The following is a 54,462-nucleotide window of genomic DNA, read 5'->3' on the forward strand; positions in this document are numbered from 1 at the left end:
CTGATGATCTCGCAGAACCCAACGTTGTTCTGGGGCATCGTCGCCAGCATGTATATCGGCAATCTGATGCTGTTGGTGCTCAACCTGCCGATGATCGGGATGTGGGTGCAGCTGCTGCGGCTGCCCTACAATGTGCTGTTCCCGCTGATCATCCTGTTCACGATCATCGGCGTCTACTGCTCCAGCAACAACGTGTTCGACGTCCATGTCATGATCGCGTTCGGCGTGATCGGCTATTTCATGCGCAAGCTCGGCTACGAGCCGGCGCCGCTGGTGCTGGCCTTCGTGCTCGGGCCGATGCTGGAGAACAATCTGCGCAAGTCGCTGATCCTCTCGCAGGGCGATCTCATGACCTTCGTGGAACGGCCGATCTCGGCGATCTGCCTCGCCTTCGCGCTGCTGCTGCTGGTCGGCCCGCTGCTGCCGTCGCTGCGCAGGAAGCGCGAGCTGGTGGCGCTGGACGAGGGGGCTTAGCGCCCGACGAGAGGGAGTTGAGCGCATCAAGCCGGCAGTGCGCCCCCTCTCCCGCTTGCGGGGGAGGGTTGGGGTGGGGGTATCACCGCGAGTCATCTAGTGGAGAAAGCCCCCACCCGGATTGCATCTTCGATGCAATCCGACCTCCCCCGCAAGCGGGAGAGGTGAAGCCAGTCCGCGGAAAGACCTACTGCCCGCTTCAACCCGCCTTCGCCGGACGCCCGTTCTTCGGCGCCTGGGCCATCGCGCGGGCCAGCACCTGGGCTTCCTTCTTCAACATGTCGGCGAGCTCGCTTTCGCGGCGGCGGATGCGGTCGGTGGCAGCGCCGATCGACAGCGCGGCGACCACCTCGCCGGCATCGTCGCGGACGGGAACGCCGACGCCGCCCATGCCGGGGAATGCGGCGTCGAGCAGCACGGTGTGGCCGGCCTTGCGCGCCACGGCGATCCGCTCGCGCAGGAATTTTGGCGTGATGCGCGGCGATTTCGCCAGCCGAGGCACGATCACCTCGATCACGGCCTCGATCTCGGCATCCGGCAGCCAGACCAAGAGCGCCAGCGCGCCTGCGCCGACGCCGAGCGGACGGCGGCTGCCGATCTGCAGATAATTCGGCTGCAGCGGGTGGCTGCCGACCGAGCGCGCCAGATACAGCGCCTCGACGCCGGAGCGCACCGACAACAGCGCCGTATCCGCGGAGCGCTCCGACAGCCGGAGCAGGCTCGGCTGCGCCAGCTCGGCGATGTCGACCGAGCGGCGCGCGCCGACCGCCATCACCCGCGCCTCCTGGCCGAGCTCATAGGTCTTGGCGCCGGCGAGCCGACTGACGAAACCTTCCTCGATCAGCGAGTTGAGGATGCGCAGCGCGGTCGCCTTGTTCAGCGAGGTGGTGTCGGCGATGTCGGTCAGCCGCAGCGGCGAGCGCTGCGCCAGCACGCGCAAGATCGCGCAGACCTTCTGGATCGCGTTGAACTTGTCGGGTTGGCCAGGCTCCGGCGGTGGCCTCTTGCGGCTGGTCCGTGCGGTCGCAGTCGTGGAGGCGTTCATGCCTTGGTCTTCCTTGCCTTCAATTCCAAATCCTGAACCGGCACGACAAAGGGATGTGCCGGCGGACATCATCCTAAAACGGATGACGCGCGCCGGACATCGTATACTTTCGTGAGATGAAACTTTGATTGCGACTATCTACGCTGCCTTGCAGCAACGGGATGTTCGAATTTCGCTTCACGAAATCAAGCCAGCCGCAGCCGGCGGATGGTGAACAGCGCCCACAGGCTGAGCAAGCAGACGCCGGTGAGGTAGTAGCCCGGTGCGAGCTCACCGATCGGCGCGAAGCCGCCCATCCAGGTCATGATCGCCGGGCCCATGCCGCCGAACAATGTGACGCCGATATTGTAGCTGAGGCCGAGCCCGGTGGCACGCGTCGCCGCCGGAAACAGCTCCGACATCAGCGCGGCGAGCGGCCCGTAATATAGCGACTTGAGGACGCCGAGCCACAGCACGCCGATCAGGATGATGGTCGGCGTCGGCCTGCCCGTGAGCAGCAGGAAGGCCGGGAAGATCGAGACCAGCAGCAGCAGCGCAAACAGGATCATGTGCGTGGTGCGCCCGATCCTGTCGGAGACGAGGCCTGCGATCGGCGCCAGCAGCGCGACCGCCGTCTGCGCGGCGAATGCAGCGATGAATCCGACCGACGGCGCGAGGTTGAGCGTCTTCACCACATAGGTCGGCATGTAGACGATCAAATAGTTCACCGCGGTCGACACCGCGAGCGCACCGATCGCCAGCATCGTGGCGAGCTTCTGCCGCGCGAACACTTCCCTGACCGGCGAATCCTGCTTGCCCGCCGCCGGCGGCGGCGTCGCATCGTCGACATGGTTGCGGATGTAGATGCCGACCGGGCCGATCAGCACGCCGAACAGGAACGGCAGCCGCCAGCCCCAGGATTGCAAATCCTCGGGACTCATCAGCGACGTCAACAGCGCACCGAAGCCTGCACCGAGCAGGCCGCTGACGCCCTGGCTCGCGAACTGCCAGCTCGCCACGAAGCCGCGCCGCTCCGGCATGTGTTCGACCAGGAACGCGGTCGAGGAGCCGAACTCGCCGCCGGCGGAAAAGCCCTGCACCAGCCGCGCCAGCATCACCGCGATCGGCGCCAGGATGCCAATGGTCTGATAGGTCGGCATCAAGGCCAGCACCAGCGTGCCCAACGTCATCAGCACGATGGACAGCATCAGCGAGGCCTTGCGGCCGTGACGGTCGGCATAGGCGCCGAGCACGATGCCGCCGATCGGGCGGATCAGGAACGACAGGCCGAAGCTGCCGAAGGTCAGCAGCAGCGAGGTGGTCGGATCATTGGCCGGAAAGAACGCCTTGGAGAGATAGACCGCGAAATAGGCGTAGACCGAGATGTCGTACCATTCGAGCGCATTGCCGACCGAGGTCGCGACGATCAGGCGGGTGATGTTTTTCTTTGTGGTGGCGTCGACTTCGGAGGTAAGCGGCGTCGATAGGGTCATCTAGATTCCTTGGCCGTGTCAGGCACTATTCTCTGAACTCGTCATAGCCGACGGCTTCCCCGTCATCCTGAGGTGCGAGCTCTTGCGAGCCTCGAAGGATGCACGGCCCCGCTGGTGGCCGATTCATCCTTCGAGGCTCGCTCCGCTCGCACCTCAGGATGACGGAGAAATAGCGAGCCCTTCCTTCACCCCTTGCGCGGCGTCTCGCCGAGATCCCAGAACAGGCCGGCCATGATGGTCAGCGCCTCCTCGGTCACCGGCAGCAGGATGTGCTCGTCGGGCGCGTGCTGCGAGCAGCCCGGATAGGAATGCGGCACCCAGATCGTCGGCAGGCCCAGCCCTTCCGAAAACACGTCGTTCGGCAGCGAGCCGCCGAAGTTCGGCAGCACCGCTGGCGCCTTGCCGGTGGTGGTGCGGATCGAATTCGCCGCCCACTCGATCCACGGGCTGTCCATGTCGGTGCGCGAGGCGCCAAAGCGCTGCGCGCCCGAGACCTCGACCATCGGAAAGCCGTTCTTGTGCAGATAGTCGCGCACCCCATCGATCACTTCGAGATATCTGGTGCCGACCACGAAGCGGAGCTGCAGCACCGCATTCGCCTTGCCCGGAATTGCATTGGCGGGCTTGTCGATATTGCCCGACGACATCGCCAGCACTTCCAGCGTGTTCCAGGCATAGAGCCGCTCGGCCGCGGTCAGGCCCTCCTCGCCCCAATCCTCCGCCAGCGCCGGCTCGTCCGCCGTCGGCTTGATCTCGACGTCGGCGAGCGCGGCACGGACGCGGTTCGAGATCGGCGGCGGCTTCAGGATCTCGAGCTTCATGCGGCCCTTGCCGTCGACCAGGCTCGCGATCGCGTTGACCAGAATCGTCGCCGGATTGGCCAGCACGCCGCCCCAATTGCCGGAATGGTTGCCGCCCTCGCGCAGGTTGACGTCGAGATGGATGCGGTTGCCGCCGCGGCAGCCGAGGAAGATCGTCGGCCGGTCCGCCGACAGCCGCGGCCCGTCCGAGGCAATGAACAGATCCGCCTTCAGCTCCTCGCGATGCGCCTCGCAGACCTCGCGCAGATCGGGCGAGCCGATCTCCTCGCCGGTCTCGATGATGAACTTGGCGTTGAAGCCGAGCTTGCCGCCGCGCGCCTGCTTCACCGCGCGCAGCGCGGCCATGTTGATCGAATGCTGGCCCTTGTTGTCGGCGGTGCCGCGGCCATAGACGCGGTCGCCCTTGACCGTGGTCTGCCAGGGATTGAGCCCATCGCGCCATTCGCCGACCATGCCGTCGACGACGTCGCCGTGGCCGTAGGTCAGCACGGTCGGCCGCGCGGCATCCTCCTGGTAGTCGGCGATCAGGTAGGGCCCGCGGCCGGTCGGCGACTCGATCAGCCGGGTCTTGAAATCGAGCTCGGCGAAGGCCGGCTGCAGATTCTCGACCAGATAGGCGCGCAGCGCATCGGCCTTGTCGGCATTCAGGCTCTCGGTCTGGTAGCCGACCCTGCGGTCCAGCTCCTGCAGGAACTGTCCCGATTTAAAATGCTCTCGCACGTTTGCGATTGCGTCGGCCCGTGTCGCCATGATTGTTCCTTCGTCCGGTCGCGTCTTGAGATGATTTCTTGGCATGATCCCACCGGAACGCGACGCTTTGCGCCCGGATTATGCTTCTGGAGGCCGGCAACCTATCGGGATCGGCGCGCCACCGGAAGGGTGTGAATCGCGAAGGGGGCCTTGCCAAAACGTGGGAAGTCGCAACAAGTTGCTGCGGGACGCCCGGCATCCGACCGGGCAGCATTCGAAGCGGCGCTCAAGGTTTCGACCAAGGTTTCGACAATGACAAAACAAATCCGGCTCAACGCCTTTGCCATGAACTGCGTGGCGCATCAGTCGCCGGGGCTGTGGACCCATCCGCGCGACCGCACCAAGGACTACAACAAATTGTCCTACTGGACCGATCTGGCGAAGACGCTGGAGCGTGGCCGGTTCGATGGTCTATTCCTGGCCGACGTGCTCGGCGTCTATGACGTCTATGCGGGCAATCCGGATGCGGCACTGCGCAATGCGGCGCAGACCCCGGCCAACGAGCCGTTGATGCTGATCCCGGCGATGGCCGCGGTAACCGAGAATCTCGGCTTCGGCGTCACCAGCAATCTCTCGTTCGAGCCGCCCTACCCGTTCGCGCGGCGAATGTCGACGCTCGATCACCTCACCGGCGGCCGGGTCGGCTGGAACGTGGTGACCGGCTATCTCGATTCCGCGGCGCGCGGTGCCGGCAAGGACAAGCAGACCGCGCATGACGACCGCTACGAACTCGCCGACGAATATATGGAGCTGGTCTACAAGCTCTGGGAAGGCAGCTGGGAGGACGACGCCGCGGTCCGCGACGTCGCGCGCGGCATCTTCACGGATCCCGCGAAGGTGCATCGCGTGCAACACGAAGGCAGCAACTACCGGCTCAACGCGATCCATCTCTCGGAGCCGTCGCCGCAACGCACGCCGGTGCTCTACCAGGCCGGCACCTCACCGCGCGGCCGGCAATTCGCCGCCGAGCACGCCGAATGCGTGTTCATGTCAGGGCCCTCAGCCAAAGTGATCGGCCCGCGCGTGTCGGCGATCCGCGAGCTCGCCGCCGCAAAGGGCCGCAACGCCGCCGAGATCCTGATGTTCTCGATGATGTGCATCGTGGTCGCGCCGACCGAGGCCGAAGCCAAGGCGAAATATGCCGAGTATCGCAGCCATATCAGCCATGAGGGCGCGCTGGCGCTGATGTCGGGCTGGACCGGCGTCGACTTCTCGACCTATTCGCTCGATCAGGAGGTGCGGCACGTGCAGAACGATGCCGGCCGCTCGGCGATGGATAATGTCACCCGCGCCGACCCCGATCGGATCTGGACCGTGCGCGAGGTCGCCGAGCATGTCGGCATCGGCGGCGCCGGCCCCGTGGTGGTCGGCACGCCCGAGCAGGTCGCCGACAAGATCGAGCAATGGTTCGAGGACACCGACGTCGACGGCCTCAACGTCGCGTTTGCGATCTCGCCCGGCGATTTCGAGGACATCGCCGACATGCTGGTGCCGGAGCTCGTCAAGCGCGACCGCTTCAAGAAAGAGTATGCCAAGGGCACGCTGCGCGAGAAGCTGTTCGGCGCGGGGCGCGCCAGGCTCGATGCGACGCATCCGGCGGGGCGATATCGGGTGAAGAGCGCGGCGGCGGAGTGATCGTCTCCGTCATTGCGAGCGAAGCGAAGCAATCCATCGCACCGGGCGAACGGAAGTATGGATTTGCTTCGTCGCTTCGCTCATCGCAATGACGCGGATAGTTCCGTCATCCTGAGGTGCGCGCTCTTGCGCGCGTCTCGAAGGATCGACGGCCACCGGCCGGGCCGTGCATCCTTCGAGGCTCGCTCCGCTCGCACCTCAGGATGACGGGACGGAGCGCGCGCCGCGCTCAATTCACCGAATTGCTGACCATCACCTCGATCAGCTTCGCGCCGGGACGGCTGAACGCCGACTTCATCACGCCCTTCAGCTCCTGCGGGTCGGTCACCTTGATCGCTTCGAGCCCGAGCGAGCGCGCGACGCCGGTGAAATCGACCGGCGGGTCGATGAAATCCATCCCGACATAATTGTCGTCACCATGGAAGGCGAGCAGGCGCTGCTTGATGATGCGATAGCCGCCATTGTTGACGATGACGAAGTTGAGCGGCAGCTTGTGATTGGCGGCGGTCCACAGCGACTGGATCGAATACATCGACGAGCCGTCGCCGGAATAGCACACCACCGGGCGCTGCGGATTGGCGAGGCTGACGCCGACCGCGGCCGGCAGGCCCCAGCCGATGCCGCCGGAGGCGAGCGCGTGATAGCCGTAGCGGTCGCGATGCGGGCGCAGCGCGAGGATCTGCCGCGACGAGGTCAGACCTTCGTCGACCAGGATCGCGTTGTCCGGCATCGCCTCCACGACTTGCAGGGCGAGCCAGTCCGGATCGATCGGCGATTTCAGGGCCGCCTTCGAGATCTGCTCGACCAGCGCCTCGCGCTTCGCCGCCCAGTTCTTCGTCGACAGCGCCGCGAGCCCCTGCCTGGCGCGCGTCTCCAGTGCGCCGCCGCCGAGCTCCTTCAATGCCGGGACCAGCGCGCGCAGCGTCTCCTTGACGTCGGCCTTGACCGCGATCTCGGCGCCGTAGTTCCTGGCGAGATCGCTGTCGACCAGCCCGACCTGCACGATCGAGAGCCCGTCCGGCAGCGGATCGACCTCGCTATAGACCGACATCCGCAGCGGATCGCCGCCGAGCGCGATCAACAGATCATACGGCGCCAGCACATCGCGGGCGACCTTCTGCAGCCGCGCGATCGCGCCCATGAAGCTCGGGCTTTCGGAAAGAAAATGCGAACCATAGGGCGTCGGCGATTGCCAGGCCGGGCAGCCCAGCGTCTCGGCCAGATCGGCCGCCTCGCGCAGCGCGTCGCTTTTGACGATCTCGTCGCCGACGACGATCACCGGACGCTCGGCTTTCAGGATCCGCGCGGCCAGCGCCTTCAACGAATCTTCCGACGGCCGGACCCTTGTGTCGACCCGGGTGGAGCGGCCGAGCTCGATGCCGGCCTCGGCGTTGAGAATGTCACCGGGCAGCGAGATGAACACCGGTCCCGTGGGCGGCGTGGTCGCGATCTTGGCGGCGCGGCGCACGATGCGCGGCAGGTCTTCGAGCCGCGTCACCTCGACCGCCCATTTCACCAAGGGCGTGGCCATCTGCACCAGCGGGCCATAGAGCACCGGTTCGGTCAGGCCGTGGCCCTGCTCCTGCTGGCCGGCGGTGAGGATCAGCGGCGTGCCGGTGAAGCTCGCATTGTAGAGCGAGCCCATCGCATTGCCGAGACCGGGCGCGACATGGACGTTGCAGGCGACGAGCTTGCCGGAGGCTCGGCTGAAACCATCGGCCATCGCGACGACCAGGCTCTCCTGCATCGCCATCACATAGGTGAGGTCGGGATGGTCCTTCAGCGCATGCATGATCGGCAGTTCGGTGGTGCCGGGATTGCCGAACAGATGCGTGACGCCCTCGTCCTTCAGCAGCGCCAGGAATGCCGAGCGGCCGGTTATGCGATTCTTCATGTTTCCTCCAGGCCTGCCGGCGAGTCGGCCGACGGCGGGAGGAGATGACCAAACTTGCGCTTGGGGAGCAATCGAGCCGCCGGTCATGGCCGCATTCCGCTGGCGCGCGCCTGGCTCTCTAGGGCACGCGCTCGTCATTTCACTCCGCCGGCCAGTCCCTCGAAAGCCGGCGCGGGGCAGACGTGAACCTCGACGGGAGCCATCGAATTGCGCGGCCGACTTTAACGCTACTTTAGCGAGAGTGTCCTAAAGCGACGATGGTTTGTCTTCATCAAGCACACAGAAAAGCATGCAGGGCCCGCAGGCGGCTCGATTCGATCGCGGGGGTTCAGTCATGGACGCGCTGGCGGCCTGGAACGGAACCAGGCTCGATAGAGGACCGGGAACGATCGGGCGCGAGAAGCTCGGACTCTATGTCTTCCTGATCGCAGTCACGTCTCTGTACTACCTGTCGAACGGGCCGCTCCTGCTCGGCCACCTTGATCTCGGATGGCACCTCGCCGCCGGAGACCTGATCAGGGAGCGCGGCAACGTCCCCTTTCAGGATCCATGGTCGTTCACCCTCGGCGACAGGCAATGGTACAATCTGTCCTGGCTCTGGGACGTGGTCGCCAGCGTGGTGTTTCAATACACGGGATATACCGGCCTCACATTGGCGGTCATTGCATGTGGCGCCGTCATCGCCGGATATCTTGCATCGATCTGCCTGCGCAGCGGCGCCTCGACACTCGCGGTTGGCATTTCCGTTCTCGCCGCGTGCCTGCTTTACCCGGCGTTCGTGACCGCGCCGAATTCCTATCTCGCCGCTTCGCCGAACACCCCCACCATGTTGTTCTGCGTCGTCTTCTACGCAGAGTGCCTGAAGCGAACCAGATGGTTCCTGCTGCCGGTGATGATGGTGCTTTGGGCCAATCTGCATGGCGGCTTCGTGCTCGGGCTTTTCATCATCGGCATTTTCGGCGCCGCGTCCGTGCTCAGGCGGGACTGGGCAGGTCTTAAGATCTACGGTTTCGCAGCTGCCGGCTGCCTTGTCGCGATCCTGATCAATCCGCTTGGCTGGCATATCTACGACGGCGTCACGACCACGCTCGGCCACTTTGCGCAGGCGAACATCACCGAGTGGTGGTCTTATTCCGCGAACTTCACCGTGCCCGGGAGCATTCCCGGCATCGTCTATATCGCGATATTTGCGGCGTTCGAGCTCCGCCACCCGGCTGCTTCGCCGGCTCCTCTGGAGTCGCGGCTGCTGTCCTGGCTGTTCCTGCTGCTGGGGTTCTATCAATACCGGTACATGTCGTTCTTCTTCATGTTCGCAACGGTGCCGCTGGCGCTTCACATCGACCGGGTGCTGCCCAAGCAGCTCAACGATCTCAAGGTCCAGAGCTCGCTCTTGGTTGCCGGCATCATCGGAATGTGCGCGCTGCCGCTGACGCTGATGGTCGTCAAACCGGCGCTCGCGCTTCCGCAGCTGCTCTCGGAACAGGATGCGCGCGATCTTCAAAGCCATTTTCCGCATGCGCGGCTGCTGAACCACTGGAACGTCGGCGGACTCCTGATCTTCTACACGCGCGGTGCGGTGCCGGTGTTCGTCGATGGCCGATCGGCTACCGCCTATCCCGATGAGCTGCTGCGCGACTATTTCAGTCTGATCAAATGGGAGGTCGATGAGACCGCCTGGGACACCGTGCTTGCCAAGTACAAGATCGACACGGTGCTCTGGGTGAAGGCGCACGAACCGCTGAAGAGGTTCCTCGTCGACAAGAGAGGGTGGACCGAGGAATACGCAGGAACGGATGAGGTCATCTACGTGAAGCACTGACGCAAGGTTGCGTGCGACCGCCTCCCCCGAATGCCGGCACGCGAGCTGGCGTCCTAGAACATCCCCTCGCGCTCGCTGCGCTTCTTCTTTTTCGAACGCTGCCAGACCACGCCGGGATAGCCCTTCAGCGGCACCAGCGGCTCGCCGGTGTAGGCCCATTCCTGCAATTCCTCGATCGCGATGTGATAGAGCGGCTGCCGGCCGGTGCGCCCCGAAAACAGCGCACGCGGGATATTGACCATGTGCGGCGACCGCGCGCGCTCGTAGATGACGGGCGTGCCGCAATTGGCGCAGAAGCTGCGCGCGGTCTTGCTTTTCGTGTCCTCATAGCGCGAGAGCTCGCTTTCGCCCTGCGTGATGCGGAAGCGTTTCTTCCAGCTGCCGACATAAGTCGCATAGACAGCGCCATGGGCGCGGCGGCTCGCAGCGGTGTGATCGTGCCAGGCCCAGCGCGCCGGCACGTCGATCTCGAACCGCACCTTGCCGCACAGACATTGGCCGGCCGCAGGCTTTGCCAGCGCCACCGGCTTGGGCTTCTTCGTCGGCTCGAACTCGTCGTCCGGAAACATCGGGGTCTCCCGGTCTACACGTCATTGCGAGGAGCGAAGCGACGAAGCAATCCATCTCTCCGCAAGCTGGGAGATATGGATTGCTTCGCTTCGCTCGCAATGACGAAGATGGAACCATCGTAGCCCGGATGCAGCGAAGCGAAATCCGGGGACGGTTGATCCGCCGACAAAAGGCCCCGGATTGCGCTGCGCTTCATCCGGGCTACGAAGTCAGGCCTGCGCCATCTCATCGTGCACGGGATAGTCCGTGTAGCCCTTCTCCTCGCCGGCATAGAAGGTCGCGCGGTTGTACTTGGTCAGCGGATAGCCGCGCTGCAGGCGGCGCGGCAAATCCGGGTTGGAGATGAAATAGCGGCCGAACGCGATCGCATCGGCATGACCTTCCGCGACCGCACTCTGCGCGCTGTCGCCGACGAAATTGCCGGCGGTGATCAGGACACCGCTCCACATCGGGCGATACAGCACCATCGCGGACGGCACGTTCTGCCAGTCGACCTCGGCGCGACCGGTGCCCGAGGCGCGCGGCTCGATGAAATGCAGATAGGCGAGCCCGAACTTGTCCAGCGCCTTGATGGCGTGGCTGTAGAGCGGCATCGGGTCGGCCTCGCCGCTGCCATTGGCGATGCCGTAGGGCGAGAGCCGCACACCGACGCGGTCGGCGCCCCAGACCTCGGTCACCGCCTGCGTCACTTCCAGCAGGAAGCGGACGCGGTTCTCGATCGATCCGCCATACTGGTCGGTGCGCAGATTGCTGCGCGATTGCAGGAACTGCTCGATCAGATAGCCATTGGCGCCGTGTATCTCGACGCCGTCGAAGCCGGCGGCGAGCGCGTTCTTCGCCCCCTGCCGGTAGGCCTCGACCATCAGGGCGACTTCACCGGTCTCGAGCGCACGCGGCGTCTCGTAGTCGACCACCTTGCCGTCCGCCGTCATGCACTTGAACTCGGAGGGGATCGCGACCGCCGACGGCGCCACCGGCAGCGCGCCATCCGGCTGGAACGAGGAATGCGAGACGCGGCCGACGTGCCAGAGCTGCAGGAAGATCAGTCCGCCCTTGGCGTGCACCGCATCCACCACCTCGCGCCAGCCCGCGATCTGGGTATCGCTATAGATGCCGGGGACGCCGGGATTGCCGAAGCCGGTGGCGACCACCGGCGAGGCTTCCGCGATCAAGAGGCCGCCGGGCGTGGCGCGCTGTGCGTAATATTCCGCGTTCATCGGCCGCGGCGCGAGGCTCGGCCGCGCCGCCCGCATCCGCGTCAGCGGCGCCATCACGACGCGATGCTTCAGCTCATAGGGACCGACCTTGAGCGGCGAAAACAGCGATGGAGAACTCATGCCTACCCCAAATATTCTTATGTGGTTTCCGTTATAGAGTGGGCATGATCCGCCCCGGAAAGCCGGTTACCACTTTTCCGGACCATGCCCGTTATGTCACGGGTTCATCTTGTTCGCAAAAGCAGGTAGTGGCAATCTAGTGAACAGACAAGCAGGCTTGCCATGTCGAAAACGAGCGCCACATCGCTCCCCTCGTTGAGCGTCCGCATCGATCTCGATGCCGAAGACCGCATCGGACCGGGCAAGATCCTGCTGCTCGAGCGGATCAGGGAATGCGGCTCGATCTCCGCCGCCGGCCGCGCCATGGACATGAGCTACAAGCGCGCCTGGGACCTGGTCGACGAGATCAACCGCATCTGCCGGCAGGCGGCGGTGGAACGCCAGACCGGCGGCAAGAACGGCGGCGGCGCGGTGCTGACCCCGTTCGGCCTCTCTTTGGTGGCGCGCTACCGCAAGATCGAGCGCGATGCGGCGACCGCCGTACGCAAGGATCTCGAGGCCCTGCGCAGCGACATCGGCAAGCCGAAGAAGGCCGCGGGGCGGTAAACGCTGGAATCGGCGGCCGCAGCAAGGGCGCTTACGAAAATATCGAAAACAACCCCATGCAAAGTAGCCGGCGTCGGCCGGCGCTCGACAAGGCAACTTGACGCGTCGGGCAAATCAGGGATATTCTTCTAATATTCCGAAATCGTGCATTGGGATTGCATCCGTCAATGCAATCCGACCTCCTCCCGCAGGCAGCAAGGTTTATCGCATTTCGCGGCAATGCCCTCGTGGGCCATCCTTCGAGACGCCCGCCTTCGGCGGGCTCCTCTGGATGATGCGGCTTGCTCAGTGTCATCACCCGCGCATGCGGGTGATCCAGTATTCCAGAGACGTCTGTGCTTGAATCGAGGGGCCGCGGCGTACTGGATCGCCCGGTCGAGCCGGGCGATGACAGCGGTGGGCAAGGATATACGCCTTGCTTCGCGGCTGAACTATTGGCCCGCATGGTGAGGAGCGCCGCTTGCGGCGCGTCTCGAATCACGAGGCCGAGCGCTTGCGCGGTCGCCAAGACGGTAGATGCGATACCTCTCCCCGCAAGCGGGGAGAGGTGAGAAGCCAGCCCTAACCCGTCTTGATCCAGACCGCCTTGACGTTGAGATATTCCTCGACGTGCTGCTTGCCGGACTCGCGGCCGTAGCCGCTCATCTTGTAGCCGCCGAACGGCACCGCCGGATCCATGGCCTGGTAGCAATTGACCCAGACCGAGCCGGCGCGCAGCGCCTTGGCGACCTGGTGCGCCTTGCTGACATTGGTGGTCCAGACACCCGAGCCGAGGCCGAAGGTGGTGGCGTTGGCGCGCTTGATCAGCTCGTCCGGATCCTTGAACGAGATCGCCGAGATCACCGGGCCGAAGATCTCCTCCTGCGCGATGCGCATGTTGTCCTGCACATTGGCAAACACGGTCGGCTGCACGAAATAGCCCTTCGACAGCGCGCCTTCGGTGAGGCGGCCGCCGCCGGCCAGCGCCTTGGCGCCTTCCTTCTGGCCGATGTCGAGATAGCTGGAGACCCGCTCCATCTGCTGCTGCGACACCAGCGGCCCGATCTGGGTGTTGGGGTCGAGGCCGTTGCCGACCTGCAGCTTCTTGCCGAACTCGGCGACGCGGCCGACGAATTCGTCATAGACCTTCTGCTCGACGAACAGCCGCGTGCCTGCGCTGCAGATCTGGCCGGAATTGGCGAACACCGCCATCGCAGCGCCCGGCACCGCGGCGTCGAGATCGGCGTCGGCGAACACGATGTCCGGCGACTTGCCGCCGAGCTCGAGCGAGACGCGCTTGAGGTTGCCGGCCGAGGCACGGATGATCGATTGTCCCGTGACGTGCGAGCCGGTGAAGGCGACTTTGTCGACATCGGGGTGCGAGGCGAGCGCGGCGCCCGCGGTCTCGCCATAGCCCGGCACGACGTTGACGACGCCGGGCGGAATGCCGGCCTCCATGCAGAGCTCACCGATGCGCAACGAGGTCAGCGGCGATTCCTCGGCCGGCTTCAGCACCACCGTGCAGCCGGTCGCGATCGCGGGGCCGATCTTCCAGATCGAGGCGGTCAGCGGGCCGTTCCAGGGGATGATGGCGCCGACCACGCCGATCGGCTCCTTCAGCGTGTAGGAGAAGATCTCGCCAGGCAGCGAGTTCTCGATGGTCTCGCCGTGGATCGCGGTGGCCTGACCGGCGTAGTAGCGCAGCATGCCGAGTGCGCGCAGCCGGTTGCCGCGGGTGCGGCTGATCGGCGCGCCCATGTCGAGCGTGTCGAGCTGGGACAGTTCCTCGAAATTGGCCTCAACCAGCTCGGCGAGCTTGAGCAGCATGTTCTGCCGCTCGAACGGCTTCACCTTGCTCCAGGGCCCTTCGAAGGCGCGGCGCGCCGCCGCAACCGCACGGTTGATGTCCTCGGCATCGCCCTCGGCGACGGAGGCGAGCAATTCACCGGTGGCGGGATTGTGGGTTTCGAATTTCTTGCCGGAGGCGGCGTCGACCCATTTGCCGTCGATCAGCATCTGCTTGTAAGAGCCATCGGCATAAGGATGGCGCGTGATCGGAATAGCCTGCGAAACAGCCATGTTTGCACTCCCTGTAAAATGTCGGCTGAGGTGTTTTGGAAGCGTTATATCGACGATTCTACAGCGCGGGCACGAAACCGTAAAGCGACGCCGGCGTTGTCGAGGGTGGCGCGCATGAAAACCTCCCATGCACCTGCGTGCATGCCAGGTGCGATATGCTGATTTTCCAACTGAGCCACAGATGTGTCTGGAGACCAACGATGCCCCACCCCGTGATATCAGCCAATCATGTTGCCGTGATCACCGGAGGCGCATCCGGCATCGGGCTTGCCGCCGCATTGCGGTTTGCCGAAGCCGGCATGAAGGTCTGCATCGCCGATCTCGGCGATGACAGGCTGAAGGCGGCGGCGGCAAAACTGTCATCCGCCGCGCCCGGCGGCGCCGCCGACATCATGACGGCTGCGGTCGATGTCAGCCGCGCCGACGAGGTGGCAAGCCTTGAGGCCGCGGTCGCGAAAAAGTTCGGCGGCACCGACGTCCTGATGAACAATGCCGGCATCCAGCCCGGCAGCGCGATGTTCGGGCCTGCGGACAATTGGCAGCGCATCCTGGGTGTCAATCTGTGGGGCGTCATCAACGGCACGCAGGCGTTCGCGCCCAACATGATCAAGCGCGGGCAGCCGGGCCTGATCATCAACACCGGCTCCAAGCAGGGCATCACCACGCCGCCGGGCGACCCCGCCTACAACGTCTCCAAGGCCGGCGTGAAGGCGTTCACCGAGGCGCTGCAGCACGAGCTGCGCAACACCGACGGCTGCAAGATCACGGCGCATCTCCTGATCCCGGGTTTTGTCTTTACCGGGCTGACCGCGCGCGGCCGCACCGAGAAGCCGGCCGCCGCCTGGACAGCGGAGCAGACCGTCGACTTCATGATCGAGCACCTCAAAGCCGGCGATTTCTATATCCTCTGCCCCGACAACGACGTGCCGCGCGCGCTCGACGAGCGCCGCATCCTGTGGGCCGCCGGCGACATCGTCGAGAACCGCCCGCCGCTGTCGCGCTGGCATCCGGATTTCGGCGACGCGTTCGCGGCGTTCGTGAAGGGGAAGTAGTTACACCGTCATTGCGGAGAGCGAAGCGACGAGGCCTGTCATCGGGCGCGCATTCGCGCGGCCCGTTGGCTTGCACTGACGTCATGAGCCGCTGAGACGAGTGTCGGGCCAAGCCGACATGGCGACGTCGATCATGCGATCGAGCATGCTCGGATCACCTCCCGCTTGCGGGAAATTCAATACGGCCTGCAGCACACCGAGATAATACCAAGCCATTGCATCGATGTCGGCATCCTCGGGCAGCTCACCCGCCACAACGCCTTCACGCAGAAGGCCTGCCAAAACGTCACGCTGACGTGCCGCTGCTGCCAGTGTGGCGGCCTGTCCTGCCTTGGATAGTGCCGAGATCTCGGCACAGCTTCGCCCGATCAGGCAGCCCCCGGGCCGGGATCTGTCCGGCAAAAACGCGCGCAGCAACGCGTTCAGTCGCCCGCGCGCGGTATCAGCCTTGGCAGAGGTCATGCGCCGCAAGACGCGCTGCGTATAAGCTGCGAGGGCTTCCCGGAACAGGCCGTCCTTGTCCTGGAATCGCTGATAGAGGCTGGAGCGCGACAGGCCCGTGGCCTCGGTCAGATCGCTGATGGCAGCGGCCGCATAGCCGTTGCGCCAGAAAACCTCGATTGCCGCGGCGATCACGGCAACTTCATCGAATTGCGGCTTGCCGCTCATAAACACCCCGCTTGACATCTTGGAACGATCGTTCCATGTATGTTGGATCGATCGTTCCAAGATACAAGGAGGAGTTCGCTATGTCCAAGGAAATCCAACCGGTGTCGCACAAGCCGCGGATCGCCATAGCCGGTGCCACAGGTCGCGTCGGCTCGACGCTGGCCAGCCTGCTCGCTTCCGATCCGGTCGATATCACGGTGCTGACCCGGCGGCCCGACGCGCCGCAACTGCCCAAAGGTGCCCGCATCGCCGCTGTCGATTTCGATCAGCCGGATACGCTTCAGAAGGCGCTTCGCGGCACCGATCGGCTGTTCGTTTCGCATGGTACGTCGCCCCAGCAGGTGGTGAACGAGATCGCGTTGATCGACGCCGCCGTAGCTGCCGGTGTCCGCCATATTGTCAAACTCTCCGCCCTGGGGCCGGCATCTCGCCTCAATCCGTTTGCCTGGCATATGCAGATCGAGGCACATCTGGCTCAGCAGCCGGTGGCGTCGACCGTCTTGCGGCCCTCGGCATACCTCGACATCCTCAAGCGCGCGGCAGGTCAAATCGCCGCCGGCTCCTGGGCGGGCGCGGCTGGCGAGGGGCGCGTGAACTTCATCGATACCCGTGACGTCGCCGACGTGGCACGCGTGGCGTTGCTCGAGGAATTCAGCCCGGAGTCGCAGCGCGCCTATCATCTGACCGGGACACGGGCCTGGACCATGCAGCAGGTTGCCGAGCAACTGTCGAACCTGCTCGGCCACCCGGTCGTCTACAACCATCGGTCGACCGAGGAACAGCGAGCCGCGCTGCTGGCTGACGGCCTCCCGCCACTGGTCGCCGATCTGCTGGTCGGGCTGGACCAGATGTTTCGCGAATCCGCTCTCGGAGAGACCACGTCGACTGTCGAGATACTGACCGGCAAGTCGCCGAGAACGCTGCCGCAATGGCTTGCCGAAAATATCGAGATCTTTCGGAACTCAACCCAGCACCGGGCCGGCGCTACGCTCGCACGTTGAGCGTTTGCTTGGCGACCAGCTGAGCAATGAGGGGTTTCAGATGAAAGCCTACCTGATTGTAACGTTGACGGTTCACGACGAAGCGATGTTTACAGAGTATCGAAAGCAGGTAGGGGACACGGCCGCGCCGTTTGGGGGACAGTTTCTCGCTGCCGGTGGCAAGGCGACAGTGCTGGAAGGTCAGTGGGAGCATCCCGGCACAGTGGTCGTTGAATTTCCGTCACGAGAATCCGCTGAACGCTGGTACGAATCGGCCGCCTACCAGAAGATAATTGGTCTCAGACTCAAGAGCACGCGCGGCAGCCTGGCTATTCTGGACGGAGTTTGACAAGGCATCTGCGTGCGATCGACGGCGCCGCATCCTCTGGGCCGCCGGCGACATCGTCGAGAACCGCCCGCCGCGGTCGCGCTGGCATCCGGATTTCGGCGATGCGTTCGCGGCGTTCGTGAAGGGGAAGTGAATTCGTAGGATGGGCTAACTCACCCTATCCCCATTCGTGCTGTCATCGCCCGGCTTGACCGGGCGATCCAGTATTCCAGAGACTTCAGTGCCTGAACCGAGGGGCCGCGGCGTACTGGATGCCCCGCATGAAGCGGGGCATGACAGCGGAAAATATGGCGGACAGTAGAATCGTAGGATGGGTAGAGCGAAGCGAAACCCATCATCTGTCCTGCGGCACGCCGTTTGACGGGTATCGCTGCGCTCCACCCATCCTAGGCACCACGCACTCCCTAATTCGCCCGCACCCGCACCGGCGTCGCCGGTTGCGCCACCAGCGCCTCACCGAGTTCGTTCTGCTGGGCGCGCGGGATCGAGAAGCAGACGCTGAAGCCGTCCGATGTTTTGAGCGTCATCATGCCATGGCTCGGATCGGTCGACTGCTCGAGCACCCATGAATCCAGCGGATAGGCGTAGCGCAGGCTCTGGTCGCCGAAACGCGTCTGCAGCGCCTTGCTGATCAGCCCGGGCAGCGTCATGACCAGCGCGCCGACCTGGTTGATCGACAGGCGGATGGTTGCGGGCTCACCCTTGCCGTCGACGAATCCCAGCGAAATGGCGCAGCCGTCGGGCGCGACTTCGCAGGTGGTGAGCTCCTGGGTTTCGATCTGCATGCCGGCACTCCGGATCATTCCTCGTTATATTCACAAAGATATATCGCTATCCCTGCCGCCGTCCAGCCGTTATTCGCGGATCATCTTTGGCCGTGGCCCGCCCGCTGCAATCGTGATATATGACGGAATATAGCGAGGCCCGCGAAGGGCCCGTTTGACCAGGGAGAGCAAAGCCTATGAGTGATTACAAGCTTCTCATCGACGGCAAGATGGTACCCGGCGACCAGACCATGCCGGTGCTCAATCCGGCGACCGAAGAGGTGGTGGCGCAATGCCCCCGCGCCTCCAGGGAGCAGCTCGACAAGGCCGTCGCCGCGGCGAAGGCTGCCTACCCGGCATGGGCCGCCACGCCGATGGAAGAGCGCCGCAAGCTCATCATCAAGATGGCCGAGGCGATCGAGGCCAACACCAACGAGCTCGCGCACATCCTGACCAGCGAGCAAGGCAAGCCGCTCGCGGATGCCACCGGCGAAGTCATGGGCATGGCCGGCTTCTTCCGCTACCTCGGCTCGCTCGATCTGCCGATGCGCGTGGTCGAGAATTCCGGCGACCGCAAGGTCGAGGCCTATCGCCGCCCGCTCGGCGTGGTCGGCGCGATCATTCCCTGGAACTATCCGCTGCTGATCTTGGCATTCAAGCTGCCGTCGGCGCTGCTCGCCGGCAACACCCTGGTGGTGAAGCCTGCGCCCACCACGCCGCTGGCCTCGCTGCGCTTTGCCGAGCTGGTCAAGGACATCCTGCCGAAGGGCGTGCTCAACTTCATCGCCGACGCCAACGATCTCGGCGACCACATGACCAAGCACCCTGACATCCGCAAGATCTCCTTCACCGGCTCGACCGCAACCGGCCAGAAGGTGATGGCGAGCGCATCGCAGACCCTGAAGCGGATCACGCTCGAGCTCGGCGGCAACGACGCCGGCATCGTGCTCGACGACGTCGATCCGAAGAAGGTCGCGCCCGGCATCTTCGAGGGCGCGTTCCAGAACTCCGGCCAGGTCTGCCTCGCCATCAAGCGGCTCTATGTGCACGAATCCGTCTATGACGAGATCTGCAACGAGCTGGTCGCCATCGCGAAGAACACCGTCGTCGACGACGGCTCCAAGCAAGGCACAAAACTTGGGCCGCTGCAGAACAAGATGCAGTACGAGAAGGTGAAGGCGTTTCTCGACGACGCCCGCAAGAACGGCAATGTGATCGCCGGCGGCGCCGCGATGGACCGTCCCGGCTATTTCATCGAGCCGACCATCGTGCGCGACATCAAGGAGGGCTCCAAGCTGGTCGACGAGGAGCAGTTCGGCCCCGTGCTGCCGGTGATCAAATACTCCGACAAGGACGACGTGATCCGCCGCGCCAACGCCACCACCTACGGCCTCGGCGCGTCGGTCTGGTCGTCGGACATCAAGCGGGCGCATGAGATCGCGACCCAGATCGAGGCCGGCACGGTGTGGATCAACAAGCACCTCGACATGGCCCCGAACATTCCGTTCGGCGGCGCCAAGCAGTCGGGCATCGGCACCGAATTCGCCGAGGAAGGTCTCGCCGAATTCACCCAGCTGCAGATCATCAACGGCCCGCCGGCTGCCTGATCTCTCAACAAATGCGGCCGCGACGCCTCGGTCCCCTTGGCGCCGCGGCCGCCTCTATTCTTCACAACGAACAGAGCCCGTCATGTTCGACGCCCAATGCGACCTCGCCGCCCTGGTCTATGACGACAACGACGATCCCGACGCCGTCCTGCGCGACTTCGCCGGCGAGTTGAAGGCGCACGGCGCGCGCGTCGTCGGCATGGTGCAATCAGGCCAATGCGCGGATTCCAGCCTGTCGGCGGTGCTGGTCCACAGCGGCGAGACGTTGCTGCTGGCGCAGCCGCCGGCTCCGAGTACGACAAGTTCTGGTTCGACCGGCTGCAAGCTCGATCTGTCGCGGCTGCAGGACGCGGGCGTGCGCGTCGCCGATGCGCTCGCTGAAGGCGCCGATCTCGTCATCGTCAACCGCTTCGGCAAGCGGGAACGCGACGGCAAGGGCCTTGGCTTTGTGATCGAGCGTGCGCTCGACGCCGATATTCCCGTCGTGATCGCGGTGTCCCGCCCAAGCTTTGCCGACTGGATCAAATTCGCCGGCGGCATGAGCGTGAAGCTCGCCTGTGACCGCCACGCGCTGGACGCCTGGTGGCGCAACGTCTCGCTGCGGACCACGGCCCGGATCGCGCCGAATCACACCACGGTCTGCGAGGCGTTCAAGTAAAGGGGCTTTGTGGGGTGGGTTACGCTCGGCCACCCACCTGCGGACCATCACCGTCATCCCCGCGCAAAGGCTCGCCTTTGTCGCTGGAGGAGCGCGCTCTTGCGCGCGTCTCGAAGGATCGACGGCCCGGCCGGTGGCCGTCGATCCTTCGAGACGCCGCTTCGCGGCTCCTCAGAGCCTGACCGAAAAAGCAGTGAGTGATTTCAGTCGGCTGTGATTCCTTCGGATTTGCAAAGATTCGAGGGAGTGCACCATGCCATGGACCAAAATCACTCGTGCTCAGTATCTGCGGAACGGACTGCGCTATGCAAGCGACATGACCGACGCGGAGTGGCGTCTGATAGCCAGGAAGTTGCCGGGTCGGCGTCGATTGGGCCGCCCGCGGAAGGTTGATCTGCGCAAGGTGGTCGAGGCCATTTTGTTCATTCTGTCCACCGGCTGCCAATGGCGCGCTCTGCCGCGGGAGTTCCCGCCGTACTCGACGGTGCAAGGTTATTTCTATACTTGGCGCGATACTCGCCGATGGCACAGGATCGTGAAGGCTCTGGTCCGACAGGCACGGCGCAAACTCGGCCGCAAGCCGACACCGACGGCGGCCGTCATCGACAGTCAGAGCGCTTCGACGACACAAGCCGGCGGCCCGCGCGGCTTCGATCCGGGCAAACGTGTTAACGGACGTAAGCGGCACATCGTCACCGATACCAACGGTCTCTTGCTGGCCGTCCACGTTCACCCAGCCAATGTTCAGGACGTGCATGGTGCAGTCCCCTTACTGGAGCGCGTGCGAGAGCGCTTTCCGAAGCTGCGTCATGTCTTTGCTGACCGGGTTTATCGCGGAAAGCAGCTTGTTGGCGCGCTCTCCCATTGCGGGCCATGGACCATTGAGATCGTTCAGCGGCCGCCTGGGGTCAAAGGCTTCCAGCTCTTACCACGACGCTGGGTCGTCGAGCGCACCTTCGCGTGGTTCGGCAGGTGTCGCCGCCTCTCCAGAGATTTCGAGGGCTCCGCCTCAACTGAGGTCGCCTGGCTCCTCGTAGCCCATCTCAGACTCTTGACCCGACGCCTCGCTACGCCCTGAAAATACTCAGCTCATTTGGAGTCAGACTCTCAGGATGACGGTGTGAGAATTGTAGCGAGCGACCTTCCCACGCCGTCGTCCTGGCGAAAGCCAGGACCCATAACCACCGAATTCGATTGAGAGTGCGATAGTGGCCCCAGCGTCGCACAACAACAAGCAGTTGGGGTAATGGGTCCTGGCTTTCGCCAGGACGACGCCGAATACATTCGCATTCTCTCAGGATGACGGGAGGGCGGGCTTGCTTACAACGTTTCCTGCTTGTGGTCGCAGTTCTTGCAGGTGAACTTGACGCGGGACTGGCCCTTTTCCGCCTGCACCCGGTTCGGCGCGCCGCATTTGCCGCAAACGGCCTCGATCCTGGTCGTGCCCTGCTTGATGACCAGGTTCCGCTTTTCCATGGTCTCACGGATCAGGCGCTCAGCCTCTTCGCGCAACGATTGCTTCGACATTAACCCCACCGGTCATTGGTTTGCGGGCGGCGTCATAGCACGACCCCGTGAAGCTTTGACAGCAGATATCGAGCTCTATTTTGTGAGTACATCCTAGAGCGCTTTCGAGCGACGTGCATACCGGTTCGCGTGACGAAAACGCGTCAATACAAAAAATCTACACGATGAGCCGGTCGACCGGCAGCCGGAAATGCCGCGGTTTCAGCGGTTTGGAGGGCCGGCCGATGCGGAACACGTTGACGAGGCGCAGATCGGTGCCGATCTTGCCGAGCTTGCGCAGCCGGTCGTTGAAGTCAGGGTGATCGGCCAGCGCCGAGATCGGGCACGCCGCGAGCCCGGCGCGATCGATCTCCAGCCAGGTGCGGTAGAAATGCCGTCCCGTCGTGAGTGGATCCTCACCGACCGGACGACAGAACAGCACGATCGCCGCGGCCGAGGCGGTCTTGGTGCTGTCTGACAGCAGCGATGCGGCGAGGCCGAGACGATCGAGCGGCTTGAACAGACCGCCGAGCACGTAGCGCGCGGCGGTGGCCTCGACCGCGTTCATGGCGAGTGCATCGCGATTGAGACCATCCAGTAGATGGTGCGGATGGTCGGGCGACAGCCGCATCCATTCGAGCAGCTCGGCCCGATAGTCGTCGCCGTGGACAAAGGAGAATTCGGCCTGGTCGGCCCAGCCGGCGATCTCGGCAATCGTCCGGCGGTCGGCGATGCAGATCAGGTCGTCGCGCGCGACGGCGAGCTGCACTAGCGGCGCGGCACCATCCGGCGACGCCGCGAACTTGCCGCGCCACGACATCCGGTGCGCCACATGACCGGCCAACGGATCGGGTGCGACACCTTGCCTGATCGCAAAGCTGCAGAGCGCGGTAAATTGCGGTGACAGCGGCTGCTCGATCGTGGTCATCGCCGTGATCGCGAGGCCGCGGCGATTGAGCGCAAGGCTCATGCCCTCCAGCGCCGCCCCGTGCGACACAAGTACGTCGTGTCCGACGGGATCCGCGACCGGCGCGCGCACCGAGGTATCGTCGACCAGCGCCAGCCGCCCGCCGTCGAGCAAACGCCAGCGGGTCGGCTGGATGTTGTGGACGCTCGGCGCCAGCCGCGCCTCCGCGACCAGCTCGCGCAGCAGATCCGGCGTCAGCTCGCTCATGCCGCGGCCAGCCGCTTGGTGAACAGATGCAGCCGATGCAGCGGCGTGGCGCCGGCCTTCTCGACCTGGCGCAGCGACGGCGCGTTGATGTCGGCGATCCAGGTGCCGCCGAGCGTGCGGTAGCCGGCCTCCTGCAACGCCAGCGCGGTGCGGTAGAGCATGGCGCCGTTGAGGCCGCGATTGTGCAGGTCGCGGCAGACCGACTGGTAGATCAGCACGGCGCGCGTGTTCATGATGCGGTGCAGGACGAATCTGAACGGCGCCGTCAGCCCGATCCGGCCGCCGATCGCCTTGATCAATGGATTGAGGTCCGGGATCGCGATGATCGCGCCGGCGGGCCGGCCGCGGTGATAGACCACGGTGGAAATCCGCTTGTCGATGATCCACATCATATCGCCGGCCTGGAACAGATATTCGGCCGCCGTCGGCGGCACGAACATCGGATTGTCGGCAAAGCCGTCGTTCAGGATCAGCCGTGCATCCTCAAGCCGCACCTTGAAGGCGGAGCGCTTGATCGGCTGCCAGACGAAATCCGGATCGGCCAGCACTGCGCGCTGCTTGTCGCCGAGCAGCTGCTCCGGCTTGCCGCCGTCGAGCGCGATCTCGAATGTCGTCATCGGGAAGGTCGCAGTATAACCGGCGCGTTCGAGGTGGCGCGCGATGTGCGGCGGCGACCACATCATGTCGGTGAACGGCGCATGATCGAAGCCGTCGGTCATCACCCCGATCTGCTGCATCGCCGTGAGATTGAAATTGCCGGCGATGCGGGTCATGCCGCGCGCGGACAGCCATTGCTCAGCGGCACTCAGCAGCGCATCGGCCACATCATGCTCGTCGACGCAGTCGAAGAAGCCGAACGCGCCGTGGCGCGTACCGTGCTTGCGGTTGGAGTCGTCGTGGATCGAGGCGGCGATGCGGCCGACGGGACGGCCGTCGCGATGCGCCGAGAACAGCGCATAGCGGCCATGGCCTTCGGTGACGAACGGATTCTTCGCGGCATCGAACATCCGGTCGAAATCGCTCCACAGCGGCGGCACGTAGAGGCTGTCGGGCCCATAGGCGTTGAGCGCGGCGTCGAAGGCCGCCTTGCGGTCGCCCTCCCGGATCTCTGATATCATTTGGCCTCCGGGGTGAGTGCCAAGAGCCGCCGCACCAGCGCCAGCGCGGTTTCGGTGGCGGGATCGGCCGCGGTGACCGGCACCGCGAGCACGATCAGGTCGAGCGGATCATGCGCGAGCACGATGACATGGGAGGCGCTGTTCGCTGTCATCAGCGACACCATGCGCTCGGCGGCGGGGTCGGTCGGCGCCAGTCCCCACGGCGCCTCTGACCGCCGCAGCACGCGCCTCGCCGACAGGAAGTCGCGGAGCAGCGGCGGATCGTAGCGTCCGAGCTCGTCTTCGCGGAAACGCCGCGCACTCTCGAAGATCGGGTGCCGTGCGAGTTCGGCGATCAACTGCTCCCGCGTCTGCGCCGGCGACGCCGCGACCGAGTTGAGCACGCCGGGCTCCTGCGATTCGAATAGCGCGCGCAGCGCGTCCGTCATCAGCCCGATGGTGAGCACGCCGGCGATCGCGACCGCAACGAACCGGACCATCTGCGCGGCATCGACGTCAGGCGCCATGAAGGCGGCGGCGAGCCCGAGCAGGCCCGACGAGATCAGCCGCAGCGCCATCATCGCAAGGCCATGCCGGCGCGTCTCGGCGCCGCCGCCGGCGATCAGCATCACGGTCACGGTGAGCAGCGCCCCCAGCGCGCCGAGCCGGACCGGGATGTCGGGAAACAGCGTGCGGAAATCGGTCAGGATGAACGGGATCACCACCAGCGCCCCGACCGCCATGCGGCCGATGCTACGGTTTTCCGAAGCCATCAGCGAGGCGCGGTCGCGCGTCGCCAGCAACAGCGCGCAGGTCGCAAAGCCTGCCAGCTGGAACAGCGCCAGCGTGATCGCATAGGGCATCACCAGGCGCTGCAGCCCGAAGGTGCCGCCGAGGCCGAGCAGGACGCCGCCGCCAAGTGCTGCGATCTTGACCGCGCGCGGCGCGTGGCGACGCAGGATGCCTTCGGTGACGATCAGCGCGCCGAGCGGGATCAGCGAGGCCGGGATCACCGAGAGACGGTCGAGCAGCCAGCTTCCGCTCCACCACGCCAGGCCACGGTCGAGGAACAGGGTCGCGATCACGCCGAGCGCGAGCAGCAGGCGGCGGGTCAGCGGGCTCTTGGGGTCGCGCCGGTAGAACGTCATCATCGCCACCGCGACGCCGATGGCGCCGCAGAGATTGACGATGGAATCGGCGATCGCCCCCGAGGTCATGCGACGCCCGTCAATTGATCGATCGCCCGCCGCACCAGCGGCCGCATCAGGGCGGCGATCAGCGGATTGCGCGGCTTCTCGATCGCGGGCCGGTGCGGGTTGAGGAACCAGCCGCGGCAGTCGGTGCCGGAGGTGCGGCCCAGGATCAGCGCGACCGCCTCATAGGCCATCAGCATGCCGGTCGAGATCACCATCGGCGCGAACGACATCCGGCTGCGGCGGCCGGCTGCGACTTCGCCGGCGATCGCGAGGTCGACATAGTTGCGCGAGGAGGAATGCAGCATGACGTGCTCGATCTCGGCACGCATCGCGGCCCGGCGGTCGTCCTCGGTAATCTCGGTCCAGTCCTTGGCCAGGGTCGGAAAGCCGAGGCGCTCCTCGGGCCGCGGATCGTGCGGACGCACCACGATCACCGACGGCAGCGGCGACATATAGGCGTCGATCACGGTTGCGTCCGCGCGCTTGGCAGTCCGGTACAGATGCACGCCGGCGGCGATATCATCCATGCCGTTGACGATGACCGGGCAGCGTTCGGCAATCCCGGCGAGCTCGCTGGTCCAGTTCTCGCCGAGCACCTCGACCTCGATGGTCGGGTTGATGCGTCTGGCGGCTTCGGCGGCGACCGCCGCCTTCTCGCGGCCGACCTCGTCGGCGAAAGCGAACACCTGGCGATTGAGGTTGGAGACCTCGAAGCGATCGATGTCGGCGATCACGAACTTGCCGACGCCGGCGCGCGCCAGCGCCATGAAGGCCGCGCCGCCCATGCCGCCGACGCCGCAGACGAACACCCGCGCCCGGCGCAGCAGCTGCTGCTCGTGCTCGTCGATGAAGCCGATGTTGCGGCCGGTGAAGGAGTAGTAATCGAAGTTCATCGCGCGGTCCCGCCCTCCTGCCTGCGCGGCCGCAATGTGCCGAAGGCGTGGGTGTCGTCCATCCAGTAGACCACCGGCAGCACCAGCCGCTGCAATGCCAGCATTGCGGACGCCGCGAGCAGCGCCGGCAGCGAGCCCGAGGGCACCTCGCTCATGAGATAGCGGCGCGCGCCGGCAAGATCGACGCGACCGATCTGCAGCACATCGTCGCCGCGGCCGTAATCCAGCTCGCGTTCGCAAAATTCGTTATAGACGGCATCGCGATGCTTCGGCGCGATCTCAAAAGTCTTCTTCAGCGCATCCGAGCCGCCGGTATAGGCATTGGTGATGACCGAGCGCGCCTCGTCGAAACCGGCCTCCTCGCCGACGCCGAACACCGCGCGATATTTTGCCATGATGCCGCGCGCGAGTTGCAGATGCGCAAAACTCTGCCGCGCGCCCGGCAGCGGCGACGGGAATACGTCGGAGAAGGTGTCGCTGACCATGCCGACCACCGCCGGCACCTGGGTGACGTTGGAGATCCATTTCGGCCGCAGCCCGTCGCGGGCGAACAGCACCAGCGCGGTCAGGCCGTAGAGAACCCAGGACAGGCCCTGCCCGCGCACATCGGGATCGACCATGACGAGGCCGAGATGGGTGACTTCAGTGGGCTCGCCGTCGAGCGGCACGTCCATCACCGACAGCGCGTTGAAGGCGATCGGCCGTCCGCTGTCTTCCTCTGAGATCAGCGTGATGATGGCGCGCGACAGCCGCTCGGGCTCACCGGAGAAGATGCCGTAGGTCAGGCTCTCCTCGGGCAGCGTCTTGGCGGCGACGATGCGGAGCTGCGCGACCAGCGCGTCGAGCTCGTCCTTCGGCAGCGACAAGCCGGGCGATTCGACGATGCGGGTGCGCTGGCCGGCCTGGGTGCGCAAGGTGAGATCGATGGTCGGTTGCGACAGCGCCTTCAGCCAGAAGCCGCCATGGCTGCGCAGGCCGTCAAAGGCCGCGCGCGCCTTCGCCAAGCTCCTGCTGCCGCGCGAAGCGGGCGTACGATTGTCCGTGGACGCCATTTCTCTGTCCCTCGGGCGCGATCTCTGCACTTTGGCCTGTTAAAGAGCCATGAGTGCAACCTGGCGCTGTTTGCCGCAGGGTAAACAAGGCGTTCCGGAAACGGAACAAGTTGCCCGTAAGAGGCCTGCGACCTATCCACCGTCATTGCGAGCGCAGCTCGTAGCGGCAAAGTGCGTGCTCCTTCACCGTCACCCTGAGGAGCGCGGAACGCGCGTCTCGAAGGGTCGACGGCCACCAGCCGGGCCGTGCATCCTTCGAGACGCGCTACGCGCTCCTCAGGATGACGGGACTGCTAAGTCTAGCGCCCGATCGGCGCAAAGCGTTTTAGGCAAAAGCGGCGGGTGCGAAACACCCGCCGCTTCGTCCTGGCTCCGGCTCACCCTGCCTTGGACACTTCCATCAGCAGGCGCTCGGCCTTGGCGTCCTCGATGCGGTTCACGAACTTGCCGCTCTCGTAATTGTCGCGCACCGTCTTGGTCAGCGTGATGCAGGTCTGGACCAGCATCACGATGCCCATCGTCAGATAGCCCTGCATCCAGATGCTGATCGGCAGGAAGAACACGCCGACGGCGACGAGGAAGGCGGAGGCTGCGAAGGACGCGTAGGTGAAGGCAACCCAGCTGCCACTGTGGGGTTGGATGGTCTGGTTCATGGTCGTCTCCTTGAAGATGTGTGATTTGTAGTTGGCTTGGCTTCAGGCTTGAGGTCTCAGGCTTGAGGTCTCAGGCGGCAGGCGGGCGCTTGGCTCTCAAGCGCGCCAGCACGTCGTCGGCCGTCGATTTCATCCGCGGGCCAAAGCCCTGTTCGGCGAGCCTTTCGGCGACGACGAGCGGCCCCGAGGCGGTGTCGATCTCGAACAGCGCGTCGTCCGCCGCCTGGGTCTCCATCTGCCGCTCGCGCAGCCGCTTCAGCGTGGCTTCCGCTTCCGGCAGCGTCGACTCGTAGGGGCGCGCCGCCTCGATGCCGCTTCGGCGCAACGAGCGCACCGCTTCCGAGGCACGGGCGAGGCGCCGGCCGCGATCGAGCTCGGCAATGCGCGCCTCGGCGTTGGCGACGTGGCGCTTCAGCCGGGTGATCTCGGTGGCGAACAGCGTGCGCGCGGTCATCGCGGCGTCGCGTTCGGCTTCCAGGTTGGCGATCGCCTGCGCGGCTTCGCGGGCGAGGTCGTCCCGGCCGCCCTCGAGCGCCGCCGACGCTCGCACCTCGAGATCGGCGATCCGGGCATTGGTCGCCTCAAGCCGCCGGCCCTCCTGCTGGTCGCCGGCAATGGCGAGCGCCAGGGTCCGTTTCGAGCGGTCGACCGCGGCGGCGGCATCGCGCATCTGCTGGTCGAGGACGACCAGCGCGGTCCGATCTTGCAGTTCCTCCTCGGCTGCCGCCACGCTGCCGCGGAAAATCGTCAAAACAGTTTTGAACATTTGGCCACTCCCTGTTATGAGCATCGCTCATGAATCTCTTGTACCACATAATGAGCATTGCTCAAGAATTATTTGAGCAATGCTCATAGATGTGATTAACGACGGGTGAAACATGTCCAAAGCATTGGAACGACGAGCGAAACTGCGCGAAGCGCTGATCGAGGCGGCGGAGCGGGCAATTGCGGCAAAGGGTCTAGGTGGCCTGAAAACCCGCGAACTGGCCCAGGAAATCGGGGTCGCCAATGGCGGCGTCTACAATCTGGTCGAGGATGTCGACGAGCTGATCCTGCGTGTCGGCTCACGCACGCTGGCCCGGCTCGATGCTTCGCTGTCGCTGGCCGAGATCCGCGGCGCGGCCGCGCCGCGCGAGATGCTGGTGCGGATCGCGGTCGCCTATTGCGACTTCGCCGCCGACAATCTCGAACTGTGGCGCGCGCTGTTCGAGCACCGCATGCAGCCCGGCAAGCCGGTGCCGGAATGGGCCATCACCGAGCAGATGGAACTGTTCCGCCACATCTATAAGCCGCTCGCCGCGCTGTTTCCGCAGCGTTCGCCGGCACAGCTCGGCGTCACCGCCCGAAGCCTGTTCTCCGCCGTGCACGGCATGGTCGCGCTCGGGCTGGAGCACAAGCTGATCGCGGTGCCGATCGGCGCGCTGCGCAGCGAGATCTCGACCCTGACGCGCGCGATGGTCGACGGCCTGACGGCGATGAAGGATTAGCGCAGGTGCCCGTAATCGCACGGTGTCCCCGCCGTGCGGTCAGGCAGAGAAAGGAGGAAGGCCCCTTGCGGAACGATCGAACTGTAGTTACTTACCTCGGATCGAGTTTCGGCCGAACGACTTGGCCTCGCCGCTGATAGCGTGCCTGACTGACGACCCTCACCCCCTGAACTTCGACTTAGCCTGCTGCGCCCTCGGGTGCGGCTCCAAACACGCATCTATACTAAAGGACGATGTTCCATGAGCATGGGAACTGTGAAGTGGTTTAACGGCCAAAAGGGTTTCGGCTTCATTCAGCCGGACGACGGCGGCCAGGACGTTTTCGTTCATATCAGCGCAGTCGAACGCGCCGGCATGAGCTCCCTCAACGAGGGTCAGAAGATTTCTTTTGAAATCGTTGCAGACCGCCGGACCGGCAAATCTGCTGCGGACAATCTGCGCGCGGTGTAAGCTGCGGCAATTAGCCATGCTGCTTTGACCACGGATGAACTGGCAAAGCCTCTGGTTACGCGACCCCGCGACTGGTCACCCGGCCGCGGGGTTCTCTTTATCAACACCGCGCGCAATGCCCGCCACGACCAGGACTTGAACCGTCCGCCGGCAAAGCGGCCTGCGCATCGAAGCAGCTGAGGTCGCGAGCGTGTCCACCAAGATCGATCCGGCTCCGCAGCACGACGACATCATGTACCCGCAGGTGCTCCCGTTCGTGCTGGTCCATTTGGGGTGTCTTGCAGCGATCTGGTCGGGCGTCTCATGGCCGGCGATTGCAATTTGCGTCGCGCTGTATTGGCTGCGCATGTTTGCGGTCACGGCCGGGTATCATCGCTACTTCTCGCATCGAGCTTATTCGACAAGCCGGGCGTTTCAATTCATCCTTGCATTCCTTGCCCAAAGCAGCGCCCAGAAAAGCGTCCTGTGGTGGGCTGCGAAACATCGACATCACCATCTTCATTCGGATACCGAGCAGGATGTGCATTCACCCCGGCACAAAGGCTTCGTGTACAGCCATCTCGGCTGGATCTTCTATCGACAGCACGATGCGACTGATCTGGCGAAAGTTGCGGATTTTGCCGCGTATCCGGAGTTGATGTGGCTGCACAAATTTGAGATTTTGCCGGCGGTCGTGGTCGCAGTCCTGTGCTTCCTCATTGCCGGGTGGCCGGGGCTCCTGGCCGGTTTCTTCTGGAGCACCGTGCTGCTCTACCACGCGACGTTCTGCATCAACTCCCTCGCACATGTTCACGGACGCAAGCGATATGTGACGGGCGATGACTCCCGCAACAATTGGCTGCTGGCGCTGGTTACGATGGGTGAGGGTTGGCACAACAATCACCACGCCTATCAAAGCAGCGCGCGGCAGGGCTTCCGCTGGTGGGAGATCGATGCGACCTATTATGTCCTGGTGGTCTTGTCCTGGTTCGGTGTCGTCTGGGATCTCAAGGCGCCGCCCGCGCAGGTTCTCCGCAACGAGCAGCGCCTGGGATCGCGCGTGATCAAGCGGACGGCTGAGCAGCTTGCCGGCCGTTTCAACCCCGAACACATTGCGCAGGCGATCAAATCCTCAATCCACGAAACCGGATTGTCGGTGCGGGACGCGCTTTTTCTGTTGCAGCATCGTGCCGACTTGCATCTGCCCAGCATGCCAACGCGCGAGCAGTTGTTGGCTGAAGCCCAGGCCATGTTCGCGAAGACGCCATCGCTGGACGACATCGTCGACCGTGCACATGAGCTGCTAGTGGAATCGGTCTGCTTCCTTCTGGCCGTTCCGCCGCCGGTGGCCGGGGTAAACCCGAAAGCTTGAGGGAGCGGTAGCATTTTGCCTCGGGCATCCCCATATAAAGTCAATGAGCAACTGGCAAAAACCGAGCAAGCGCGAACCACCCAAGACCAAGGCCGAATTGCGCGAGATGCTGACCGAGGCGGTGCGTAACACGCCGAGCCCGGACCAGGCGTCGAAGCGCCCGGTAAAAGCCAAAAAGACCGCGGCTGGTGCCGCCGACGTCGATTAGGCCCCGCGCACCACCGACAGGATCGCCCGCCCCGGGATACGACCGAATTCCATTCGCGACGAGCGCGAAGAATTTCGTGAAGGAGCAGCATGCGCAAGCTTCCCAAGCCTACCGAACAAGAGATCAATGAGGGACCCCAAGCGGTGTCTTTTCAGATTGCGAACGGAAACGCGCGGCAGGACTGCATCCTGCAAACTACATTCCCGACGAAGATGCAGGCCCACAAGTATCTGCTTGCGAATTGGCCGACCTTCGAAAAGATGGCACGCGATGCGCTTGCGGCGGGGACCATTGAAGGCGGCCAGATCAAGCTTGCGATGATCTGAACAGCCCCACGGAAACACCCAGACCTCACGGCTCCATCGTGTAGGCGCGCCCGGGTTCGAGCGCGTAGATCGTCAGAAAGCGCAGCGGCCGTTCCGGGTCGCAATTGCGAAACAGCGTGTGCGGAACATCGGCCCGATCCTGCAAGGTCTCGCCTGCCCGATAGTGTCGCGGCGCCTCGTCGCCATAGGCGGACTCGGCAACACCTTCGACGATGAAGATCACGCCGCCGACCGGATGCCGGTGCAGCGGAGCAACGCCGCCGGGCGGATAGGTCACCTCGGCAACGACAAGCTCGCGCTGATCGCCGGGCAGTTGCAGTCGCTCGAGGGTCTTGCGCGTGACGCCGGCGAAGCCGGCTTGCCGAGCGCTTGTCTGATCGTCGTTGCTTTCAGCCATTGGAACCCTTTCCTGTCACGCGCGCCTTTGTCCCGACCGGATCGGGCGCGACTATGGCGGCGCTCCAACGACGCAACAAGCGCCCAAGCATTTCAACACATGTCGCACCGCTGAGGCGAAGCCCTTGCCACCCCTGCTTCCACGTTGCAGGATTCCGGCACTGAACATCTTCAGCAGTGGGCCTTGCATGAAAACGGGTATCGTCGTCGCCGCTTTGGCGTTCATCTTGTCAGCATCAAGTGTCACGCCGGCATCCTCGGCGCAGCCCGTGCCGGAATGTTCGATGTCGGTGACCTTGGCGGATTGGGGCGAGAATTCGAGCGGCGATATCGATGTCGCCTCGGGCGAAAGCTGCCAGATCCCGATCGGGATCCGCGGCACAGTGACGGACTCGTCGATCTCGCAAAAGCCGGCCTACGGCAAATTGAAGAAGATCAACGCATCGACCTTCGAATACAGGGCGAAGGCCAAGTACAAGGGCAGCGATACGTTTGCCATCAAGGCAACAGGTCAGGGACCGAAGGCCTCCGGCACCTCGGTCATCACCGTGCACGCCACGATCAAGTAATCGCAAAGGCGCATCGCAGTTGGTTCCACCTCTCCCGCTAGCGGGGGAGGGAGCACACCGCCTTAGCAACTGCCACTCAGCGTGACTTTACCACGCGTCACGCCGGCCGTGCGCCGGTGCGGATGATCGTGCCGACATGCTGGCCGCGCAGCGCCGCGGTGAGCCGGCCGGGGACCAGGCCGTTCACGACCTGCACGCGTTCGATATGGCGCGCATTGGCCATCACCTCGAGCAGCGCGGGATCGAACGGCAGCGTCCCCTTCAGCTTGGCGAGATCGGTGAAGCTGGTCTCGCGCAGCAGCTGGGCCTTCTTGCCGTCGGGACCATTCGGATCGTCGCTGTACACGCCGTCGACGTCCTCGACGATGGTGAGGCCGGCCGCGCCGAGCGCATCGGCGATCAGGAACGCACCAGTGTCGGCGCGGTGCAACGGGATGCGCGAGACCGGGAATTCATGATGGTGATACGGCGGAAACGCGCTGCCCACCACCGCGCGGGCCGCGGAGAGATGGATCGCGAGCTGGCTCGCGATGGTCGGATGCTCGACATAGGACACGCCCTCCGGCGCGAGCAGGCAACCGAGGATGTGGCCATTCTGGCCGGCCTCGCTTGCGGCGAGCGGCGCGAGCGAGCCGACCGGCAGTCCGAGGTCGAGGCCGACGCTGTAGAGATGGCGGGCGCGGATGCCGGCGCCGGTCAGGATCAGCATGCGGTGCTCGGGCAGCAGCGCGCGCAGCTCGTCGACGATCGGCAGGATCGCTTGATGGCCGCGATCCATGATGGAGCGGCCGCCGATCTTCACCACCTGCACCCAGGGCAGGAGCGGGATCGGGCGTCCGCCGGCGACGGGACGAGTGAGATCGCTGTCGAGCAGGGTCTGGCGCGCGAGCGGCGAAGCGACGTGCTTGATGGTGTCATCCATGGTCGTGTCCCTGCTCAGTTCGCGGTGATGATGGTGCCGACATGCTCGCCCGCGAGCGCGCGGGTAAGATTGCCGGGGACGAGGCCATTGACGACCTGCACCTGGCGGACATGGCGCGCGGTGGCGAGCAGATCCAGCACCGGGAATTCGAGGATCGAATCCTGCAATCCCTTCGCCTTCATCTCGGCGACCGAGATCTTCGGAATGAAGGTGGCGCCCTTCGAGGTCTTCGGGTTCGCGGTGTAGAGGCCGTTTTCGTCCTTCACATAGATCATCGACTTGCAGCCGAACTGCTCGGCCACCAGAAAGCATCCGGCGTCGGTGCGGTAGGGCGGGATCATGCCCTCGGCTGCGGGCCGCATCCACAGCCCGTAAGGCGGCATGCCGCTGAAGATCACCGCGTTCACTTCAGCGAGATAGAGCGGCACGGCCGAGAGGCCGGCGCCGCTGACCGCGGAGATGCCGTGCTTGGCGAGCAGCTGGCCGAGCATCACCGCGTTCTGATCGGCAACCGAGGCGCCGAGCTGCGAGAGCACACCGGCCGGCAGCCGAAGCCCCGCCGCGATCGAGTAGAGATGCCGGGCGCGGGTGCCCGCACCGGTCCCGATCAGCATCTTGTGCACCTTGCGGGCCGCGACGATCTCGTCGACCAGCGGATAGACCGCGGCGCGACCGCGGTCGATGACGCTCTGGCCGCCGATCTTGATCACCGCAGCATCCGGCAGGATCCGGAAGTTCGACGCCGCCTCCGCCGTCGCCAGGAGCTGCGGATCGGTCAGCGACCGCTGCATCAGGAGCGCTTCAAGCTCCGCCGTCGTGTTTGCCATGAGAAACGTCCTTTCTCCAATGCGCCTGGCATTGCTTCCGGATTGCACTGTTAGCGGTAAGCGGGGCGGGTCTCAAGACCTCGATAATTTTGCTTATTTGCCGAGGTCTGGCTTAGTAAGAGGCCATGAATGATTTTACCCAAGCGCTGAATATGGCCGTCGACCTCATCGGCCGTTTTGATCCGGAGCTGCACCAGATCGTCGGCCTGTCGCTCGGCGTCAGCATGACGGCGAGCCTCTTTGCCTTCGCGATCGGGGCCCCGATGGGTACGGCGCTGGCCATCTACCGGATCCGGGGCAGAGTTGCGTTGATCGTTGTCGTCAATGCGCTCTTGGGGTTGCCACCGGTTGTGGTGGGGCTTGCCGTTTACCTCCTCCTATCTCGATCGGGGCCATTGGGCGCGCTCGGGATTCTGTTCACGCCAACCGCCATGGTGATCGCGCAGGCCATTCTCGGCATTCCCATCGTCATTGCGCTGGTGCACCGGATGATGGTGGATGTCTGGGCTCGTTACGGCGATGCCCTTCTCGTCGACGGCGCCTCGCGCTTGCGTGCCACCTTGCCGCTCATGGCTATCGGACGCGACGGGCTATTAACCGCGTTTCTCGCTGCGTTCGGCCGGGCGATCGCCGAGGTCGGCTCGATCATCATCGTCGGCGGCAATGTGCGCGGCTATACGCGCACCATGACCACTGCCATCGCATTGGAGACGAGCAAGGGGGAGTTAAGCCTCGCGCTTGCGCTCGGCATCATCCTCGTAATCCTCTCGATGACCGTGAGCGGGTTGAGCTTCTTGATCGGACGCATCCTGACAGGTCGCTGAAGCGCCAAAAAACAATATTGTTGTTCCAAGGGGGATCGCTCACATGAAGCACTGGTTCGGCTCACCTCGCATCCTCGCAATCATCGCGTTTGCCGCGCTCAGTGCGCAGACCTTCACCCATCCGGGTCGGGCGGAAGATCAGTCAATTGTCGTGGCGTCGACGACGTCCACCCAGGACTCCGGGTTGTTCGACTACCTACTCCCGATCGTCAAGCAGAAGACTGGCATCGAAGTGAAGGTACTGGCACAGGGCACCGGCCAGGCGCTCGACACGGCACGCCGCGGCGATGCCGACGTGGTGTTCGTTCACGCCAAATCAGCGGAAGAGAAGTTCCTTGCGGAGGGATTTGGCGTGAAGCGCTATCCCGTGATGTATAACGACTTCGTCGTCATCGGTCCGAAGGACGATCCGGCAGGCATCAAGGGCAAGGATGTCCTCACGGCGCTGCAGACCATCAAGACCAGAGCCGCGCCGTTCGTCTCCCGCGGCGATCATTCCGGCACCCATATTGCCGAACTGAAGCTTTGGAAGGAGGCCGGCATCGACATCGTGAACGACCGCGGCTCGTGGTACAAGGAAATCGGCCAGGGCATGGGTGCGGCGCTGAACATGGCCTCGGCGTCAAACGCCTATGTGCTGTCCGACCGCGGCACATGGCTGGCGTTCCAAAATCGCGGCGACCTGACCGTCCTGGTTGAAAGCGACAAGCGGCTATTCAATCAGTACGGGGTGATGCTGGTAAATCCGGTCAAGCATCCCACGGTGAAGAAGGAAGCCGGCCAGCGCTTCATCGACTTTCTGATTTCACCGGAGGGACAGAGCGCGATCGCCGGCTATAAAATCAACGGCCAGCGGCTGTTCTATCCCAATGCGAACGATCCCAATGCTTGAGGGGACAAGGAGCGGCCGGCTGATTGCGAGTATGCTCCAACTGATGATCAGCTTAAAGCTATTCAATTGAGAACCGACGTCATCAACAGGGCGATTGCAGCGACCCGCATCCGAACCGCACTGGTAGCGGTAAGCCGGACCGGTCTCAGGATGCAATGGCAATGATGCCGCGCGCGCCCCGCCCATTTTTCCGGCCGCCAGGCCTTACCCGTCGGTCGCTGGCAGCTTGACGGTCACCCGCAGGCCTGAACGTCCGGCACCGGTCACATTTTCGAACAGGACCGAACCGGCGGCATGATCGACGATCCGCTTCACGATCGAGAGCCCGAGCCCGGCGCCCTCACCGCTCGGCTGACCGCCGCGAAAGAACGGCTCGCCGATCCGCGCCAGATCCTGCGGCGGAATCCCCGGCCCGGTGTCCTCGATCTGGATGACGGCCATTCCGTCCTCCCGACCGACGGCAAGATCGACGGCGCCTCCGTTGGGCGTGAACTTGATTGCGTTCTCGACCAGGTTCCGGACCGCAGAGATCAGCGACAGTGCATCAGCGTTCACCGCGACCAGCTCGACCGTCGTGAAACCGAGATCGATGTTGCGCGCTGCCGCATCAGGCAGCAGATCGGCGACGACGCCTTTTGCGATCTTGTCCAGCGCCACGGGTGCGCTCACGATGGACGGCGCAGCGTCCTGGCGCGCGAGCGCCAGGAGTTGCTCGAGCAGATGCTTGGTGCGCCGCATGCCGCTCTTCAGCGCATCGAGCCGGTCGCGCGTCTCCGCCGGCATGTCGAGGGAGGCGAGATTTTCCGCCTGCAGGCTGAGCGCGGTGACCGGCGTTCGAAGTTCATGGGCCGCGTCGGCGATGAAACGCCGCTGCTGGTCCATCATGACGCGCATCCGCCCCAGCAACCCGTTGATCGAGCCAAGGAACGGCTGCAGCTCGCTCGGCGCGCCCGTCGCCGGCAATGCACCGACGTCATCGACCCTGCTCGCATCGAGATCGCCGGCGAGGCGCAACATCGGCCGGAACGATCGGGCGATCACCAATGCCGTCATCAGCAGCAGGCACGGCACCAGCGCGGCGATCGGCAACAGCGTGCGCACGGCCATGTCGCCCGCGATCTCGGTGCGGATCTCGGTCTGCTGCGTCACCGCGAAGCGGCTGCCGCCCGGCCGGGTCCGAAGCAGCACGCGGACCGGCTGGCTGTGATAGACATCGTTGTGCAGCCCATCCTTCAGTCCCCAAAGCCGGCGATCGTCGGCAGAGCCGCGCGGCACCTCGCCGAGCTCGACGACGGCGACCTCGGCTTCCGCGTCGATGCCGGTGACCGGGCGGCTTTGCCGGATCGGAGCGCTCAGCGCGAAGCTGCCGATCTGGATCAGGACGGAGTCCTGCATCTCGATCGCTTCGCTGTAGGCCCATCGGTATGCCAGGAGTCCGCCGACGGCGCCCGTCAACAAGATGATCGCGGTCAGTCCGACGAACAGGCGTCCGCGCAGCGATCTCATCATCTCGAACGATCCACCATCCATCCGACGCCGCGCACGTTCCTGATCGTCGCGGCACCGAGTTTTCTGCGCACGGCGTGGATCAGGAACTCGACCGCGTTGCTCTCGACCTCCTCGCGCCAGCCGTAGATCTGGCGTTCGAGCTCGGCACGGGACAGGATCGTCCCCGGCCGCGCCAGCAGCGCCTGCAGCAGGGCGAACTCGCGTGCGCTGAGCACCGCCTTCTCTTCGCAGAAGGTAGCTTCCCGCGTGGCCGGGTCGAGATGAAGCTCACCGTTGGTCAGAACCGGCGGCGCTCCGCTGCCCTCGCGCCGCAGCACCGCGCGCATGCGCGCCAGCAACTCGGCGATCTCGAACGGCTTTGCCAGGTAATCGTCGGCGCCGAGATCGAGTCCCCGGATGCGATCGTTCAGCGCATCGCGTGCAGTGAGAATGATCACGGGAAGGCGCAAAGAGCGCTCCCGGATCGCCTTGAGGACGTCGAGACCGTCAGTCAATGGCAGGCCGAGATCGAGCAGCGCAATGTCGTAGGTCTCGCTGCGGCTGGCTTCGATGGCGAGATCGCCATTGCGCACCCAGTCGACCGCATAGGCGGCATCCCGCAGCGCCTCGACGACGGCGGCGCCGATCATCCTGTCGTCCTCCACCACGAGCACCCGCATCGCCTGGCAATCCATCCCGATCCGCACCGGGAGCACGCCCGGCGAAACTGCGTCGCACCGAACAACCCGCGACGCCTGCGCGATCATATCAGTTTCGACTTAGCCGCGGCTTAGCGGCTTTCGGCGCCCAGATGGCGGCCGCTCCGCCCATCTAAGCCGGGGCTAAGTCTCGCAGCGCACGCTCGCTTTCGAACCCGGCGGAACCGCCGACCCCTGTCAAAGCGGAGCTTCACACCGTGCTGGATATCAGACCCATCGGCCGCAGCATGCTGAACAAGGTCCCCGAAGTCACCCTCGTCTTCTGGCTGATCAAGATCATGTCGACCACGGTCGGCGAAACCGGCGCCGATTACCTCGCCGTCCATGTCGGCCTCGGCACCAGTGTGACCGGGCTGCTGATGATCACGCTGCTTGCCGCAGTGCTGGCCATCCAGCTGCGGATGGACCGTTACGTGCCGTGGGTCTACTGGCTGACGGTCGTGCTCGTCAGCATCGTCGGGACGCAGATCACCGATGCACTGACCGACAAGCTCGAGATCAGCCTCTACGTCAGCACGGCCGCCTTCGCGATCGCTTTGGCCGCGACCTTCGCGATCTGGTTTTCGGTCGAGCGGACGCTGTCAATCCACAGCATCGTGACCCAACGGCGCGAACTGTTCTACTGGGCCGCGATCCTGTTCACATTCGCGCTCGGCACCGCTGCGGGCGATCTTGCGACCGAGGCGCTGGGCCTTGGCTTCAACGTCGGGGTGGTCGCGTTCGCGGCACTGATCGCGGCGATCGCGGCGGCTTACGCACTCGGCGCCAATGGGGTGCTGACCTTCTGGCTCGCCTACATCCTGACGCGTCCGCTCGGAGCATCGTTCGGCGACCTCTTGTCCCAGGCCCGTGAGTATGGCGGCCTCGGCTTCGGCACGATCTACACCAGCCTCGCCTTCCTGACGGTGATCGTCGCGCTGGTCGCTTGGCGGTCGTTCGAAGGCGACGCCGGCGGAAAGCCCGAGGCGTCACCCGGCGCGTGAATTCGGCATGCGCCTCGACGGACACCAATCGAAGCCCCCCACAAAGGAGAACCACCATGAACAAGACGACACTCGGCCTTGCGACGGCGATTGTTGCGCTCGCAGTCATCCAGCCGCTCCCCGATGCCAACGCCGGCCTCAGGCTGCTGCCGCACACGCAGACGGCTGCCGCCAGGCTCGGCGACCTGGCGGCGTTCCGCAGCATCGCCGCCGACGTCGCGGCACTGGTCGACAAGGGCGACCTCGTCGGCGCCAAAACGGGGATCAAGGATCTCGAGACCAAATGGGACGAAGCGGAAGCCGGATTGAAGCCGCGCGCGGCCGCGGACTGGCACACGGTCGACAAGGCGATCGATCGCGCGCTCGAGGCCGTGCGTGAGGCCAATCCGGATGCCGCCAAATGCAAGAAGGCGCTCGCCGAGTTGCTGTCGATCATGGACTCGATGAAGGCCTGATCTCTCCATCCAGCATTTCGACCACCCGCCGGCGGCATCGTCCGCCGGCGACCCGGCCTCCCGGAGTGAAGAACCCATGGAATTATTGTTGCACGACACCGCCGCGGACGACCGCGCGGGAAAAATCCCCGCCGTCACGCTCGGCTTCTGGGTCATCAAGATTCTCGCCACGACGCTCGGCGAGACCGGCGGCGACGCCGTCACGATGTCGATGAATCTCGGCTACCTCGTCGGCACCGCGATCTTCGCGGTGATCTTCGCTGTTGCCGTCGCAGCGCAGATGGCGGCGAGGCGCTTTCACCCCGCTCTCTACTGGACGGTGATCATCGCGACGACGACCGTCGGCACGACCTTTGCCGATTTCGTCGACCGCTCGCTGGGGATCGGATATCTCGGCGGCTCATCGCTGCTCGCCGGACTGCTCGTTGTGTCCCTTGCCGCATGGCATCGTACCATGGGAACGGTCTCGATCGCGTCGATCGACAACAAGGCGGCCGAAACCTTCTACTGGATCACGATCCTGTTCTCGCAGACGCTGGGCACCGCGCTCGGCGACTGGATGGCCGACTCCACCGGCCTCGGCTATGGTGGCGGCGCCATCGTGTTCGCCGCCGGCATCGCCATCGTTGCCGCCGCCTATCTCTGGACCAGGGTGTCGCGCACGGTGCTGTTCTGGATCGCGTTCGTCATGACCAGGCCGCTCGGCGCGACTGTCGGCGATTTCCTCGACAAGCCGCTCGATCACGGCGGCCTTGCGCTCAGTCGCTACACGGCGTCGCTCGCTCTCGCTGTTGCGATCGCCGCCCTGGTCTTCCTCCTGCCGCAGCGGGCGGGGGAGCACGCGTGAACGCCAAGCCTCTGCCCGCACCGGACATCGTTCTCGTGCGGGTAGGTTGGCGCGTCGCGATCATCGTCTCGCGATTGATCGGTTCGCGGTCGATGGTCTGTCGCGAACTGCATGAACGGAGCCCCTCGATGTGAGGTGGTTCAAAGCGAGGTCTAGGACATTTTGCCGCAGTTCGTTTGGCCAGCGGGTGTGACGCCCGTCATAGATGCCGCGCGCATATTCTGCGAACGTGATCTTGATACTGCCTGCATTTTTGACGCGCTGCTCTCAGCCGAATAACGCTGGACCAGGACCAGCCCGCTTCGCGAGCGCAAAGTTGATTGTAACGTTGATTGCCTTGCACCTTGGACATTAGCCGGCTTCGACCGGCGCACCACGAGGACGCAAACCATGGCCAATACCGCACCGGTCGTCACGATCGGTAACCACAGCCTGTTGTACAATCAGTGGCAGCAAATGCAGCCATGGCTGACTTACTTCGACGCCGACGGCAATCCCGCGCAGAGCTTTGAGTTCTTCGACAGTGGTACTGCTGCGACCAGCGGCTATTTCTGGACCTCCAGCAATAGCCATTGGGCTGCCAACACCGTCATCGATGTTGCAGCGTCTGACCTCTCCGATGTGTGGCTGCGTGCCGGTTCGATCGGCGGCACCGAGACGATCTGGGCACGGGCCTTCGACGGGACGGACTGGAGCACCTGGACCTCGTTCACCTTCACGACGATTCCAAACACGCCTCCCGTCGCCACGATCAACGACCAGCAGCTGCACACCAACACATGGGCGCAGGTCACGAACTGGCTGAGCTACTCCGACGCCAACGGCGACGCCGCGACCAAGTACCAGTTCTGGGACAGCGGCACGGCCGCCACCAGCGCGCATTTCTGGACTCCGACCAATTCGCACTGGGCCGCCAACACGACGATCGACGTTTCGGCCGCTGACCTCGCCAATGTCTGGATCCAGGGCGGCTCCGCGACCGGCTCCGAGACCATGTGGGTCAGGGCGTTCGACGGAACGGACTGGAGCAACTGGGATTCCTTCACGCTGACGTCGACGAATTCGGTACCCGTCGTGACGGCCAGCGATCATTCCGTGCACTTGGGCCAGTGGGTGACCGTCGGCAACTGGTTGACGACGTCGGATGCCGACAACGATGCGATCACGAATTACCAGTTCTGGGACAGCGGCTCGGCCGCGACCAGCGCCTATTTCTGGACGCCGACCAATTCCCACTGGGATGCCAACACCACGATCGACGTTTCGGCCGCTGATCTCGCCAATGTCTGGATCCAGGGCGGCTCGGCGACCGGTTCCGAGACGATGTGGGTCCGGGGGTTCGACGGCACCGCGTGGAGCAATTGGGACAGTTTCACGCTGACGTCGACCGTCAACACACCGCCGGTTGCGACCATCAACGACCAGTCGGTGCACGTCAATCAATGGGTCAAACCCGAAGCCTGGCTCAGCACCAGCGATGCCGAGGGCGATGCGATCACGAAGTATCAGTTCTGGGACAGCGGCAGCGCCGCGACCAGCGCCTACTTCTGGACGCCGGCCAATGCGCACTGGGCAGCCAACACGGTGATCGACGTTTCGGCGTCCGATCTGGATAATCTCTGGATTCAGGGTGGCTCGGCGACCGGCTCCGAGACCATGTGGGTCAGGGCGTTCGACGGCACCGCCTGGGGCAATTGGGACAGCTTTAACCTGACGTCCACGAACACGGCCCCGACGGTTGCGATCAGCGATCATACGCTGAACGCCGCGCAGTGGGCGCAGCTCGTCAACTGGACGACGGCATCCGACGCCGACGGCGATGCGATCACCAAATACCAGTTCTGGGACGGCGGCGGGGCCGCGAACAGCGCCTATTTCTGGACGCCCGACAATTCACACTGGGCAGCCAGCACCCCCATCGACGTTGCAGCGTCCGATCTGGCCAATGTCTGGGTGCGAGGCGGCACCGCCGGCGGTTCCGAAACCATGTATGCGCGGGCCTTCGACGGTACCGCCTGGAGCAATTGGGACAGCTTTACCCTGACTTCGCTGCCAAACCATGCGCCCGTCGCCTCGATCAACGATCAGACCTTGCACATCAACGAGTGGAGCCAGGTCAGCAACCTGTTGTCCTACTCTGACGTCGACGGAAATCCCGCGACCGAGTATCAGTTCTTCGACGGCGGCAACACCGCCGACAGCGGCTACTTCTGGACCTCCGCGAATTCGCATTGGGCAGCCAGCACCGTCATCGACGTCAGCGCCGCGGCCGTCGATGACGTCTGGGTCCGCGGTGGCGCCGCCATCGGCACCGAGCCGATGTATGTGCGTGCGTTCGACGGCATCGACTGGGGCGCGTGGCACGCATTCGTGCTCACGACCATCGTCTAGCTGCCTGTCGCGATCCGGCGGCGGACATGGCATTGCCGTGTCACGCCACCGGCTGTCCGGATACACAGCCTAGTTCGGCGTGAAGATGACCTTGCCCCTGAATGCTGCCGCCTTGGCGATGGCTTCCGGGAATCCTTCGAGGCCATAGCTCCCCACCACCGGCGCGCTGATCGCGCCGGATGCGACCATCGGCACGAGATGGCCGTACATCCTGGCCAAGGCTTCATCGGTTGCAGTCTTGCCCCAATGGCCGAGCCAGAAGCCGCGCACCGACACTTCATTGAAGATCACGCTCAAGGCCGAGCCGGAGAACGGCTGTCCGCTCATCGCGCTGTAGATGACGAGCACCGCCTTCGGCGCCAGGCAGTTCATCAGGTTCAAGGCGGACGCGCCGCCGACGACGTCGAGCGCCAATAGGATCGGCGCGCCGCCGGTCTCCTTGGCGACACGTTTGGCGAGATCCGGCCCGTCGACCAGCACGACATCGCCGCCGACCGACTTGACCTCGTCGACGACCTCCTCGCGCCGGACCACGTTGACCGTCTTGAGACCGAGCGACTTGGCAACCGCGATCACCGCCCGCGCCGTCGCCGAATTGGCACCATTCTGGATCACCCAGCCGCCGTGCGGGATCTTCACGAAATCGGTCAGGAGTAGATAGGCGGTCGCCGGATTGACCCCGATCATCGAGAGTTGCTGGACGTCCGCCTTCTCGGGCAACGGCCGCTGCCACGACGCCGTGAACTTGACGCGTTCGGTCCATGTCGGGACCGTGAACGGGATCAACGTGCGGTCGCCCTCCTTCAGGTTCTTGACCTGCGATCCCGCGGCGACCACGCGCCCGACGCCCTCGATCCCGAGCGTCGCCGGTGGCGTCGGCAGATAGCCGTAGCGCCCGGCGATGATCATGAAATCCGAGTTGTTGATCGGCGCGGCTTCCACCGCGACCACGACCTCATTGGGACCGGGGCTGCCGACGTCGGCCACCTCGCTGAGCTTGACCACATCCTGAGCACGTCCGAATGCAACGACCTGAACAGCCTTCATGGCACGATCTCCCGATTTCGTTATGTACCAGTAAGTATAGAATGTCGACGACGTCAATGGTCCGAATCGCCTTCACGGCAAGGTGAAGGCTTCACATCCGACGCGGGAGTACATAAAAGGACGATATGGCAAGGCCGCGCAGCTTCGATCCGGACGACGTTCTGGAAATCGCCCGTCAGGTGTTCTGGCAGAAGGGCTTTCAGGCGACCTCGCTCGACGAGATCACCGCGGCGAGCGGCGTCGCGAAGCCCAGCCTCTACGCGGCGTTCGGCGACAAGAACGCGTTGTTCCTCAAGGTGCTGGACCGCTATCACGACGGCATTCTGGGCTGGGCCGAGCGCGTGCTGGCGCAGCCGGGGCCGGGGCGAGAAGCCATCAGGCAGTGGCTGACCGGCTTCATCCCCTACTGCTCGGGCGAGAAGGGACAGCGCGGCTGCCTGTCGATCAATTCCGCGACCGACGGCTCGCTCGATCAGGCCGGGTTTCGCAAGAGCATCGAACGCTACAACCGGCGGCTCGAAGAGCTGTTGCGCGCGCGGCTGTGCGCCGACCGCGCCGAGTTCAGCAAGGGCTTTGACCCCGACACGACCGCGCACACCATCATGGTGGTGCATGCCGGGCTGCTGGCGCTCGCGCATCAAAGGCCGGATCCGAAACGGGTGAAGGCCGTGATCGACCAGGTGATGGGCCTGCTCGCCTGACTTTGCCGGCACCCGGCCCGGCGGCACACAGTGCCTCGCATGAATGTTACTATATGACGATCGTCATGTTATTGATGTCGCGCGGGTGATGACCATGTCCGGATTGGCTGCTGGGCCTTTCCGGATCTGGGGATCAGATGAACAAACCGTTTTGGCGTGCGACGCTTTTTGCCATCACCGGCTTGCTGGCGCTGCCGGCGATCGGCCCGGTGCAAGCCCATGATCACCAGCATCCCGAGTTGAACGGCTGGTATGAGAGCCTGCACAGCGGCAAGGGACCCTGCTGCGACGGCAGCGACGCGCAGCGTGTCGACGATGCCGATTGGGACACCAAGGACGGCCACTATCGCGTCCGCCTCGAGGGTGAGTGGGTCGACGTTCCCGAGGACGCCGTCGTCGCCGGACCGAACCGCGCCGGCCGCACCATGGTCTGGCCGTATTACCTCGATGGCCACCCGCGGCCGCGCTGCTTCATGCCGGGCAGCATGGGCTGAACGTGATGAAGTTAGGTGTAATCGATCTCGTCAGGCACTGACTACACCTCTCCCGCTTGCGGGGGAGGTCGCATCGCATCGAAGATGCGATGCGGGTGGGGGTTCTCTCCGCAGCGTGACCCGTGGAGAGAGCCCCCACCCCAGCCCTCCCCCGCGAGCGGGAGAGGGGGCGGACCGCCTCGCGATTGTTATTCAACCTCATCTCATCATGCCTCGGGCGAACCACGAGCGCGCCGCGACGAAGCGCGCGTCCGCGAACGCCGCTGATCAGAGATCCAGCTGCACCCGCCCCTCGTCGTCGCCATCCGGCTTCGCCGGCACGGCGCAGCAGATCAGCACCTCGTCGTCAGCCACCTCGGCGGTCGGCTCCTTCAGATAGGTCACGGCGCCTGCCAGCAATCGGGTTCGACAGCTTCCGCAATTGCCTTCCCGGCAACTGAAGGCCGGGCTGAGGCCGCGCTCCTCCGCGAGTTCGAGCAGCGTTCCCGACTCCGGCGTCCAGCGCGCTTCCTTCATCGATGCGGTGAAGGCGACCGCAACCGGCGTGGTCGCAGCCGGCCGGCGCGGCGGCACTGTCGTGGCCACGTCCGGCTTCCGCAGCAGCGACGATGGACCGAACGCCTCGGCGTGAATCCTGCCGTCGGCAATGTTGTAGCCGCGCAGGGCGTCATAGAGCGATTGGGTGAACTGCGGCGGCCCGCACAGATAGAAATCGTAGTCGTTGAACGGCAGGACGCGCGACAGCAGCGCCATGTCGATCCGCCCCGCGGCGTCGTAGTCCATGCCTTGCTCGGCGCCATCGACGTCACCGAGGACGCGGATGATCCGGACCGCGCCGCCGGCGGCATCGACCAATTGCTGCAACTCGTCGCCGAACGCGCGCTCGGCCCTGGCATGCGCGGCCTGGAACAGGAAGGTCGGCCGAATGCCGCGGGTGCGCAGCCCTTCGTAGACCACGTGGCGCAGCATCGCGAGCATCGGCGTGATGCCGACGCCGCCGGCAAGCAGCACCACGGGGCGCTTCTCGCGTGCATCGATCGTGAAGCCGCCGCTCGGCGCCCGTGCCTCGATGATGTCGCCGACATGGATCGTGTCGTGGAGATGCTGCGACACCAGGCCGTCGCGCTTCACGCTGATCCGGTACATCTCGTCCGACGGCGCGACCGACAGCGTGTAGGTGCGAATGACCGGCTTGTCGGAGCCGGGCAATGCGAGGCGGATCGGCAGATGCTGTCCGGCCTGATGCGGCAGCAGCCCTGCGCCATCGTCCGGCTGCAGATGAAACGAGCGGATCGAACGGCTCTCGTCGACGATCTCAGTGACCTTGAACGGGCGCCAGTTCGTTGCGCGCTCGGCCGCGCGGAGCCGGTCGGCGGCCTGCGCCCAGTCGCCGGTCATCAGTGCATTCGGCGACCAGCCTTCGGCCCGGAACGCCCAACGCAGCGGCAGCGCGCCGCGCCTGCGCACCACGCGGCGGGCACGGAAGCTCCAGAGCCGTTCGGCGCCCTGGAACGCCGCGATCTCCGGCGAGTCCAGGATCACCTCGGCATCGCCGGTCAGCTGCAGCATGTCGCCGGTTTCGAAATCGACGAACACCAGCCCGGCCTTGCCGTTGACGAGGATGTTGCCGAGCGTGTTGAAGAACAGATTGCCGGCGAAATCGGGGATCGTCAGCGTGCCGTCGGCGGCGACGCGAACGAAACCGGCCTTGCCGCCGCGATGCGAAACATCGACCTGGCGACGGTCCTCGCGCTCGGCATAGGACGCCACGAAGAACGTATCCGCTGCCGCGATCGTGTCGCGCGCGGCCTGGTCGAGCCTCATGCCCTGCTCGACCTCTCCGGTGAATGCTGCGGCCGGCTCGCGCACAAAGGCGAAATCGCGCAGCTGGATATATTGCGGACAATTGCCAAAACTCTGGTCGAGTTCGAGGCTGAGCGCCTTGCCCGACGATGCACGAAGCAGCCCGTTCGCACGGTTGCGACGCCGCGTGTGCAATTCGATTCCGAGCAATCCGATCGCATCGCCCTCGCGCATGCCCTCGCTGACGGGATCGCTGGCGTCAGGCCGCGCATCGATTGCGAGGCTGCGCGGCGTCGGCGAGGCGATGAAGCCGGGCCGGCCGGCCAGCAACGAGGCCCACGCGTCGCCGCGCCGGTCGACGCTGCCGACCACGATGAAGGGAATCTGCGCGAAGAAATCGCGATGTTGGTCGGGCATGAAGTCTCGCACCGCGCGCTGGCCGACCGCCGCCATCTTCTCGGCGACGCCAACTTTCTGCTGGATCGCCATCTCGCCGGCATGCCAGGTCGCGAGCTTGCTCTTGGTTCGCCTGTCGCTCATCGCATCGTCCTCCCTTGCGGGGTTGGACGGGCGCGCCCGCGGGCACGCCCGATCGACCTGTCATGCAGCAGCCGCTAGACCGGCGCGCGTCTTGGCAAAGGGCACGAAGCCCGGCAGCGCCTCGACCCGGCGCAGGAACGCGTTGACGCGCGGATAGGCGGAGAGATCGACGTTGCCCTCGGGCGCGCTCGACAGATAGCTGTAGAGCGCGACGTCCGCGATCGTCGGCTGCGCGCCGACCAGCCAGTCGCGATCGGCAAGATGGGCTTCGAGCCGCTTCAGCAGGACGTGAGCGCGCGCGATCACGTCGTCCGGATTGAACTTCGCGCCGAACACCGTGATCAGCCGCGCCGCGGCGGGCCCGAATGCGAGATCGCCGGCGGCAACCGACAGCCAGCGCTGCACCATGGCCGCGCCCTTCGCATCCTGCGGCAGCCAGTCGGTGCGGCCGAGCTTGGTCGCGAGATAGACCAAGATCGCGTTGGAATCGGCAATAATGGTGCCGTCGTCGTCGAGCACCGGCACCTGGCCGAACGGATTGAGCGCGAGGAATTCCGGCGTCTTCTGCGCCGCGGACCTGAGGTCGACGTCGACCACCTCGTGCGGAATGCCCAGCAGGGACATGAACAGGCGGGCGCGGTGTGCGTGGCCGGAGAGAGCAAAGTGATAGAGCTTCATGGTGCCGTTCCTGATGTCGTGGACGGGGTTATCCCGTCCGCGACTTCAAGGTGGCCCATTGCAGTGGATATTATAATTGCTGCTGACGGAACTTCATTATTGCGAACATTGCAATAACACTATGTACCGTCATGGCAGGGCTTGCCTCGGCATGACGGATTTTACGCCGCGGCCTTCACACCTCGACGATCACGTAATTGTCTTCGATGTGCACCGGAAACGTCTCGGCGACATACGGCCCCTTCTGCAAGTCGGCGCCGCTCTCGACCGCGACCGGATAGGCGCGGATCCTGAACCGCTTGGGGTCGAACCAGGATTGGCCGTTGCGCATGTCGAATTCCCAGCCGTGCCACGGACAGCGCAGCATCTCGCCGATACGGTCGCGCTGATAGACGCCGGGCTCCGGCGAGGTCAGGCGCGCCACGCAGGCCGCCTTCTCCAGCGGCGCACCTTCATGCGGACAGCGATTGAGCAGCGCGAAGAACTCGCCATTGACGTGGAACACGACGATGTCGCGGCCCTCGAGGCCGAACACCTTGTTGCCGCCGGCAGGAATCTCAGTGGTGCGCGCGACGATGTGACGGGCCATCGGAATCCTAGTGCAGGATGAGGTCAGGTTGAAACGGTCTCGCAACAGACTCCCTGCACCTCTCCCGCTTGCGGGGGTCGAGACGAGCGAAGCTCGCTCTTAGGTCGTATCGCATCGTCAGATGCGATACGGGTGGGGGTTCTCTCCACGCGAAGAGTGTCGCGAGCGGCGACACCCCCACCCCTGCCCTCCCCCGCAAGCGGGAGAGGGAGCGCAGTTCCGTCGCGGTTGCTGCTCGATCCAATCTCATCACACTCAGAACTTGTAGACCGCGCGGGCGTTGCTGTTGAAGATCTTGCGCCGCTCGGCGTCGCTCAGCGGCGTCTTGAACGCGAAGCGCGCGTCGTCATAGTCCCAGTGCGGATAGTCCGACGAGAACAGCAGCCGGTCGATCCCGACCCATTCGATCAGCTGGCGCAGGTGCTTGGCTTCATCCGGCTCGTCGATCGGCTGGGTCGTGAACCAGAAATGCTGCTTCACATATTCGCTCGGCTTGCGCTTCAGATGCGGCACCTCGCTGCGGAAGCGCTCGAAATGCTGATCCATCCGCCACATCGTCGCCGGGATCCATCCGAAGCCGCCCTCGATGAACACGATCTTCAGCTTCGGGAAGCGCTCGGGAACGCCTTCCAGCACAAGGCTCGTGAGGTTCGAGGCGACCGTATGCGCGTTCGACTGATGCTCCTCGCAGTAATAGGACGGCCAGCCGCCGCCGGTCGGCGCATGCCCGCCATAGCCGCCGACATGAATGCCGAGCGGCAGATCGAGCTCTTGCGCGCGCTCATAGATCGGCCAGTAGCGGCGCCGGCCGAGCGGCTCGTTGGCGCGCGGCGAGACGTTGATCTGGATGTATTCGCCGGTTTTGGCGCAACGGTCGATCTCGGCGAGGCCGAGGTCGGAGCCGTCCTGCCCGACCAGGATCGAGGCCTTCAGGCGCGGATCGCGATGCGCCCAGAACGCGAGCTGCCAGTCGTTGATGGCGCGCTGGATCGCGGCGCCGAATTCCAGATTCTGCTGCGAGAAGATGAAGAGGTCGAGCACCTGCAGAATCCCGAACTCGACATCGAACGGATCGAGATGCTGCTTGCGCATGAAGTCGAGATCGGAGCCGGGCACGCCGCCGGTCGGCGGCCACGCATCGCGCCGCGCGATCAGCGGCGAGGAGCGCGGATACGGCGTGGTGCCGATATAGGGCGTGCGCAGATGGCTGCCATATTCCTTCAGATGCTGCTGCCAGCGATTTGGCAGGAACTCGTAGAGGTCGCTGTGCGCATGAATGCTCGGATGGATGTCGCAATCGATGATCTTGAGCCGCGTCGCCGCGGTGATCTCCTGGTCGAGCATCGGGCGGTCGATGACGTCACTCATGCGATCCTCCTCTTAGGAGTCGAGTTTGAGACGCGGAAAGGTTTCCAAGGGATTATCTTCGCACATCCGCCTGATGATGCCGTCAGGCAAATACGGCGGGACCGGATCGTCACCATCGAACTGCCAGTGCGGATAGTCCGACGCGAACAGGAACATCTTGTCGGAGCCGATCTGGTCGATGATATCTGCGACGCCGGTTGCATCCATCGGCGCATCGAACGGCTGCATGGTGACACGGAAATGGTCGCGGATGATCGCGGCCGGCTCGCGCTCCACCCACGGCACCTCGACACGCACGCCGCGCCAGGTCTTGTTGGCGCGCCACATGAAGGCGGGCAGCCAGCTCACCCCCGACTCCATCAGCACGACCGTCAAGCCCGGATACTTCCCGAACACGCCCTCATAGATCAGGCTCAATGTCTGCGCCTGGAACGCCTGCGCTTCGGCCAGATAATATTCGTAGCGATAGGACGGCCAGCCGATCGAGCTCGGCGCGCCGCGGTAGGCGCTGCCGGCGTGGATCGCGATCGGCAGTCTATACTTCTCCGCGGCCTGATAGATCGGCCAGTAGTGCCGCCGCCCGAGCAGCATCTCGCCTTGCGAGGGCACCAGCACCGAGACAAACCTGTTATCGCCGGCGCGGCGCTCGATCTCCTCGACCGCAAGATCCGGCGCCTGGATCGGCACCACGATCGAAGCGCGCAGCCGCGTGTCCCTGGCAAGCCACTCGGCCGCGATCCAGTCGTTGATCGCCTTGCAGAAGTCCGCCGCCATGTAGGGATCGAACACCGCCTGCGCGCCATAGACGACATTGCAGATCGCGTGGCTGGCGCCGAGCTGATCGAACGCGCCGCGCTGCACCATGGCGAGATCGCTGCCGGGCTTGCGGCCGTCGGCCGGCCGCCAGTCGGCACGGCCGGACAGCGGCATCGACGGCGGATAGGAATTGAGGTCGAGGCCGTCGATGGCACGGCTGACCACCTGTTCCTTCCAATGATCGCTCAGATAAGGCAGCAGCGTGGTGCGCGTTCCCCCCACCGCGGGATGGATGTCGCAGTCGATGCGCGTGGCCGCCATGGCGCTCCTCGAATTGTCTTTGTCTTCGTTGTTGGCGGCATCGCTGCCGCGGACCGGACTGTGACGCCGATGGCGCGATCGTGCAAGCGGGTCCACGCGGGGCCGCCCTGCCCTGTGCGCGCAGCGCGCTCACGTGAACTTGCAGAATGGCATGTGAACGGCATCACCCATCGAGGCCGCAAGGCGTGCTAGCCATTCCGCGCCGCGAAAAGCGCAGATACAGGAGACGGGAATGAGGCTTGGAATGAGACTGGGCCGCTGGACGATCCTCGCATGTTCATTGTCGCTGACCTCGTCCGCCGCATGGGCCGCGCCCGCAACCACCTCCGGCTCGGTCGCGCTGGCGCTTGCCGGCGTGGTGGCGCCCTATTCCTCGCTGCCGGCCAGGGAGAAGAAGGCCGTCGCCGCGTTCTTTGGCGGCGACAGCAACGTCCGCGTTACCAGGAAGATCACCGTCACCGCCGACAAGGTCGTCTGCCGCGCCAGCAATGTCGACATCACCTCGCGCTCCTGCGCGCTGACCTTCGGCAGCAGGACCCACACCGTGAAGGGCCGCGAAGCCAACGCGATCTACGCGACCGTGGCGCTGGCCGGCGTTCCCGGCGACGGAGCCGCCGGAACGATCTACGAAGCGCTATCGAAATTGTCCTGCACGCTCGATCCCGCTGTGATCAAGAACAAGGCCGGCGGCGGCGCCGACTGCAGCTTCGAGCCGGGGAATTAGAGCGCACCTGAAAGGCGGTGCTCAAGCTCCCACGACGACGCCCAGCCTGGCGGCCACGCGGCGTGCGGTCTCCTCCCGCTGCGCCGTGATCGCGCGTACGGCCTCGCGCGACTGCTGCAGGATCTCGGGCGGCGCGGTCTCCGGCGTGCCGCTGTCGAACGGCGGCTCCGGCGCATACACCATATAGAGCTGGATCGCGCGCGCGGCATCGTCGCCGCGCAATTCAGCCGCGAGCCGCAATGCGCCATCGATGCCTGCCGTGACTCCGGCGGCAAACACAAAGCTTCCGTCCACCACCACGCGCTGGTTCACGGGCGTCGCGCCGAAGAACGGCAGCAGATGAAACGACGCCCAATGCGTCGTCGCCCTGCGCCCCTTCAGAAGGCCGGCCGCTCCGCAGATCAGCGCGCCCGTGCAAACCGAGAAGATGCGGCATGCGCCTGCCGCCTGCCGGCTGATCCAGCCGAGCACTTCCGCGTCCTCCATCAGGGCTTGCTGACCGAAGCCGCCCGGCACATGCAGCACATCGAGCGGCGGCGCTTCGGCCAGCGTCGCATCCGGTGTCAGCCGCAATCCCTTGATGTCGCGGACGGGCTCGGCGGTCTTGCCGTAGATGCGGTAGGTCGAATTCGGAATCCGCGACAGCACCTCGAACGGCCCGGTCAAATCGATTTGATCGACGCCTTCGAACAGCAGTGATCCGATCCGCAAGTGGACATCGTGAGCAATCATCGAACTTCCCTCAAACTTCGCGTGAACTTTCCCTGCACTATGGACAAAGCGAATCTAGCGCGGCACGCTTCAGCGATGACGCCAACCAGCCCACGTTTCTCGCCAAACAGCCGCCGCCTGATCGAAGTGCTGGCTTATCCGGCGGTGCAATTGCTCGACGTCACCGGGCCGTTGCAGGTGTTCGCTTCCGCCAACGCGCTGGCGGCCAGGGCAGGCAATGCCGAGCCTTATGAGGTCCGCGTCGTCGCCAAGGACGGGCCCACGATCGAAGCATCGGCCGGTGTCGGGCTCGCGGTGCACCCGCTGCCCGCCGTCAGCACAGCGGTCGACACGCTGGTGATTCCGGGCGGCGACGGCGTCAATGCAGCGGCCGCCGATCGCGCTTTGGTGGACTGGGTACGCGGACGCGCCGGGCAAGCACGCCGCACCGCATCGGTCTGCACCGGCGCGTTCCTGCTCGCGGCATCGGGCGTTCTCGATGGCCGTCGTGCCGCGACCCACTGGCAATTCTGTTCGGAGCTCGCCGAGCGCTTTCCCGATATTCGTGTCGAGTCCGATCCGATCTTCGTGCGCGACGGATCGTTCTGGACGTCGGCCGGCGTCACGTCCGGCATCGATCTCGCGCTGGCACTGTTGGAGGAAGACCTCGGCCGCGCGGCGGCGCTTGCCGTTGCCCGCTATCTCGTGGTGTTCTTCAAGCGGCCGGGCGGACAGGCGCAGTTCAGCGAAATCCTGTCGCTGCAAACGACTGACGACAGGTTCGGCGCGCTGCATGACTGGATCAGCGGCCATCTGGCCGACGACCTCTCGCTTTCGACGCTGGCGAAACAGGCCGGCATGAGCGAGCGCAGCTTCAGCCGGCACTACGCCGATGCAACCGGGTTGACGCCGGCACGCGCGATCGAGCGATTGCGAGTCGAGGGCGCCCGGCATCTGCTCTCGGAGACGCGCCTGCCGATCAAGCGAATCTCGCAGCGCTGCGGCTTTGGATCGGAGGAGACGATGCGCCGCAGCTTCCTGCGCGTGCTGTCGACCACACCGCAGGATTACCGCGCCAGATTTGCGCGCTAAGGCATGATGAAGTTTGGTTGAACTGGCGACGCGAAGACGCTGCCCTCCCTCTCCCGCTTGCGGGGGAGGGTTGGGGTGGGGGTATCACCGCGCATCCCATGCTGGAGAGAGCCCCCACCCGCCGCGCCATGCGCGGCGGCCTCCCCCCGCAAGCGGGAGAGGCGAAGCGCGTCTGGGGGTAAGACCGATTCAACCAAAAATCATTATGCTCTAGAACGGAGGCGCACGCCGGCCCATGGCCGGCGCGCAGTGTTTGACACTCAACCCTTCCAGGCATGGTCCTGCAAGGCCGGCTCCAGCGGCGGATTGGTCACGCTGCCGGTGTAGTTGGTGATGGTCGATGCCGCCACAATGGTGATCACTTCAAGCACGAGGTCCTTGTAGAACCCGGCCGCCAGGAATCGTTCGATCTCCTCGTCGTCGAGCCGCCCG

At 64.7% G+C, this 54,462-nt stretch carries 56 protein-coding genes and 1 pseudogene (2 of these 57 running past the window's edge); 27 read left to right on the plus strand and 30 right to left on the minus strand.

The features are described 5' to 3' along the window. A protein-coding gene (locus tag AAFG07_RS36105; protein WP_342724411.1) for a tripartite tricarboxylate transporter permease crosses the window boundary here: on the plus strand, positions 1-474 show its final stretch. The gene continues 1,035 nt to the left of window position 1, outside the view; 474 of the gene's 1,509 nt are visible here — the last part of the coding sequence; its start codon lies beyond the left edge, outside the window; it ends in the stop codon at positions 472-474. A 199-nt stretch (positions 475-673) separates the two neighbouring features. On the opposite strand, the gene AAFG07_RS36110 is transcribed toward AAFG07_RS36105, so the two are convergent. The 3 genes from AAFG07_RS36110 to AAFG07_RS36120 all read right to left on the minus strand — a co-directional run bounded on the left by AAFG07_RS36110 (position 674) and on the right by AAFG07_RS36120 (position 4,562). Further along, positions 674-1,519, minus strand: coding sequence for an IclR family transcriptional regulator (locus AAFG07_RS36110; RefSeq protein WP_342724412.1), 846 nt, complete (start codon positions 1,517-1,519; stop codon positions 674-676). Between the two features lie 185 nt (positions 1,520-1,704). Continuing rightward, positions 1,705-2,991 carry an MFS transporter gene (locus AAFG07_RS36115; RefSeq protein WP_342724413.1) on the minus strand — a complete coding sequence of 429 codons (1,287 nt, stop codon included), beginning with the start codon at positions 2,989-2,991 and terminating at the stop codon, positions 1,705-1,707. Positions 2,992-3,176: 185 nt separating this feature from the next. Next, positions 3,177-4,562 (minus strand): M20 family metallopeptidase, encoded by a 1,386-nt coding sequence (locus AAFG07_RS36120; protein WP_342724414.1) that lies wholly within the window; start codon positions 4,560-4,562, stop codon positions 3,177-3,179. 252 nt (positions 4,563-4,814) lie between these two features. On the opposite strand from AAFG07_RS36120, the gene AAFG07_RS36125 reads away from it, so the two are divergent. After that, positions 4,815-6,197 (plus strand): LLM class flavin-dependent oxidoreductase, encoded by a 1,383-nt coding sequence (locus AAFG07_RS36125; RefSeq protein WP_342724415.1) that lies wholly within the window; start codon positions 4,815-4,817, stop codon positions 6,195-6,197. A gap of 229 nt (positions 6,198-6,426) precedes the next feature. Here the strand turns inward: AAFG07_RS36125 and AAFG07_RS36130 are convergent, their stop codons facing one another. Then, positions 6,427-8,091 carry a thiamine pyrophosphate-binding protein gene (locus tag AAFG07_RS36130; protein WP_342724416.1) on the minus strand — a complete coding sequence of 555 codons (1,665 nt, stop codon included), beginning with the start codon at positions 8,089-8,091 and terminating at the stop codon, positions 6,427-6,429. Between the two features lie 334 nt (positions 8,092-8,425). Here AAFG07_RS36130 and AAFG07_RS36135 point away from each other — a divergent pair, with 334 nt between their 5' ends. Further along, entirely contained in the window at positions 8,426-9,910 is a 1,485-nt protein-coding gene (locus AAFG07_RS36135; protein WP_342724417.1) for a hypothetical protein, read from the plus strand. Positions 9,911-9,963: 53 nt separating this feature from the next. On the opposite strand, the gene AAFG07_RS36140 is transcribed toward AAFG07_RS36135, so the two are convergent. Both AAFG07_RS36140 and AAFG07_RS36145 read right to left on the minus strand, forming a co-directional pair. Further along, entirely contained in the window at positions 9,964-10,479 is a 516-nt protein-coding gene (locus AAFG07_RS36140; RefSeq protein WP_342724418.1) for a GFA family protein, read from the minus strand. Positions 10,480-10,689: 210 nt separating this feature from the next. Then, on the minus strand, positions 10,690-11,817 hold the full coding sequence (locus AAFG07_RS36145; protein ID WP_342724419.1) for an alkene reductase: 1,128 nt from the start codon (positions 11,815-11,817) through the stop codon (positions 10,690-10,692). Positions 11,818-11,979: 162 nt separating this feature from the next. Between AAFG07_RS36145 and AAFG07_RS36150 the strand changes: the two genes are divergently transcribed. Next, positions 11,980-12,363 carry a winged helix-turn-helix domain-containing protein gene (locus AAFG07_RS36150; protein ID WP_342724420.1) on the plus strand — a complete coding sequence of 128 codons (384 nt, stop codon included), beginning with the start codon at positions 11,980-11,982 and terminating at the stop codon, positions 12,361-12,363. A 561-nt stretch (positions 12,364-12,924) separates the two neighbouring features. Here AAFG07_RS36150 and AAFG07_RS36155 read toward each other — a convergent pair. Then, on the minus strand, positions 12,925-14,421 hold the full coding sequence (locus AAFG07_RS36155) for an aldehyde dehydrogenase family protein (protein ID WP_342724421.1): 1,497 nt from the start codon (positions 14,419-14,421) through the stop codon (positions 12,925-12,927). Between the two features lie 200 nt (positions 14,422-14,621). Here AAFG07_RS36155 and AAFG07_RS36160 point away from each other — a divergent pair, with 200 nt between their 5' ends. After that, complete coding sequence (locus AAFG07_RS36160) at positions 14,622-15,473, plus strand: SDR family NAD(P)-dependent oxidoreductase (protein ID WP_342724422.1); 852 nt, start codon at positions 14,622-14,624, stop codon at positions 15,471-15,473. An 81-nt stretch (positions 15,474-15,554) separates the two neighbouring features. Here AAFG07_RS36160 and AAFG07_RS36165 read toward each other — a convergent pair whose 3' ends face one another. Continuing rightward, positions 15,555-16,142, minus strand: a complete 588-nt coding sequence (locus tag AAFG07_RS36165; protein WP_342724423.1) for a TetR/AcrR family transcriptional regulator — start codon at positions 16,140-16,142, stop codon at positions 15,555-15,557. Positions 16,143-16,222: 80 nt separating this feature from the next. Between AAFG07_RS36165 and AAFG07_RS36170 the strand changes: the two genes are divergently transcribed. From AAFG07_RS36170 to AAFG07_RS36180, 3 genes and pseudogenes are all read left to right on the plus strand, one after another. Next, positions 16,223-17,143, plus strand: a complete 921-nt coding sequence (locus AAFG07_RS36170; protein WP_342724424.1) for an NAD(P)H-binding protein — start codon at positions 16,223-16,225, stop codon at positions 17,141-17,143. A 40-nt stretch (positions 17,144-17,183) separates the two neighbouring features. Beyond that, a complete protein-coding gene (locus AAFG07_RS36175; RefSeq protein WP_342724425.1) occupies positions 17,184-17,471 on the plus strand; it encodes a DUF1330 domain-containing protein in 288 nt (95 codons plus the stop codon). 25 nt (positions 17,472-17,496) lie between these two features. After that, a pseudogene (locus tag AAFG07_RS36180) lies at positions 17,497-17,604 on the plus strand (short-chain dehydrogenase); the annotation flags it as partial. A 271-nt stretch (positions 17,605-17,875) separates the two neighbouring features. Here the strand turns inward: AAFG07_RS36180 and AAFG07_RS36185 are convergent. Then, positions 17,876-18,256: a hypothetical protein gene (locus AAFG07_RS36185; protein WP_342724426.1), complete on the minus strand. Its 381-nt coding sequence runs from the start codon at positions 18,254-18,256 to the stop codon at positions 17,876-17,878. 176 nt (positions 18,257-18,432) lie between these two features. Between AAFG07_RS36185 and AAFG07_RS36190 the strand changes: the two genes are divergently transcribed. From AAFG07_RS36190 to AAFG07_RS36200, 3 genes are all read left to right on the plus strand, one after another. Further along, a complete protein-coding gene (locus tag AAFG07_RS36190; protein ID WP_342724427.1) occupies positions 18,433-19,842 on the plus strand; it encodes an aldehyde dehydrogenase family protein in 1,410 nt (469 codons plus the stop codon). A gap of 82 nt (positions 19,843-19,924) precedes the next feature. Then, positions 19,925-20,500, plus strand: coding sequence for a DUF2478 domain-containing protein (locus tag AAFG07_RS36195; RefSeq protein ID WP_342724428.1), 576 nt, complete (start codon positions 19,925-19,927; stop codon positions 20,498-20,500). A gap of 253 nt (positions 20,501-20,753) precedes the next feature. Next, on the plus strand, positions 20,754-21,578 hold the full coding sequence (locus AAFG07_RS36200) for an IS5 family transposase (RefSeq protein ID WP_342722065.1): 825 nt from the start codon (positions 20,754-20,756) through the stop codon (positions 21,576-21,578). Positions 21,579-21,820: 242 nt separating this feature from the next. Here AAFG07_RS36200 and AAFG07_RS36205 read toward each other — a convergent pair whose 3' ends face one another. From AAFG07_RS36205 to AAFG07_RS36240, 8 genes are all read right to left on the minus strand, one after another. Then, entirely contained in the window at positions 21,821-22,027 is a 207-nt protein-coding gene (locus AAFG07_RS36205; RefSeq protein ID WP_024581255.1) for a hypothetical protein, read from the minus strand. Between the two features lie 157 nt (positions 22,028-22,184). Beyond that, positions 22,185-23,180 (minus strand): hypothetical protein, encoded by a 996-nt coding sequence (locus tag AAFG07_RS36210; protein ID WP_342724429.1) that lies wholly within the window; start codon positions 23,178-23,180, stop codon positions 22,185-22,187. Further along, a complete protein-coding gene (locus tag AAFG07_RS36215; protein ID WP_342724430.1) occupies positions 23,177-24,298 on the minus strand; it encodes a GNAT family N-acetyltransferase in 1,122 nt (373 codons plus the stop codon). Before AAFG07_RS36215 ends, AAFG07_RS36210 begins: the two co-directional genes overlap by 4 nt. Next, positions 24,295-25,494 carry a hypothetical protein gene (locus AAFG07_RS36220; RefSeq protein ID WP_342724431.1) on the minus strand — a complete coding sequence of 400 codons (1,200 nt, stop codon included), beginning with the start codon at positions 25,492-25,494 and terminating at the stop codon, positions 24,295-24,297. The genes AAFG07_RS36215 and AAFG07_RS36220 overlap by 4 nt, the downstream gene beginning before the upstream one ends. Further along, positions 25,491-26,366: a ThiF family adenylyltransferase gene (locus AAFG07_RS36225; RefSeq protein WP_342724432.1), complete on the minus strand. Its 876-nt coding sequence runs from the start codon at positions 26,364-26,366 to the stop codon at positions 25,491-25,493. The genes AAFG07_RS36220 and AAFG07_RS36225 overlap by 4 nt, the downstream gene beginning before the upstream one ends. Beyond that, on the minus strand, positions 26,363-27,418 hold the full coding sequence (locus AAFG07_RS36230; protein WP_342724433.1) for a hypothetical protein: 1,056 nt from the start codon (positions 27,416-27,418) through the stop codon (positions 26,363-26,365). Before AAFG07_RS36230 ends, AAFG07_RS36225 begins: the two co-directional genes overlap by 4 nt. Positions 27,419-27,795: 377 nt before the next feature. Beyond that, entirely contained in the window at positions 27,796-28,071 is a 276-nt protein-coding gene (locus AAFG07_RS36235; protein ID WP_097671724.1) for a YiaA/YiaB family inner membrane protein, read from the minus strand. Positions 28,072-28,141: 70 nt separating this feature from the next. Further along, positions 28,142-28,837, minus strand: a complete 696-nt coding sequence (locus tag AAFG07_RS36240; RefSeq protein WP_342724434.1) for a PspA/IM30 family protein — start codon at positions 28,835-28,837, stop codon at positions 28,142-28,144. 112 nt (positions 28,838-28,949) lie between these two features. Between AAFG07_RS36240 and AAFG07_RS36245 the strand changes: the two genes are divergently transcribed. The 5 genes from AAFG07_RS36245 to AAFG07_RS36265 all read left to right on the plus strand — a co-directional run bounded on the left by AAFG07_RS36245 (position 28,950) and on the right by AAFG07_RS36265 (position 31,893). After that, positions 28,950-29,558 (plus strand): TetR-like C-terminal domain-containing protein, encoded by a 609-nt coding sequence (locus AAFG07_RS36245; protein WP_212313753.1) that lies wholly within the window; start codon positions 28,950-28,952, stop codon positions 29,556-29,558. A gap of 240 nt (positions 29,559-29,798) precedes the next feature. Then, positions 29,799-30,008 carry a cold-shock protein gene (locus AAFG07_RS36250; RefSeq protein ID WP_342724435.1) on the plus strand — a complete coding sequence of 70 codons (210 nt, stop codon included), beginning with the start codon at positions 29,799-29,801 and terminating at the stop codon, positions 30,006-30,008. Between the two features lie 232 nt (positions 30,009-30,240). Then, positions 30,241-31,359: an acyl-CoA desaturase gene (locus AAFG07_RS36255; RefSeq protein ID WP_342729342.1), complete on the plus strand. Its 1,119-nt coding sequence runs from the start codon at positions 30,241-30,243 to the stop codon at positions 31,357-31,359. Between the two features lie 43 nt (positions 31,360-31,402). After that, entirely contained in the window at positions 31,403-31,567 is a 165-nt protein-coding gene (locus AAFG07_RS36260; protein WP_342724436.1) for a hypothetical protein, read from the plus strand. Positions 31,568-31,656: 89 nt separating this feature from the next. Then, complete coding sequence (locus AAFG07_RS36265; protein ID WP_229167215.1) at positions 31,657-31,893, plus strand: hypothetical protein; 237 nt, start codon at positions 31,657-31,659, stop codon at positions 31,891-31,893. 25 nt (positions 31,894-31,918) lie between these two features. Here the strand turns inward: AAFG07_RS36265 and AAFG07_RS36270 are convergent, their stop codons facing one another. Next, complete coding sequence (locus AAFG07_RS36270) at positions 31,919-32,290, minus strand: cupin domain-containing protein (RefSeq protein ID WP_342724437.1); 372 nt, start codon at positions 32,288-32,290, stop codon at positions 31,919-31,921. 283 nt (positions 32,291-32,573) lie between these two features. On the opposite strand from AAFG07_RS36270, the gene AAFG07_RS36275 reads away from it, so the two are divergent. Beyond that, positions 32,574-32,858 carry a hypothetical protein gene (locus tag AAFG07_RS36275; protein ID WP_342724438.1) on the plus strand — a complete coding sequence of 95 codons (285 nt, stop codon included), beginning with the start codon at positions 32,574-32,576 and terminating at the stop codon, positions 32,856-32,858. A 97-nt stretch (positions 32,859-32,955) separates the two neighbouring features. On the opposite strand, the gene AAFG07_RS36280 is transcribed toward AAFG07_RS36275, so the two are convergent. Together AAFG07_RS36280 and AAFG07_RS36285 are read right to left on the minus strand one after the other, a co-directional pair. After that, positions 32,956-33,780 carry a molybdenum storage protein subunit alpha gene (locus AAFG07_RS36280; protein WP_342724439.1) on the minus strand — a complete coding sequence of 275 codons (825 nt, stop codon included), beginning with the start codon at positions 33,778-33,780 and terminating at the stop codon, positions 32,956-32,958. A gap of 14 nt (positions 33,781-33,794) precedes the next feature. Beyond that, the gene (locus AAFG07_RS36285; RefSeq protein ID WP_092123906.1) at positions 33,795-34,607 is read right to left on the minus strand and encodes a uridine kinase; all 813 of its coding nucleotides are present in this window, start codon (positions 34,605-34,607) and stop codon (positions 33,795-33,797) included. A 125-nt stretch (positions 34,608-34,732) separates the two neighbouring features. Here AAFG07_RS36285 and AAFG07_RS36290 point away from each other — a divergent pair, with 125 nt between their 5' ends. Together AAFG07_RS36290 and AAFG07_RS36295 are read left to right on the plus strand one after the other, a co-directional pair. Continuing rightward, the gene (locus AAFG07_RS36290; RefSeq protein WP_342724440.1) at positions 34,733-35,431 is read left to right on the plus strand and encodes an ABC transporter permease; all 699 of its coding nucleotides are present in this window, start codon (positions 34,733-34,735) and stop codon (positions 35,429-35,431) included. Between the two features lie 43 nt (positions 35,432-35,474). Further along, on the plus strand, positions 35,475-36,323 hold the full coding sequence (locus AAFG07_RS36295) for a substrate-binding domain-containing protein (RefSeq protein WP_342724441.1): 849 nt from the start codon (positions 35,475-35,477) through the stop codon (positions 36,321-36,323). A 204-nt stretch (positions 36,324-36,527) separates the two neighbouring features. Here the strand turns inward: AAFG07_RS36295 and AAFG07_RS36300 are convergent, their stop codons facing one another. Both AAFG07_RS36300 and AAFG07_RS36305 read right to left on the minus strand, forming a co-directional pair. Next, positions 36,528-37,832, minus strand: a complete 1,305-nt coding sequence (locus AAFG07_RS36300; RefSeq protein ID WP_342724442.1) for an ATP-binding protein — start codon at positions 37,830-37,832, stop codon at positions 36,528-36,530. Beyond that, positions 37,829-38,491 carry a response regulator transcription factor gene (locus AAFG07_RS36305; RefSeq protein WP_342729344.1) on the minus strand — a complete coding sequence of 221 codons (663 nt, stop codon included), beginning with the start codon at positions 38,489-38,491 and terminating at the stop codon, positions 37,829-37,831. Before AAFG07_RS36305 ends, AAFG07_RS36300 begins: the two co-directional genes overlap by 4 nt. 245 nt (positions 38,492-38,736) lie before the next feature. Between AAFG07_RS36305 and AAFG07_RS36310 the strand changes: the two genes are divergently transcribed. The 4 genes from AAFG07_RS36310 (at position 38,737) to AAFG07_RS36325 (ending at position 43,206) form a co-directional block, all read left to right on the plus strand. Next, positions 38,737-39,513, plus strand: a complete 777-nt coding sequence (locus AAFG07_RS36310) for a hypothetical protein (protein ID WP_342729345.1) — start codon at positions 38,737-38,739, stop codon at positions 39,511-39,513. 56 nt (positions 39,514-39,569) lie between these two features. Further along, the gene (locus tag AAFG07_RS36315) at positions 39,570-39,968 is read left to right on the plus strand and encodes a hypothetical protein (RefSeq protein ID WP_342724443.1); all 399 of its coding nucleotides are present in this window, start codon (positions 39,570-39,572) and stop codon (positions 39,966-39,968) included. 76 nt (positions 39,969-40,044) lie between these two features. Further along, positions 40,045-40,815, plus strand: coding sequence for a hypothetical protein (locus AAFG07_RS36320; protein ID WP_342724444.1), 771 nt, complete (start codon positions 40,045-40,047; stop codon positions 40,813-40,815). Positions 40,816-41,205: 390 nt separating this feature from the next. After that, positions 41,206-43,206: a hypothetical protein gene (locus AAFG07_RS36325; RefSeq protein WP_342724445.1), complete on the plus strand. Its 2,001-nt coding sequence runs from the start codon at positions 41,206-41,208 to the stop codon at positions 43,204-43,206. A gap of 69 nt (positions 43,207-43,275) precedes the next feature. Here AAFG07_RS36325 and AAFG07_RS36330 read toward each other — a convergent pair whose 3' ends face one another. Further along, positions 43,276-44,253, minus strand: a complete 978-nt coding sequence (locus AAFG07_RS36330) for a 2-enoyl thioester reductase domain-containing protein (protein WP_342724446.1) — start codon at positions 44,251-44,253, stop codon at positions 43,276-43,278. A gap of 125 nt (positions 44,254-44,378) precedes the next feature. Between AAFG07_RS36330 and AAFG07_RS36335 the strand changes: the two genes are divergently transcribed. Further along, complete coding sequence (locus AAFG07_RS36335; protein WP_342724447.1) at positions 44,379-44,954, plus strand: TetR/AcrR family transcriptional regulator; 576 nt, start codon at positions 44,379-44,381, stop codon at positions 44,952-44,954. 137 nt (positions 44,955-45,091) lie between these two features. Next, positions 45,092-45,448, plus strand: coding sequence for a hypothetical protein (locus AAFG07_RS36340; protein ID WP_092123892.1), 357 nt, complete (start codon positions 45,092-45,094; stop codon positions 45,446-45,448). A gap of 267 nt (positions 45,449-45,715) precedes the next feature. Here the strand turns inward: AAFG07_RS36340 and AAFG07_RS36345 are convergent, their stop codons facing one another. The 5 genes from AAFG07_RS36345 to AAFG07_RS36365 all read right to left on the minus strand — a co-directional run bounded on the left by AAFG07_RS36345 (position 45,716) and on the right by AAFG07_RS36365 (position 51,503). After that, positions 45,716-47,791, minus strand: a complete 2,076-nt coding sequence (locus tag AAFG07_RS36345; protein WP_342724448.1) for a pyridoxamine 5'-phosphate oxidase family protein — start codon at positions 47,789-47,791, stop codon at positions 45,716-45,718. A 60-nt stretch (positions 47,792-47,851) separates the two neighbouring features. Beyond that, positions 47,852-48,469, minus strand: a complete 618-nt coding sequence (locus AAFG07_RS36350; protein WP_342724449.1) for a glutathione S-transferase — start codon at positions 48,467-48,469, stop codon at positions 47,852-47,854. A 175-nt stretch (positions 48,470-48,644) separates the two neighbouring features. Further along, a complete protein-coding gene (locus tag AAFG07_RS36355) occupies positions 48,645-49,058 on the minus strand; it encodes a Rieske (2Fe-2S) protein (RefSeq protein ID WP_342724450.1) in 414 nt (137 codons plus the stop codon). A 255-nt stretch (positions 49,059-49,313) separates the two neighbouring features. Beyond that, on the minus strand, positions 49,314-50,426 hold the full coding sequence (locus AAFG07_RS36360) for an amidohydrolase family protein (protein WP_342724451.1): 1,113 nt from the start codon (positions 50,424-50,426) through the stop codon (positions 49,314-49,316). A 12-nt stretch (positions 50,427-50,438) separates the two neighbouring features. After that, a complete protein-coding gene (locus AAFG07_RS36365; RefSeq protein WP_342724452.1) occupies positions 50,439-51,503 on the minus strand; it encodes an amidohydrolase family protein in 1,065 nt (354 codons plus the stop codon). A 232-nt stretch (positions 51,504-51,735) separates the two neighbouring features. On the opposite strand from AAFG07_RS36365, the gene AAFG07_RS36370 reads away from it, so the two are divergent. Then, positions 51,736-52,227, plus strand: coding sequence for a hypothetical protein (locus AAFG07_RS36370; RefSeq protein ID WP_342724453.1), 492 nt, complete (start codon positions 51,736-51,738; stop codon positions 52,225-52,227). A gap of 21 nt (positions 52,228-52,248) precedes the next feature. Here AAFG07_RS36370 and AAFG07_RS36375 read toward each other — a convergent pair whose 3' ends face one another. Further along, on the minus strand, positions 52,249-52,959 hold the full coding sequence (locus tag AAFG07_RS36375) for a DJ-1/PfpI family protein (protein ID WP_342724454.1): 711 nt from the start codon (positions 52,957-52,959) through the stop codon (positions 52,249-52,251). Positions 52,960-53,034: 75 nt separating this feature from the next. On the opposite strand from AAFG07_RS36375, the gene AAFG07_RS36380 reads away from it, so the two are divergent. After that, entirely contained in the window at positions 53,035-54,030 is a 996-nt protein-coding gene (locus AAFG07_RS36380; protein ID WP_342724455.1) for a DJ-1/PfpI family protein, read from the plus strand. A 260-nt stretch (positions 54,031-54,290) separates the two neighbouring features. Here the strand turns inward: AAFG07_RS36380 and AAFG07_RS36385 are convergent, their stop codons facing one another. Then, positions 54,291-54,462 carry the final stretch of a carboxymuconolactone decarboxylase family protein gene (locus AAFG07_RS36385; protein ID WP_342724456.1) on the minus strand. The gene runs 377 nt beyond the window's last position, so the window shows 172 of its 549 coding nt (coding positions 378-549); the start codon falls outside the window, past its right edge; the stop codon is at positions 54,291-54,293.

Origin of the sequence: Bradyrhizobium sp. B097 (assembly GCF_038957035.1) — a bacterium.
Lineage (GTDB): Bacteria > Pseudomonadota > Alphaproteobacteria > Rhizobiales > Xanthobacteraceae > Bradyrhizobium.

Excerpts from the sequence above, each read along its gene's own strand:
- AAFG07_RS36110 (WP_342724412.1), bottom strand. The coding sequence starts at position 1,519 with ATGAACGCCTCCACGACTGCGACCGCACGGACCAGCCGCAAGAGGCCA.
- AAFG07_RS36115 (WP_342724413.1), bottom strand. The coding sequence starts at position 2,991 with ATGACCCTATCGACGCCGCTTACCTCCGAAGTCGACGCCACCACAAAG.
- AAFG07_RS36120 (WP_342724414.1), bottom strand. The coding sequence starts at position 4,562 with ATGGCGACACGGGCCGACGCAATCGCAAACGTGCGAGAGCATTTTAAA.
- AAFG07_RS36125 (WP_342724415.1), top strand. The coding sequence starts at position 4,815 with ATGACAAAACAAATCCGGCTCAACGCCTTTGCCATGAACTGCGTGGCG.
- AAFG07_RS36130 (WP_342724416.1), bottom strand. The coding sequence starts at position 8,091 with ATGAAGAATCGCATAACCGGCCGCTCGGCATTCCTGGCGCTGCTGAAG.
- AAFG07_RS36135 (WP_342724417.1), top strand. The coding sequence starts at position 8,426 with ATGGACGCGCTGGCGGCCTGGAACGGAACCAGGCTCGATAGAGGACCG.
- AAFG07_RS36140 (WP_342724418.1), bottom strand. The coding sequence starts at position 10,479 with ATGTTTCCGGACGACGAGTTCGAGCCGACGAAGAAGCCCAAGCCGGTG.
- AAFG07_RS36145 (WP_342724419.1), bottom strand. The coding sequence starts at position 11,817 with ATGAGTTCTCCATCGCTGTTTTCGCCGCTCAAGGTCGGTCCCTATGAG.
- AAFG07_RS36150 (WP_342724420.1), top strand. The coding sequence starts at position 11,980 with ATGTCGAAAACGAGCGCCACATCGCTCCCCTCGTTGAGCGTCCGCATC.
- AAFG07_RS36155 (WP_342724421.1), bottom strand. The coding sequence starts at position 14,421 with ATGGCTGTTTCGCAGGCTATTCCGATCACGCGCCATCCTTATGCCGAT.
- AAFG07_RS36160 (WP_342724422.1), top strand. The coding sequence starts at position 14,622 with ATGCCCCACCCCGTGATATCAGCCAATCATGTTGCCGTGATCACCGGA.
- AAFG07_RS36165 (WP_342724423.1), bottom strand. The coding sequence starts at position 16,142 with ATGAGCGGCAAGCCGCAATTCGATGAAGTTGCCGTGATCGCCGCGGCA.
- AAFG07_RS36170 (WP_342724424.1), top strand. The coding sequence starts at position 16,223 with ATGTCCAAGGAAATCCAACCGGTGTCGCACAAGCCGCGGATCGCCATA.
- AAFG07_RS36175 (WP_342724425.1), top strand. The coding sequence starts at position 17,184 with ATGAAAGCCTACCTGATTGTAACGTTGACGGTTCACGACGAAGCGATG.
- AAFG07_RS36185 (WP_342724426.1), bottom strand. The coding sequence starts at position 18,256 with ATGCAGATCGAAACCCAGGAGCTCACCACCTGCGAAGTCGCGCCCGAC.
- AAFG07_RS36190 (WP_342724427.1), top strand. The coding sequence starts at position 18,433 with ATGAGTGATTACAAGCTTCTCATCGACGGCAAGATGGTACCCGGCGAC.
- AAFG07_RS36195 (WP_342724428.1), top strand. The coding sequence starts at position 19,925 with ATGTTCGACGCCCAATGCGACCTCGCCGCCCTGGTCTATGACGACAAC.
- AAFG07_RS36200 (WP_342722065.1), top strand. The coding sequence starts at position 20,754 with ATGCCATGGACCAAAATCACTCGTGCTCAGTATCTGCGGAACGGACTG.
- AAFG07_RS36205 (WP_024581255.1), bottom strand. The coding sequence starts at position 22,027 with ATGTCGAAGCAATCGTTGCGCGAAGAGGCTGAGCGCCTGATCCGTGAG.
- AAFG07_RS36210 (WP_342724429.1), bottom strand. The coding sequence starts at position 23,180 with ATGAGCGAGCTGACGCCGGATCTGCTGCGCGAGCTGGTCGCGGAGGCG.
- AAFG07_RS36215 (WP_342724430.1), bottom strand. The coding sequence starts at position 24,298 with ATGATATCAGAGATCCGGGAGGGCGACCGCAAGGCGGCCTTCGACGCC.
- AAFG07_RS36220 (WP_342724431.1), bottom strand. The coding sequence starts at position 25,494 with ATGACCTCGGGGGCGATCGCCGATTCCATCGTCAATCTCTGCGGCGCC.
- AAFG07_RS36225 (WP_342724432.1), bottom strand. The coding sequence starts at position 26,366 with ATGAACTTCGATTACTACTCCTTCACCGGCCGCAACATCGGCTTCATC.
- AAFG07_RS36230 (WP_342724433.1), bottom strand. The coding sequence starts at position 27,418 with ATGGCGTCCACGGACAATCGTACGCCCGCTTCGCGCGGCAGCAGGAGC.
- AAFG07_RS36235 (WP_097671724.1), bottom strand. The coding sequence starts at position 28,071 with ATGAACCAGACCATCCAACCCCACAGTGGCAGCTGGGTTGCCTTCACC.
- AAFG07_RS36240 (WP_342724434.1), bottom strand. The coding sequence starts at position 28,837 with ATGTTCAAAACTGTTTTGACGATTTTCCGCGGCAGCGTGGCGGCAGCC.
- AAFG07_RS36245 (WP_212313753.1), top strand. The coding sequence starts at position 28,950 with ATGTCCAAAGCATTGGAACGACGAGCGAAACTGCGCGAAGCGCTGATC.
- AAFG07_RS36250 (WP_342724435.1), top strand. The coding sequence starts at position 29,799 with ATGAGCATGGGAACTGTGAAGTGGTTTAACGGCCAAAAGGGTTTCGGC.
- AAFG07_RS36255 (WP_342729342.1), top strand. The coding sequence starts at position 30,241 with ATGTACCCGCAGGTGCTCCCGTTCGTGCTGGTCCATTTGGGGTGTCTT.
- AAFG07_RS36260 (WP_342724436.1), top strand. The coding sequence starts at position 31,403 with ATGAGCAACTGGCAAAAACCGAGCAAGCGCGAACCACCCAAGACCAAG.
- AAFG07_RS36265 (WP_229167215.1), top strand. The coding sequence starts at position 31,657 with ATGCGCAAGCTTCCCAAGCCTACCGAACAAGAGATCAATGAGGGACCC.
- AAFG07_RS36270 (WP_342724437.1), bottom strand. The coding sequence starts at position 32,290 with ATGGCTGAAAGCAACGACGATCAGACAAGCGCTCGGCAAGCCGGCTTC.
- AAFG07_RS36275 (WP_342724438.1), top strand. The coding sequence starts at position 32,574 with ATGTCGGTGACCTTGGCGGATTGGGGCGAGAATTCGAGCGGCGATATC.
- AAFG07_RS36280 (WP_342724439.1), bottom strand. The coding sequence starts at position 33,780 with ATGGATGACACCATCAAGCACGTCGCTTCGCCGCTCGCGCGCCAGACC.
- AAFG07_RS36285 (WP_092123906.1), bottom strand. The coding sequence starts at position 34,607 with ATGGCAAACACGACGGCGGAGCTTGAAGCGCTCCTGATGCAGCGGTCG.
- AAFG07_RS36290 (WP_342724440.1), top strand. The coding sequence starts at position 34,733 with ATGAATGATTTTACCCAAGCGCTGAATATGGCCGTCGACCTCATCGGC.
- AAFG07_RS36295 (WP_342724441.1), top strand. The coding sequence starts at position 35,475 with ATGAAGCACTGGTTCGGCTCACCTCGCATCCTCGCAATCATCGCGTTT.
- AAFG07_RS36300 (WP_342724442.1), bottom strand. The coding sequence starts at position 37,832 with ATGATGAGATCGCTGCGCGGACGCCTGTTCGTCGGACTGACCGCGATC.
- AAFG07_RS36305 (WP_342729344.1), bottom strand. The coding sequence starts at position 38,491 with ATGCGGGTGCTCGTGGTGGAGGACGACAGGATGATCGGCGCCGCCGTC.
- AAFG07_RS36315 (WP_342724443.1), top strand. The coding sequence starts at position 39,570 with ATGAACAAGACGACACTCGGCCTTGCGACGGCGATTGTTGCGCTCGCA.
- AAFG07_RS36320 (WP_342724444.1), top strand. The coding sequence starts at position 40,045 with ATGGAATTATTGTTGCACGACACCGCCGCGGACGACCGCGCGGGAAAA.
- AAFG07_RS36325 (WP_342724445.1), top strand. The coding sequence starts at position 41,206 with ATGGCCAATACCGCACCGGTCGTCACGATCGGTAACCACAGCCTGTTG.
- AAFG07_RS36330 (WP_342724446.1), bottom strand. The coding sequence starts at position 44,253 with ATGAAGGCTGTTCAGGTCGTTGCATTCGGACGTGCTCAGGATGTGGTC.
- AAFG07_RS36335 (WP_342724447.1), top strand. The coding sequence starts at position 44,379 with ATGGCAAGGCCGCGCAGCTTCGATCCGGACGACGTTCTGGAAATCGCC.
- AAFG07_RS36340 (WP_092123892.1), top strand. The coding sequence starts at position 45,092 with ATGAACAAACCGTTTTGGCGTGCGACGCTTTTTGCCATCACCGGCTTG.
- AAFG07_RS36345 (WP_342724448.1), bottom strand. The coding sequence starts at position 47,791 with ATGAGCGACAGGCGAACCAAGAGCAAGCTCGCGACCTGGCATGCCGGC.
- AAFG07_RS36350 (WP_342724449.1), bottom strand. The coding sequence starts at position 48,469 with ATGAAGCTCTATCACTTTGCTCTCTCCGGCCACGCACACCGCGCCCGC.
- AAFG07_RS36355 (WP_342724450.1), bottom strand. The coding sequence starts at position 49,058 with ATGGCCCGTCACATCGTCGCGCGCACCACTGAGATTCCTGCCGGCGGC.
- AAFG07_RS36360 (WP_342724451.1), bottom strand. The coding sequence starts at position 50,426 with ATGAGTGACGTCATCGACCGCCCGATGCTCGACCAGGAGATCACCGCG.
- AAFG07_RS36365 (WP_342724452.1), bottom strand. The coding sequence starts at position 51,503 with ATGGCGGCCACGCGCATCGACTGCGACATCCATCCCGCGGTGGGGGGA.
- AAFG07_RS36370 (WP_342724453.1), top strand. The coding sequence starts at position 51,736 with ATGAGGCTTGGAATGAGACTGGGCCGCTGGACGATCCTCGCATGTTCA.
- AAFG07_RS36375 (WP_342724454.1), bottom strand. The coding sequence starts at position 52,959 with ATGATTGCTCACGATGTCCACTTGCGGATCGGATCACTGCTGTTCGAA.
- AAFG07_RS36380 (WP_342724455.1), top strand. The coding sequence starts at position 53,035 with ATGACGCCAACCAGCCCACGTTTCTCGCCAAACAGCCGCCGCCTGATC.